Below are 44,814 nucleotides of genomic sequence, written 5' to 3' on the forward strand. Positions count from 1 at the left end.
CCCCCGGCAGCCGGCGGCCCACTGCCGTTGACCCTGCACGAAGAGCCGACCGCGACCCGTGAATACCTGCAAAGCCGTCTCGGTGCCGCCGATCTGGCGATCTGGGACGCGCGCGGGCCGCTGGAATACTCCGGCGAGAAAGTGCTGGCCGCCAAGGCCGGACACATCCCCGGCGCGGTCAACTTCGAATGGACGGCGGGCATGGACAAGGCCCGTCAATTGCGCATTCGCAGCGACATGCCGCAGATCCTCGAAGACCTCGGGATCACCAAGGACAAAGAAATCATTACCCACTGCCAGACCCATCACCGGTCGGGCTTCACTTATCTGGTGGCCAAATCCCTCGGTTATCCGCGGGTCAAAGGCTACGCCGGTTCCTGGGGCGAATGGGGCAACCACCCTGACACGCCAGTCGAGATTTAAGGTTTTTAAGGACAACTAATGAAAGAGCGTCTGTTTATCCTCAGCCAATACCTGCTGCCTCATCACCTGCTGTCGCGCCTGGCCGGCTGCGTTGCCGAGTGCCGCGTGCGCTGGTTCAAGAATGCCTTCACCCAATGGTTCGCCAAGCGTTATCAGGTGGACATGTCGCAAGCGCTGGTCGAGGACCTGACCGCTTACGAGCACTTCAACGCCTTCTTCACCCGTGCCCTGAAAGACGGCGCGCGTCCACTGGACGAAACCCCGGGCGCGATCCTCAGCCCCGCCGACGGTGCGGTCAGCCAGCTCGGCCCGATCGAACACGGTCGCGTGTTCCAGGCCAAGGGCCACAGCTTCAGCGTGCTGGAACTGCTCGGCGGTGATGCGGCCAACGCGGCACCGTTCATGGGCGGCGACTTCGCCACCATTTACCTGTCGCCAAAGGACTACCACCGCGTGCACATGCCGCTGGCCGGCACACTGCGCGAAATGGTCTACATCCCGGGCCGCATCTTCTCGGTCAACCAGACCACCGCCGAAAACGTGCCGGAGCTGTTCGCTCGCAACGAGCGTGTGGCGTGCATTTTCGACACCGAGCGCGGGCCGATGGCCGTGGTGCTGGTGGGCGCGATGATCGTCGCTTCGATCGAAACCGTGTGGGCCGGTCTGGTCACCCCCCCGAAGCGTGAACTGAAAACCTTCCGCTACGACGAAGCCGCCCGTGCTCCGATCCACTTGGAGAAAGGTGCTGAACTGGGCCGCTTCAAACTGGGTTCGACCGCGATCGTGCTGTTCGGCCCGGATCAAGTGAAATGGGCTGAAGAACTGGTTGCCGGTTCGCCAGTACAGATGGGCCAAGGTCTGGCACTGCCAAAAGCCTGAGTACGCTTCGACCGTCATGGATTCCCCTGACGTTCGATACCTCTGTAGGAGCTGCCGAAGGCTGCGATCTTTTGATCTTTGGACGCGGAGCGTCCACGGCTGCATTCCCACGCAGAGCGTGGGAACGATCAAGATCAAAAGATCGCAGCCTGCGGCAGCTCCTACACGTTGTTATGTGTGCATCATCAATGACGAAGCGTTGAGGCAGAACACCCGCTCGCTTATTTGCTGCTATGGTTTTTGGCATGAGCCAAACCATATCCTCCCCACAGCTACGTGCGCCGACCCCGAGTCAGCCGCGCCTGTCGTTTTGCGAAGCCACCGCGCGCGACCTCAAGCGCTGGATCGCCGGCCTGCCCAAGGCCAATATCGGCGAAACCGCCCGCCAGTTGTATCAAGGCCTGGGCGAACTCAACCAGTTGCTCACCCCCAGCGACAATCGCCTGCAACTGCTCGAGCTGCTGCGTCCCGAGGTGTATTACGTCTGCCAGCATCTGGAGCGGCATTTCCTGCATCAGGCGATCATGCTCGACGAACGTTCGCGCAAGATCAGCAACCTCTGCCAGGCGCTGCAAAGTCATCTGGCGACGGGTTACAAACAGATCGTCCTGCGTATCGCGCCCAAGTACAGCAAGGATCGTTCGACGTTGCTCAGCACCGCCCTGCAACGGGCGGCTCATGCGCTGAAAGGGCAACTGGTGCGCGCGACGCAACTGTACAGCCCGGCGCCGGAACAGCTGTGGTTCGAGCTGCATCAGTTGTATCTCTGCGCCTGTGAATTACAGCTGCAACAGCGGCGCGTGCCGGATGCTCTGGCCAGCCTCACCGCCGAACTGAGCCTCGAACAGACCTATATCGCCGCCCTGCTGCTGGGTAGCGCACGCTGCAATCAGTTGCGGCAGAACCAGATCGCCCGCCTGGCGGAAGTGCTCGAACCATGGAGCGCCCTGCTCAAACTGCATCCCGGCCGCGCCGACGATGGCTTGTTTGCAATCAGCGCGCAAATCGACGCCGGGCCGCGTTACCGCAACATGTTCCGCAGCGAACAAAAGGCTGGATTGCTCGGTTTCGATCCCCAGCCGCTGGTGAGCACCCTCGAAGCGCATTTGCTGCATCAGGACACGTCGACACCCTTGCCGATCCCGACCGGGCTCAGCTTCGACACTCTGCAACACCTGCATGCCGCGTGGGGCCAGACCGCCGAACGCAGTTTCCAGCGCACCGTTGGCCAGGGCAGCCTGACCGTGTGCGTGGGCATGAGCGCCCTGCACTTCCACCTCGGCGGCGAGCGCAGTTTCAGCGACATGCTCAAACATCCCGCCGCCCGCGCAGCGAATTTCAGCAACGCCGTGGCCAAGGGTGAAAAGGACAGCTGGAGCCAGGCGTTCGACGCGGCACCGCAAAACAATGAGCAGTTTCTGCCCTACGAAGAAATCCAGTACGACCACCTCGTCGAAGATGAAAGTAGCGCCGACGCTGCACCGCACTATCCGACCTATGCCTTGCCCGTGATCAATCACAGCCCGGGCGGCTATTGCCTGGCGTGGCCAAAAGAGGTGCCCGCCGAATTGCAGGCCGGGGAAATGCTCGGCATTCAGGACAGCGTCAGTCTGGGCTGGAGCATTGCGGTGATTCGCTGGATTCGTCAGGTGCGCGGTGGCGGCACGCATATGGGCATCGAGTTGGTGGCACCGCATGCGCAGCCGTGCGGCTTGCAGCTGGTGCGCTCGCGCGACGATCACAGCCAGTATTTGCGCGGGTTGTTACTGCCGGAAATCAGCGCGATCGACTTACCGGCAACCTTGCTGGCGCCGCGATTGCCGTTTCAGGAAGGCAATAAAGTACTGATCAACACCCAGGGCGAAGAACACCGCGCCGGCCTGGATCGGCGGGTGGCGAGCACGCACAGTTTCAATCAGTTTGCTTATCGCTCGCTGGAGGCCGCGCAGAATGGCGCGAGCGAGGAGGATTTTGATTCGTTGTGGAAATCACTCTAAAGCAAAAGATCGCAGCCTGCGGCAGCTCCTACAGGAAACCTATGTAGGAGCTGCCGCAGGCTGCGATCTTTTGCTCTTTATTTACAACTGCCCGTCACGATCGCGAAAGCCCAGCAGATACAGCACACCATCCAGACCCAACGTCGAGATCGCCTGCTTCGCCGACTGCTTCACCAACGGCTTGGCGCGGAATGCCACGCCCAACCCGGCAATCGCCAGCATCGGCAGATCGTTCGCGCCATCGCCCACGGCAATGGTCTGCTCCAGACGCAAACCTTCCTTGTGCGCCAACTCTTTGAGCAAATCAGCCTTACGCTGCGCATCGACAATCGGCTCGATCGCCACGCCCGTGCACTTGCCATCCACCACTTCCAGTTCGTTGGCGAACACGTAGTCGATGCCAAGCTTGGCCTGCAATTGCTTGGCGAAATAGGTGAAGCCGCCGGACAGAATCGCGGTCTTGTAGCCCAGACGCTTGAGCTCGGCGAACAGCGTTTCGGCGCCCTCGGTCAGGCGCAACGATGCGCCGATAGAGTCCAGCACGCTGACATCCAGACCTTTGAGCAAGGCCAGACGCTCTTTGAAACTGGCACGGAAATCCAGTTCGCCAGCCATCGCCCGCTCAGTGATTTCCGACACTTGCTCACCCACGCCGGCAGCCTTGGCCAGTTCGTCGATGACTTCCGCTTCGATCAGCGTCGAGTCCATGTCGAACACCGCCAGACGCCGGTTGCGGCGAAACAGCGAGTCTTCCTGGAAGGCGATGTCGACGTTCAGCTCTTGGGCGACGCTGAGGAATTCGGCGCGCAAGGCCTGCGGATCAGCCGCTTCGCCACGCACGGAAAACTCGATACAGCCCTTGCCCTTGTCGGCTGGAGTGTCCAGCGGCATGCGACCCGACAGACGGTCGATATGGTCGATGTTCAAACCGTATTTGGCAGTGATCGAGCTGACCGCCTGCAATTGGCCGGCGGTCACTTTGCGGGTCAACAGGGTGACGATGTGGCGCTTTTTGCCCTGATTGCCCACCCATTGCTGGTAATCCTCTTCGGACACCGGGGTGAAGCGCACCTGCTGGTCGAGCTCGTAGCCCTTGAACAGGATGTCCTTGAGCACGGACTTGCCCTGCTCGGAATCGGGAATTTCCACGAGGATGCCGAACGACAGCGTGTCGTGGATCACCGCCTGACCGATGTCGAGAATGTTCACACCACCCTGTGCCAGAACACCGGTTATGGCTGCCGTCAGACCCGGACGGTCGACTCCCGTGATGTTAATCAGGACGATTTCGCGCAACGCGCACCCCCGCAACTGGAAAAAAACCGCATTCTACCCACTTTCAGTGACCATCGGGCACCGCGAGCGCTTTGCCGGTCTAGGGCCTGTCGCTATACTGCGCGTCAACTTCACGGACAAAAGAGCCGAGCTCAGTGAACCGGCCCACGCCAGTTAAAACCGATAACTTCTTCCTGCTGATCTTCCGTGCACTGCGCCACCGCCGTGTACCGATTGCATTGCGCATTGCCAGCCATAACGTGATCCTGGTCGCTCTGGCCCTGGTGATCTATGCCGGCGTGATGGGTTTGCAATTCAAGCAGGCCATGCACGAGCAGGCCGATGCGCTGGGCGAAAGCCTGACCACGCAGACCGCCACCTCCGCCACCGAGCTGTTGGTGTCCAACGACATCCTCAGCCTCAACGTGCTGCTCAACAACCTGACCAAAAACAAACTGGTGGCCCACGCGGCAATCTATAGCGTGGATAACCGCATCCTCGCCGAATCCGGTCAGCGGCCCAAGCACAGCCTGCTGGGCGAAGCCGAAGGCATGTACGAGAGCAAGATCACTTTCCAGGACGTGACCGCCGGGCAACTGCGCATCAGCCTGGACATGGATCAGTTCCAGCAGCCGATGACCATCAGCCTGCAAAGCATGGGCATCCTCAGTGCGATTCTGTTGGCACTGTCGCTGGCCTTGAGCCTGCGCATGGGCCGCTACCTGACGACACCGCTGCTGCAATTGCGCGTCTGGCTGCGCCGCATCGACGAACATACGCCGGGCACCGACCGTCAGGACGAGATCGGCGATCTTGCCCGTCAGCTGCACGCCGACTTTGCGCCGGAGCCTGCGCCAATACCTGAGCCGGAACCCGAATTCGAAGAAGAGGAGGACGACGAGCCTGAGTTCGAAGTGCGCAACCTGCGCGATCCGAGCTTCGATGAAAGCCGTCCGATGGCCGCGCAAAAACCGGCGCCTCGTCATGTAGTCAGCACCGTTGAAGACGACGATGACGACGATGCGTTCGCCGACCTGCGCGACGAATCGCTCGATCAGGCCCCGCACCCGACTCTGCGCAAAGCCACCCCGAGCGTGCCGCAACACAGCGCCGTGCTCGCTGTGCAACTGGGTTCGCAAGAGCAACTGCGACGCCTGCCGCGCGCACGCCTGGAAGAGCTGCTGGAGCGTTATCGCGACTGCCTCGATCAGGCCGCTTCGCTGTATCAGGGCGAAATCGAAACCCTCAACGACGGCAGCACGCTGATGCTGTTCCACACCGAAGACAGCGGCGACGATTACCTGACCAATGCAATCTGCTGCGGCGAGCTGCTGCGGGCGCTGGGTCATCAGTTGCAGATTGAAGTCGCGGACAGCGGCATCACCCTGCAATTGCAACTGGGCCTGACCCTGGGTGATGAGTTGTTCGGTTTGAGCCAGATCGATCTGCTGCTGACCGATTCGGCGCAGGATGCTCTGGCCCTGTCGCAACACAGCCGCAACCTGTTGCTGGTTGAACGCAAGATCGGTGACGACGCGCTGATCCGCCAGCGTGCGCGGATCCGCCCGATCGCCAGCCCTGAAGGCGCGTGCTGCGTGGAGCGGTTGATGGAGCCTTATCCGTCGATGCTGGAGCGGCAATTGGCGCGGATGCATGAACGCCGGGCGTAAGCCACAGGCCTGAAACACAGAAGCCCGCAGACAATCGATTGTCTGCGGGCTTTTTTGTGGACCACACTGGCCCCATCGCGGGCAAGCCCGCTCCCACAGTGGGCGTGGGAGCCCACAAAAGAGCAGACAGCCGAAGACCCTGTGGGAGCGGGCTTGCCCGCGATGAGGCCAGCACTGACGAAAAAGATCTCCGCCCTCCAGACACAACAAAGCCCGCACAAGGCGGGCTCTGTTTAACTCGATCCAGGCTTAGAAGCGAAACACTTCCATGTCCGTACGAATCGGCGATGCCATCGGGATCTTGGGCTGCTTCTCGGCTTCCGCCGCCGGTGCTGCTGGCTTCGGTGCCGATTTACGCGGTGCTTCAGCGACCGGAGGCTGGTTGGCCAATGGTTTCAGCGCTACCGACAATTGCTCGGCCAGACGCTGCAACAAAATCCCCTGCGCCTGAACCTGCGAAGCCGTGCTGCCAGCGTGCAACTCTTGCAGATGAACAATGCGGTTATCACGCACCTGACCACGGCGGTCGATCAAGCGCCACTGCGCATCAAGAATCGCCGGCTGTTTCACGCCGGAATCCAGACGCGTGATGGTCAGCAATACCTGCACATCCGGGGTAAACCCGCTGGTGGCCGGTGCCAGCACCACTCGTTGGCTGTCCAGATGACCGGCGACCTGACGCATCAGCAATTGATCGATATCCGACGAAAGGCTGCCAGCCCAACGACCATCGGTCGCCGCTTGCAGGCTGCCGTCCGGCTGACGTTGCAGCAGTGTTTCACGTTGCAGGTAGTCAGCGACGACCACCGGGCCCAACAAAACCGCCATGCCTGCGCTTTGCGCAGGCTGAACCGGACTTCCGCTGTCCAGTTGATACAGCGACACCGGCTGGTGAACGCTGCAACCCGCCAGGCCAAGAACGCCGGCGAGTAACAAAATAAGTGGAAGGCGTAGCGCAGTCATCATCCCGTCCAGGTGGCCGCCACAAGGCTGACCACAGTGAAAATACTCAATAAATATGAAGAACGCTCGGCCACGCCGGCGCTTGGAAAGGCCATATCATCCGTGAATATGCGTTCCGACTCCAGCGCCAAAGCGTCGATCTACGCGTTAAATCGTAGATCGAACGCTCTAGGGCGCCTAATTGAGGTTTTCGACGAGCAGCGCATCCACTCTCTGGAAGCCCCTTGGAAGCTTGTTGCCGCGACGTCCACGCTCACCTTTGTAATGTTCGAGGTCATCGGCCTTCAGCGACAAGGTTCGTTTTCCGGCCTGCAACACCAACGTGGCGCCTTCCGGAATAACGGCGATGTCCGTGACATATTCTTCGCGACTGGCCACACGTTCACCGGAAATACCGATGATCTTGTTGCCTTTGCCCTTGCCTAATTGTGGCAGATCGCTGATTTTGAAGATCAGCAGGCGACCTTCGGTCGTGACCGAAGCCAGCCAGTTGTGCTCACGATCGGCCACCGGGCGCGGCGCGATCACCTTGGCGTTGTTCGGCAGGCTCAACAGGGCTTTACCGGCCTTGTTCTTGGCTTGCAGGTCTTCGCCTTTGACGACGAAACCGTAACCGGCGTCGGAAGCGATCACGTACAACGCATCGTCTTCCGGCATCAACACGCATTCGAAAGTCGCACCCGGTGGCGGCGTCAGACGACCGGTCAACGGCTCGCCCTGGCCACGCGCCGACGGCAGCGTATGCGCAGCAACCGAATAGCTGCGGCCGGTGGAGTCAATCACCACGGCTGACTGGTTGGAACGCCCCGCCGCCGAGGTCTTGAAGCCGTCGCCAGCCTTGTACGACAGGCCGGTGGCGTCGATCTCGTGGCCCTTGGCCGAACGGATCCAGCCCTTTTCCGACAACACCACGGTGACTTTCTCGTTCGGCAGCAGGTCGTGCTCGGTCAACGCTTTGGCTTCGGTACGCTCGACGATTGGCGAACGGCGGTCGTCGCCATAGGTTTCGGCGTCCTTGATCAGCTCGGTGCGCACCAGTTTTTTCAACTTGGCTTCGCTGCCCAGCAGCGCTTGCAGCTTGGCTTGTTCCTTGAGCAGTTCGTCCTGCTCGTCGCGCAGCTTCATCTCTTCCAGTCGCGCCAACTGACGCAGACGGGTGTCGAGGATGTAGTCAGCCTGAATCTCGCTGAGAGCGAAACGCTCGATCAGCTTGGCTTTCGGATGCTCCTCGGTACGGATGATGTGGATCACTTCATCCAGGTTGAGGTAGGCAATCAACAAACCATCCAACAGGTGCAGACGACGCTCGACCTTGTCGAGGCGGAATTGCAGGCGGCGACGCACGGTCAGCACGCGGAACTCCAGCCACTCGACCAGCAAGGCGCGGAGATTTTTCAGCTGCGGTTTGCCGTCCAGACCGATGATGTTGACGTTGACCCGGTAGGTCGACTCCAGCTCGGTGCTGGCGAACAGGTGCTGCATCAGCGCTTCGTGATCGACGCGGCTGTTGACCGGAATGATGACGATGCGGCACGGATTTTCGTGGTCCGATTCGTCGCGCAGGTCAGCGATCTGCGGGGCTTTCGACGGTTTCGCCTGCATCAACGCGGCGATCTGCTCCAGCACTTTCGCACCGGAGACCTGGTGCGGCAGCGCGGTGACGATGATGTCGCCGTCCTCGACGTGGTACACGGCGCGCATGCGCACCGAGCCCTTGCCGGTTTCGTACATTTTCAGCAGGTCGGCGCGCGGCGTGATGATTTCCGCTTCGGTCGGGTAGTCCGGCCCCTGAATGTGCTCGCAGAGCTGTTCAACCGTGGCTTTCGGCTCGTCGAGCAGACGCACGCAAGCGGTCGCCACTTCGCGCAGGTTGTGCGGCGGCACGTCGGTGGCCATGCCCACGGCAATACCAGTGGTGCCGTTGAGCAGGATGTTCGGCAGACGCGCCGGCAGCACCAGCGGTTCCTGCAGGGTGCCGTCGAAGTTCGGGCCCCAATCGGCAGTGCCTTGGCCCAGTTCGCTGAGCAGTACTTCGGAATAACGCGACAGGCGTGCTTCGGTGTAACGCATGGCGGCGAAGGACTTCGGATCGTCCGGCGCACCCCAGTTACCCTGGCCGTCGACCAGCGTGTAGCGATAGCTGAATGGCTGGGCCATCAGCACCATCGCTTCGTAGCACGCCGAGTCGCCGTGCGGGTGGAATTTACCGAGCACGTCACCGACGGTACGCGCGGATTTCTTGTGCTTGGAATCGGCGTCCAGCCCCAACTCGCTCATCGCATAAATGATGCGACGCTGTACCGGCTTCAGACCGTCGCCGATATGCGGCAAGGCACGGTCCATGATCACGTACATGGAGTAATTGAGGTAGGCACTTTCGGTGAAGTCAGCCAGCGACCGGCGTTCTACACCGTCCAGGCTGAGATCAAGGGGGTTGCTCATGCAGGCCTCATCGGTTCGTTGTCTGGCGCAGCAACATGGTGCCACCGCGCTGAGTAAATTCAAGTTTGTTCAAGGCGCTCATGCCGAGCAGCACCTGATCGCCATGCAGCCCCGGCGCCACCAGTGCGCGGACGTCCCGCAGCACGATGTCGCCCAGTTGCAGACGGGCAATTTTGGTCCGATAGCCCTGGCTCAGGCCGTTGGCCGTGCTCAGAGTCACACCGAAACCTTCTTCCAGCTTCAAGCGTTTGGCCAGATCCGCCGGGATCGCCACATCGGTTGCGCCGGTGTCGAGCATGAACTCCACCGGCTCGCCGTTGATCTGGCCGCTGGCGACAAAATGCCCTTGGGCGTTGCCGGCCAGCTTCACTTCGATAAAACCTTCGCCCTGTTCCGAACTGACTACCACGTTCGGGTTCTGCTGGCGTTGTTCCCACTGGCCAAAAAAGCGCGTCGCCAGAAACAGCGCCGCGCACCAGGCCATAATCATCAGCACCCGACCGGCGCGTTTGCCCGGGGGTTGCTCACTCATGTTCAGCCATTCCAGCCACCTTCAGGGACGGCAAACCGCCAGACAGTCGGGCGTGCCTCGCCATCGTTGCGCACAACGCCATTGTTGTCGGTGCCGATCCAGGCGCCCTTGTCGTCGACAATCAGCGCTTCGGTCAATCCATGCCGGCCGGGGTATTGCCGATGTGCAACCAGCGCATCGGCAGCGAACGACCAGCACCGCTCCTGAGCACCACTCAACGTATGCCGACAGACCTTGAAGGCATTGCGATCAAGCAAAAACAGTTTGCCGTTGAACAGTGAAATATCGGAAAAATCCATTTCTACCGGCGTCGAGCCAGGAAACTGTGGCGGCTGCGGCGCGAGCCCCCCTTCACTCAGGGTCACGCAGACTGGCGCGCAGGCCCATTTGTCGACGGATCTTGCGATGTGCACCAAGCCCCTTTTCTGCCGCTCGCCGGCCAGCCAGATATCGTTGCCGACACCTGATATCGCCAGCCCTTCAAACAGGGCGTTGGCATGCAGCAACATGCCTGCCTTGCGCGCCTCTTCTGCCATCTGCGGCGCAATATTGAGCCACGACGCCTGACCTTGCGGGGTGACTTGCAGCACTGCTGAATAGGTTTCGCTGAGAATGTAACGATTTCCCGCGTCATCGCAACTGATGCCTTCAAAGTCGAGGGCGGCGTTGCGCACCAGCGAGCGGTACAGCGTATGAATCTTCATCGCCAGCGTACGCCCGGCATCGGCCGGTACCGGCGGGACATTGATCGCCACCGCTTCGGCCTTCCAGACGTCCGCCCGGGAATCGAGCCGATAGATCTGATCGTCGTCGCGATCCGATATTGTCCACAGATGCTCACCGCACAGGGCCAGCCCCGACAGATTACCGCCGCGCATACCGTCGACAGGGTGTTCTGAAAGCAGATGCAATTCAGGATCCCCGGCCAACGCGAACGAGGACCAGATTACACAAGTAGCAGCAATACCTTGCTTGATGTTCATCCCTGACACTCCAATGACTTTCGTGATGTTCCTCACGGAAGTATTGCAGGGATTGCCCGTGGCACCGGATTACTTTGCCGCTGCCCCCCTTCACGGCTTGGCGCTCCAGCCACCGTCAGGTGCGGCGAAGCGCCAGATGATCGGGCGCTTTTCGCCGTCGGCGCGCGCACCGTCATTGTTGTCGATGCCGATCCACGCCCCCTGCGCATCCACCACCAGGGCTTCCGCCAGGCCGTAGGCTTGTGAATAACGGCGCTGTGGCTGCAAGGCGTCGTCAGCGTACGACCAGCATTGTTCGACTTTGGCGGTCACCGCATCGCGGCGGCAGATCTGAAACGCATTGCGCTCAAGGGTGAACAGCTTGCCGTTGAACAGTGACAGATCAGCGAAGTCGCGGGTGACGGCGCGGGCCTTGGGGAACTGCGGTGGCTGCATTTCGACGCCGGCTTCGCTGAGCAGCACGCAGGCACCGTCACAATCCCAGACCGTTTGCTGACGCTTGATCTTCAGCAGCCCCCGGCGCTCGCGCTCGGCAGCGAGCCATAACTGATCGCCCGCCGGATTGATCGCCAAGCCTTCGAACAGCGCATTGAAGTGCAACAACATGCCACTGGCACGGGCTTCTTTCACCAGCATCGGCGAGATTTTCAACCATGACGCAGGGCCTTGTGGCGGCACTTGCAGCACGGCGGCATGGGCCTCGCTGACGATGTAACGATTGCCGGCGCTGTCGCAGGTGATGCCTTCGAAATCCAGATCACCGCCACGGATGAACGAGGCGGCCCAGGTGCGCGAGCTGATACCCCACGGCAGACCACTGTCCGGCACGGGCGGGACATCGATGCGCACCGTTTCGGCTTGCCAGACCTGATCGGCCGTCTTCAGACGGTAGATCTGATCGTCATCGCGATCGGACACTGTCCACAGTTCGTTGCCGCACAGCGCCAGCCCCGAGAGGTTGCCGCCGCGCATGCCGTCGACCGGATGCTCGGCGAGCAGGCGCAGTTCTTGTATCGGCTCGGCCGACACGGTCATTGAACTCAGCAGCAACGCACCCGCCAAGGCCCAGCCAAACTGCATCAGGTCAGCACCTCGGCGAGGTTGCCTTTGGATTCCAGCCAGGTCTTGCGGTCGCCGGCGCGTTTCTTCGCCAGCAGCATGTCCATCATTTCCGAGGTCTCGGCGTAGTCTTCGCCCAGCGTCAGTTGCACCAGACGCCGAGTGTTCGGGTCCATGGTGGTTTCGCGCAGCTGCGGCGGGTTCATTTCACCCAGACCTTTGAATCGGGTGACCTGCGGTTTGCCGCGTTTCTTCTCGGCAACCAGACGGTCGAGAATACCGTCGCGCTCGGCTTCGTCGAGGGCGTAGTAAATTTCTTTGCCCAAGTCGATGCGGTACAGCGGCGGCATGGCGACGTAGACGTGACCGGCATCCACCAGCGGGCGGAAATGCTGGACGAACAACGCGCACAGCAGCGTGGCAATGTGCAGACCGTCGGAGTCGGCGTCGGCGAGGATGCAGATCTTGCCGTAGCGCAGCTGGCTCATGTCCGCCGCGCCCGGATCGACACCGATGGCCACGGCGATGTTGTGCACTTCCTGACTGGCGAGCACTTCGCTGCCGTCGACTTCCCAAGTGTTGAGGATCTTGCCGCGCAACGGCAGGATCGCCTGGAATTCCTTGTCCCGCGCTTGCTTGGCGGAACCACCGGCGGAATCACCTTCGACCAGGAACAGCTCGGAACGCATCGGATCCTGGCCGGCGCAATCCGCCAGTTTGCCCGGCAATGCCGGGCCTGCGGTGACGCGTTTGCGTTCGACTTTCTTGCTCGCCTTGAGACGGCGGCCGGCGTTGTTGATCGCCAGTTCAGCCAAGGCCAGACCGGTTTCCGGGTTGGCGTTGAGCCACAGGCTGAACGCATCCTTGACCACACCGGAAACGAACGCCGCCGCTTCACGGGACGACAGACGCTCTTTGGTCTGGCCGGAGAATTGCGGCTCCTGCATTTTCATCGACAGGACGAAGGCGATGCGCTCCCAGACGTCTTCCGGCGCCAGCTTCACGCCGCGTGGCAGCAGACTGCGGAATTCGCAGAATTCGCGCATCGCATCGAGCAGGCCCTGACGCAAACCGTTGACGTGGGTGCCGCCCTGCGCCGTCGGGATCAGGTTGACGTAGCTTTCCTGCACCGCGTCGCCACCTTCCGGCAGCCACAGCAGCGCCCAGTCGACGGCTTCTTTATTACCGGCAAAAGCGCCGCAGAACGGCTCGTTCGGCAGGCGTTCGAATTCGTTGACGGCGTCGACCAGATACGAGCGCAGGCCGTCTTCGTAATGCCACTCGACTTTTTCACCGGTGCCTTTGTCTTCGAAGCTGACCAACAGGCCAGGGCACAACACAGCCTTGGCCTTGAGCACGTGCTTGAGGCGGCTGATGGAGAATTTCGGTGAGTCGAAGTATTTCGGGTCCGGCGCGAAGTACACGCTGGTGCCGGTGTTGCGCTTGCCGACGGCGCCGACGATTTCCAGCTCGGTGGCCTTATAGCCATCGGCGAACGTCATCTGGTATTCGTTGCCGTCACGCTTCACGCGCACCCGGACTTCGGTCGACAAGGCGTTGACCACGGAAATACCCACGCCGTGCAGACCGCCGGAGAACTGGTAGTTCTTGTTGGAAAACTTGCCGCCCGCGTGGAGTTTGGTGAGGATCAGTTCAACGCCCGACACGCCCTCTTCCGGGTGGATGTCGACCGGCATGCCACGGCCGTCGTCACTGACTTCCAGCGAGTGGTCGGCGTGCAGGATGACCTGCACCGATTTGGCGTGGCCAGCCAGGGCTTCGTCGACGCTGTTGTCGATGACTTCCTGGGCGAGGTGGTTCGGCCGACTGGTGTCGGTGTACATGCCGGGGCGTTTGCGCACCGGGTCGAGGCCCGAGAGGACTTCGATGGCGTCGGCGTTATAAGAGCTAGCGCTGGGAGTGGCCATAGGGTCTCGTCGTCAGTCATTCATGAAATAGGGGCAAGACTTCACAGTGCGGTGAAATCGATTGCCTGATACACATCGGCACCAATGCCGGCAAAACTCAGCAACGCCGGCAATTGACCGGCAAAGCCTTGGAAACTGTGGTCGCCGCCGGCCTGAATGCGCAAGGCACAGGCGCGGTAATACTGCTGGGCGAGGCGATAATCCAGTGTTTCATCGCCGGTCTGCAACCAGACCTGATAGCGCTGGGCGTCCTGAGGCGCCGGCACTTCCAGTTCGGCCAAGGCCGTGACGTGGTCGTGGGTCAATTCCCAGGTTTCATCGGTATACAGGTTTTTCTGCGTGCCCAGATAGCCGTCGAACATCCGGTGCGGGCTGACCGCCGGGTTGACCAGCAGGGCTTTCAGGCCATGGCGCTCGGCCAGGTGAGTCGCATAGTAGCCGCCGAGGGAGCTTCCCACCAGCAGCGGGCTGCCCAGCTCGGCGATTGCCTGCTCCAACTGACCGATGGCTTCGCGCGGATGGTGATGCAGGGCCGGCACACGCAGTTGATCGCTCAAACCCAGTTGCTCCATCACCGTCACCAGCTGACAGGCCTTTTTCGAGGCCGGAGCGCTGTTGAAACCGTGGATATAGAGGATCGAACCGGACATTTGAGCTCCCTGAGTGTCGGCAAAAGATAGCGGAGTTTACAGGGAGTCAGGGCAGGATGGGCCATCCAAATGATGCCTTCCTGCATCCTGTAGGAGCTGCCGCAGGCTGCGATCTTTTGATTGTTTTTGAAGATCAAAAGATCGCAGCCTGCGGCAGCTCCTACAGGGATTATCAATATCCGTTGGAGCCGTAGTCGACGGTGAAGGCGAAATTGATGACGCGTTCGACGCCGGTTTCCAGGCGACCATCCGGTAACAACCGCAACCAGCGATACCCCGGCGCCTGCTCACCGACCTTGAAGTCTTCACTGCCCGGCTCGAACTGAATGCACGTCGAAGGTGAAGCCATCAACCGCACGCCATTACGCTCGCGATCAATCTCCTGGTGCACGTGCCCCCACAGCACCGCGCGGGCTTGTGGAAAACGATCCAGCACCTCGAAAAACGCTTCAGGATTGCGTAAACCGATCGGCTCCATCCACGCGCAACCGATCGATACCGGATGATGGTGGAAGCACACCAGATGATGCCGCTGCGGCGCTTCGCTCAGCGAGCGGGCCAGCAGTTGCAGCTGATCATCCTGCAAATACCCTGGCACTGAGCCGGGTACAGCCGAATCAAGCATCGTCACGCGCCAGTTGCCGATATCCACCACCGGTTCCAGCAGCGAGCTCTGCACGGCGGCCTGCGCCATGATAAGCGGTTCATCGTGATTACCGGGAATCCAGCGCGCGGGCGCATCGATCTGCGCGCTGATCTGGCGAAACTGCTGGTACGACTCCAGCGTGCCGTCCTGGGAAATATCCCCGGTGGCCAGAATCAGGTCGATCTGCGGCTGCTGGCCCAACACCAGCTCGATGACCTTTTGCAGGCTCTCGCGGGTGTTCATGCCCAGCAGCGTACCGTCCGCTTCAGCGAACAGATGGCTGTCGGACAACTGCACCAGCAGCGCCGAATCGGCGGGGGTCAACGTGGATACGCTCGGCAAGGCGTTCTCCCAAGGCAAGAGCACGGAATCGATCAAGTGCCGCAATTATGCTGGGGGATCAGTGAAAGAGGAAACCGCCTAACCGGACACAGTTCACAACTAGCGTACGACTTCGTACTCATGCCCCAATGCCAGGCAATGGCTCAGCCATTCCCCCAGGAACAGATTGAGCTGAGCCTTTTCATCCGGCTGGTGCATCGCCGCGTTCGGGTAAGGATAGATGCCGCGAAAGCGCCTTGCGTGTTCGGCGCTGACCACTTCAGCCATGCGCGCGTCGTGATAGACCTGCACTTCCAGTTGTGGCACCGGCAGCCAAGGCAGGCTGTGCTCCTGACGCACTTGCAACGTGGTGGTGTAAGGACAGGCCTGCAACACTTCGAGGGCCAGCACGCCGAGCATCTGTTCGCCCTGGGTCACGGCAATGCGCCGCGCTTCGGGTTCGTTGCGCATGTCCGGCAGCAGTCGCATCAGACGCGCGTAGTTAGCCTCGCAGGCGGCTTGCAGCCCCACGAGGTCGACTCGATAGCGATCGCGCAACTTGTTTACGACCATAACCCCCTCACTTCGGCGCGGTTCAGCGCCAGCCATTGCAAGGCGATGATGCTCGCCGCGTTGGCAATGCGTCCGTCACGGACGGCCTGCAAGGCATCTTCAAAGGCCCAGACCGTGACGCGGATATCTTCTGCCTCTTCTTCCAGGCCATGCAGGCCGCCAACGCCTTCGGTGCTGCAACGCCCCAGATACAAATGCACGAACTCGTTGCTGCCACCCGGCGACGGGAAATATTTGGTCATCGGCCACAGGGCCTTGATGTCCAGTCCAGCTTCCTCCTGCGCTTCGCGGTGAGCAACTTCTTCCGGTTGTTCATCCTTGTCGATCAGACCAGCGACCAGTTCGACCAGCCACGGATTATCGGTCTTGCCCATGGCGCCGATGCGAAACTGCTCGATCAGCACCACTTCGTCACGCTGCGGGTCGTAGGGCAGCACGCACACGGCATCGTGGCGCACGAACACTTCACGGTTGATCTCGCGGCTCATGCCACCGGCAAACAATTCATGGCGCAGGTGCACACGGTCGAGCTTGTAAAAGCCCTCGTAGCATTTTTCGCGCCGCACGATATCGACGGCGGTCGGAATGGCGTTGGCAAAATCAGTCATGAGCATCCTCTTTACTGCAGATCCATTACGAGGTTGCTGTGTGACTGGCAACCTCGACTTCGCGCCATCCTAACGCGCCCGCACCGTTTGATGCAGCCCCTTTACCGTCAGCGGGATGGACGGTGAAGGCGAAACCCACTCTAATTAGCTTAGTGGCGAACTGACTGCTTCTGCGAGAGTCGAAGCGGATATCTTTTTGCCTTCCCCTGCTTTCGAAAGGACGCCCATGTCGCTTTTCAAAATTGCCTCCGTGGCCGCCATCGCCCTGACTCTGGGCGCCTGCGCCAGCCTGTTCCAGCCCAACTACCGCACGCCGCTGGAGACCACCCGCGACGCCTCGGAACAACTGAAACCCGGCTGTTCCAACCCTGATTGCCCGCTGGTGAACATCGACACCCTGCGCTTCCCGGCCGAGCCTGCACTGGACGGCATCATCGAAAAACGCCTGCTGCAAATGACCCGCACCGAGAAAAATGCACCGGTAGCGCCAACCCTGGCGGCTTATCGCGATCAGTTTCTGGCCAGTGCCGGCCCGCGCAACAGCAGCTACCTGCAAGCGAAAGTACGCGAGCAGCATGACGGCTTGGTGATCATCGAGTTGTCGAGCTACCTCGACACCGGCGGCGCGCATGGCACACCGGGCCGTGGTTTCATCAACTATTCGCGCCAGCAGCACAAAGTGCTGAACCTGTCCGACATGTTGCTGCCGGGCCAGGAAGAGGCGTTCTGGAAAGCGGCGCAGGTTGCGCACAACAGCTGGTTGATCAGCACCAAGCTCGATCAGGAGCCGGAGTTCGTGGCGAACTGGCCGTTCGTGAAAACCCCGAACGTGGCGCTGACCTATGGCGGCGTGATCCTCAAGTACGACGTGACCACTATTGCGCCTTATGCGCTGGGCCACGTCGAACTGAAGATTCCTTATCCGCGTCTGAACGGCATTCTCAAGCCCGAGCTGTTTCCCGGCCGTAACTGAAGGCCCGACCGAGCACTAGCTGCAACAGCCCTGCCAGCACCAGCGCCGGCAGGGTTGCGCCGACATCCGGATACAGATTCGCCAGCAAGTGGTAGGTGCTCACGCCACCCAGCCACGCCAACAACGCCGGCCAGCGCAATGCGGCTGACGCGACCTGAGCACTGCGCTTGCGCAGAATGAAGTGATCCACCAGCACCACGCCGAACAGCGGCGCAAACACCGAACCGATCAACAGCAGGAAATTCTGGTACTGCGCCAACGGCGCCAGCAGGGCAATCAGCGTGCAGATCACGCCGATGGCCAAGGCCAGATGCTCGACTTTCAGACGCAACAGAATCCCGCTCGAAACCGCTGCCGAATGAATGTCGGCGAAGGCGTTTTCCGACTCATCCAACAGAATCAACAACAGCGGAATGCCCAGACCGGCGCCGGCCAAGGCCAACAGCAACGCATTGACCTCACCGCTCGGTGCGAAGGCCAGGGTGTAGGCGACGCCAAGGCTCATCAGCCAGAAGTTGCCGATGAAGAAACCGACCGCAGTGCCACCGAAGACATTTTTCGCACGCTTGCCGAAACGCGAGTAATCGGCGATCAGCGGCAGCCACGACAGCGGCATCGCGATGGCAATGTCGAAACCCACGGCGAATGGCATCGAACCGTCACCGGCACGCGACCAGAGATCCGCCAGATCGGCTTTGGCGAACAGGTTCCAGGTCAGCCAGATGCACGCTGCCAGCAGCAGCCAGATGCCCCACTTGCGCAGGATCTGCCGCACGAAGGTCAGCGGGCCGCTGACCGCGAGCAAGGTGGCCAGCGCGCCGAAAAACAACGTCCACAACACCGGGTTCGACCATAGCGAACCTTCGCTGAACGCCCGAGTGCCGAGCAGGCTGGCGGCGTCACGCATGACGATGATTTCGAACGAGCCCCAACCGATCAGTTGCAGCAGGTTGAGCAGCGCCGGCAGGCTTGCGCCCTTGCTGCCGAGGCTGAGTTTGAGGGCAGCCATCGACGACAGGCCGGTGTCGCTGCCGATCACGCCGACAGCGGCCAGCAACAGCACGCCGACCAGCGTGCCAAGGAAAATCGCCAGCAGCGAACCGGACAGGCCCAAACCTGGCGCGAGCAATGCGCCGGTCTGCAAAACCATCAGGCCGATGCCGAGGGAGAACCACAGGGAAAACAGATCGCGACCGCCGAAGACACGCTTGTCGGCGGGCACGGCGAGGTCGGGGGAATAAGTGCTGGGTTGAATGCTCAAGGGTGTTATCTCAGAGGGACATTTGTTGTTGTGTGATCGTTCCCACGCTCTGCGTGGGAATGCCTCTAGGGACGCTCCGCGTCCAGTGACGCGGAGCGTCACGGGCTGCATTCCCACGCGGAGCGTGGGAACGATCAGTACGGGGTCAAATTTTCTTGTACAGCTGACTGCCTTCCTTCTTGAACCGCTCGGCCTGTTCCGCCAGGCCTTGGGCGACGTCCACGTCGACCGCGTCGATCCGCTGGTTGGCCGCGTATTCGCGGACTTCCTGGGTGATCTTCATCGAGCAGAATTTCGGCCCGCACATCGAACAGAAATGCGCGACCTTGGCCGAGTCCTTCGGCAGGGTTTCATCGTGATACGAACGCGCGGTGTCCGGATCCAGACCGAGGTTGAACTGGTCTTCCCAACGGAATTCGAAACGCGCCTTGCTCAAGGCGTTGTCGCGAATCTGTGCGCCCGGATGCCCTTTGGCCAAGTCCGCCGCATGCGCCGCGATCTTGTAAGTGATGATCCCGGTCTTCACGTCATCCTTGTTCGGCAGGCCCAAGTGTTCCTTCGGCGTCACGTAGCAAAGCATCGCGCAACCGAACCAGCCGATCATCGCCGCACCGATGCCGGAGGTGATGTGGTCGTAACCCGGCGCTATGTCGGTGGTCAGCGGGCCGAGGGTGTAGAACGGCGCCTCGTCGCAGCACTCCAGCTGCTTGTCCATGTTCTCTTTGATCAACTGCATTGGCACGTGGCCCGGGCCTTCGATCATGCATTGCACGTCATGCTTCCAGGCGATCTTGGTCAGCTCGCCCAAGGTCTCCAGTTCGCCGAATTGCGCTTCGTCGTTGGCGTCGGCAATCGAGCCCGGACGCAGGCCGTCGCCCAGCGAGAAGCTGACGTCGTAGGCCTTCATGATTTCGCAGATTTCGTCGAAGTGGGTGTAGAGGAAGTTCTCTTTATGGTGCGCCAGGCACCACTTGGCCATGATCGAACCGCCACGGGAGACGATGCCGGTCACGCGCTTGGCGGTCAGCGGCACGTAGCGCAGCAGCACGCCGGCGTGGATGGTGAAATAGTCGACGCCCTGCTCGGCCTGCTCGATCAGCGTGTCGCGGAACAGCTCCCAGGTCAGGTCTTCGGCGACGCCATTGACTTTTTCCAGCGCCTGATAAATCGGCACGGTGCCGATCGGCACTGGCGAGTTGCGGATGATCCACTCGCGGGTTTCGTGAATGTGTTTACCGGTGGACAAGTCCATCACGGTGTCCGAACCCCAGCGAATGCCCCAGGTCAGTTTCGCCACTTCTTCTTCGATCGAAGAACCCAGCGCGCTGTTGCCGATGTTGCCGTTGATCTTCACCAGGAAGTTACGGCCGATGATCATCGGTTCCAGTTCGACGTGGTTGATGTTGGCCGGAATGATTGCGCGGCCACGGGCGATTTCTTCGCGGACGAATTCGGCAGTGATTTCTTTCGGGATGCTCGCGCCGAAGCTGTGGCCGGCGTGTTGTTGCGTCAACAGGCCGGCAGCGCGGGCCTCTTGCAGCTTCATGTTTTCGCGGATGGCGACGTATTCCATCTCGGCGGTGATGATGCCTTTACGGGCGTAGTGCATCTGGCTGACGTTGGCCCCGGCCTTCGCGCGGCGCGGGTTGTTGACGTGGGCGAAACGCAGCTTGGTCAACTCGGCATCGGCCAGACGTTGTTGGCCGAAGTTCGAGCTCAGGCCTGGCAGGCGCTCGGTGTCGCCACGGTCATCGATCCACGCCGAACGCACATCGCCCAGACCTTTGCGCACATCGATCACTACGTTCGGATCGGTGTACGGGCCTGAGGTGTCGTAAACGGTGACCGGCGCGTTGATTTCGCCGCCGAAGTCAGTCGGCGTCACGTCGAGGCTGATTTCGCGCATCGGCACACGGATGTCCGGGCGCGAGCCCTGGACGTAGACTTTTTGCGAACGGGTGAACGGCTTGACCGATTGCTCGTCGACCTTGGCCGAGTCACTCAGGTTGATCGCGTTTTTTGATTTTGTAGTCATCACGGGCTCTCCAGACAGCATCCAGGCAGTGGATTGTCGGAGCAGAACCTGAAAGGCACGGACGCACCAGGACTGGTGCTGTGCATCGTCGTCGAGCGTTCGATTGTCGAACAATTTCCCGGACGAAGCACAAGAGGACTCGCCGGGTGACGAGAAATCTTGTTCCCTACGCAGGCGCTAACCTGATCAGGTTCAACGGGATCCGAAATTATTCGATCTCAGCCTCATAGCAAGGCACCCCGACAAGAACCCGGCCAGTCTAGACACAACCGGCAAAGAACGCCAACACCGCAGCAAACACCATGATGAATGGCGCAAATACACAGGTTGGGCCGATTGTTGTGATCGGTTTGCGCAACTACACTCGCTTTGCCCCGCCACGCCTTGACGCTGTGGGGCCTGCGCCTTACCTTTGGCGCCCGGATTACTTCCATAATATTAATGCTAGGGATCGCCTCATGCTGCGCAAACTCTCACTGGCTGTTGCCGTGTCTTGTGCGTCCAACGCAATGGCCTGGGCAGCAGAAGCGCCCTTGTCGACCAAAACCGATCTGGTCAGCGTCTATCAGGAAGCGGTCGACAACAACGCCGATCTGGCCGCCGCCCGCGCCCAGTACGGCGCACAGAAAGAAGTGGTGCCCCAGGCCCGCGCCGGCTTGCTGCCGAACCTGTCCGGCGGCGCCGAAACCGCCAATGTGCGCACCTCGATCGATCAGCCTTCGGCCATCGCCAACCGCAGCGCTCACTCGTATCAGGCGACCCTCGCCCAGCCGCTGTTCCGCGCTGATCGCTGGTTCCAGTACCAGGCCGCCAAGGACGTCAACGAGCAAGCCGCGCTGCAACTGTCGGCAACCGAGCAGAACCTGATCCTGCAATCGGCCGAAAGCTATTTCAACGTGCTGCGCAGCCAGGACAACCTGGCCTCGACCAAGGCTGAAGAAGCCGCGTTCAAGCGCCAGCTCGATCAGTCCAACGAACGCTTCGATGTCGGCCTGTCGGACAAGACCGACGTCCTGCAATCGCAAGCCAGTTACGACACCGCACGGGCTAACCGCATCGTGGCGCAGCGTCAGGTAGATGATGCGTTTGAAGCGCTGATCACCCTGACCAACCGTCAGTACAACTCGATTCAGGGCATCGTCCACTCGCTGCCGATCCTGCCGCCAGCGCCGAACGATGCCAAATCGTGGGTCGATACGGCGGCGCGCCAGAACCTGAATTTGCTGGCCAGTAACTACGCCGTCAGCTCGGCGGAAGAGACATTGAAGCAGCGCAAGGCCGGTCACTTGCCGACCCTCGACGCGGTGGCCAAATACGAAAAAGGTGACAACGACGCCCTCGGTTTCGCCAACCCGAACTCGTTCGGTGCGCCTTACGGTGGCAACGTTGAACAGACCACCGTCGGACTGCAGCTGAACATCCCGATCTATAGCGGCGGTCTGACCAGTTCGCAAGTGCGTCAGTCGTATGCGCAACTGGATCAGAGCGAGCAGCAGCGCGAATCGCTGCGTCGGCAGATCGTTGAGAACACCCGCAATCTGCACCGCGCGGTGAACACCGATGTTGAGCAGGTGCAGGCGCGCAAGCAATCGATCATTTCCAACCAGAGCGCGGTGGAAGCCACGGAAATCGGTTATCAGGTGGGAACGCGCAACATCGTTGACGTGCTCGATGCGCAGCGTCAGCTGTACACCTCGGTGCGCAACTACAACAACACTCGCTACGATTACATTCTCGACAACCTGCGCTTGAAACAGGCGGCGGGGACGTTGAACCCGGGGGATCTGGAAGATCTGCGACGCTATCTGAAAGCCGACTACAACCCGGACAAGGATTTCCTGCCGCCGGATCTGGCCAAGGCTGCAGAAGAACAACTCAAGGCCCGCCCATAAACAATCTGGAATGAATCCCCTGTGGCGAGGGGATTTATCCCCGTTCGGCTGCGCAGCAGTCGCAATACCGGTGAACAGGGTTTTGCTGAATCACCGCGGTGAATGGTTTTGGGGCTGCTTCGCAACCCAACGGGGATAAATCCCCTCGCCACAGTAATATTCCAAGCAACTATTTGATCAGCCGCGCCAAGCCATCCAGCAAGCGCTGCAACGCGCCCTGGTTGCGGCGCATCACCGCCAGCCCGGCCTCGGCCATGCGCTGCGCATCACGCGGCAATTCAAACAAACGCTGCACTTCCACCGCCAGCCCTTCAGCATCATCGACCTCTGCCAACGCCCCGGCTTCGCGCAACTGTGCGGCGATGTCGAGGAAGTTGAACAGGTGCGGGCCGCTGAGCACCGGTTTCGCCAAGGCTGCGGGCTCCAGCAAATTGTGCCCGCCGTTCGCCACCAGACTGCCGCCGACAAACGCACTGTCGGCCAAGGCATACAGAAACAGCAACTCGCCCATGGTGTCGCCGAGCAGTACAGAAGTCTGCCCATCGACATTCGCCCCGGTCGAGCGTCGCAGCGTGGCAAAACCTTCGCGCTGACACAGTTCGAACACCGAGTTGAAACGCTCAGGATGACGCGGCACCAGAATCAGCAACGCATCCGGGTGATTGGCCAGCAAACGGCGATGGGCATCGAGCACCACTTCGTCTTCGCCTTCATGGGTGCTGGCGGCGATCCACACCGGACGCTCTTGTGCTTGCCATTGCCCACGCAATTCAGCGGCACGTTGCAGCAGTTGCGGGTCGATGGTCAGGTCGAACTTGATCGAACCGGTGACCTCAACCGTCTCCGGGCGCGCGCCCAGATCCCGGAAGCGCTGGGCTTCGGTTTCGGTCTGCACGGCAAACAGGCTCATCTCGGCGAGCATCGGTGCGGTCAGTTTGCGGAACCGCCCATAACCGCGTGCCGAACGCTCGGACAAGCGTCCATTGGCCAGCGCCACCGGAATCCCGCGCTTGGCGCACTGGTGAATGTGGTTGGGCCACAGTTCGGTTTCCATGATCACTGCCAGTTTCGGCTGTGCGCGATCAAGAAACCGCGCCGCCGCACACGGCAAGTCATACGGCAGGTAGCAATGCTGGATGCGTGGCTCATTGGCGAACAGCGCCTGAATGCGTTCCGAACCGGTCGGCGTCATGCAGGTTACGGTGATCGGCAGTTGTGGATAACGTTGCAGCAGAGCGCGGATCATCGGCGCCGCAGCGATGCTCTCGCCCACCGACACCGCGTGCACCCAGATGCCGCCGGGTTGCAGCGTCGACATGCCGTAGGAGAAACGTTCGCCAATCCGCTTGGCATACGCCGGCGCCTTGCGCGCCCGCAGCCACAGCCGAATCGCCACCAATGGCAGCCCCAGGTAAAACAGCGCGGTGTATAGAGTTCTATTCATGGCGGCGGAGTTTATCGACTTTTGTCGCCGATCGCCCGCAAGTGCACGGCAAAACGCTCCGCCAGCCAACGCGCCGCCGGGCCAAGCGGCTCGTCACGGCGCCAGACCAGTTCCACCACCAGCGCCGGCGGCGTCCATTCGCTGTCGAGTTCGACCATCAACCCCTGATATGCCGAGTACTGCACGACGTGGCGCGGCAACCACGCCCAACCGAGATCGCGCACCAGCCATTCGGCCATCACGTAGTAGCTGTCGGCGCGCCAGACTTGCGGGCTGGCCGGTTCGTTGCCGGGGTAGACGCTGGTTTGGGTCGACATCAACAATTGCCGATGCTGCGCCATCTGCTGACATGTGACATAGCTCTGCGTCGCCAACGGATGATTGATCCCGCAGACGGTGACCATTTCGACGCTACCAAGGACTCGGCGCTCCAGCGCTTCGGGGATTTCATCGTGATAGAACAGCAGGCCGAGGTCAGCACGGCGCTCGACCAGTTTGCGCGCGACTTCGCCCTGGGCGGCGCTGGTCAGCTGCACTTCGAGGCTGGGAAATTGTTCGGCCAGGGCGCCGAAGCTTTCCACCAGCGCCTGATACGGCATCGCTTCATCCTGCGCCACGCGCAATTGCGCTTCCTGACCGCGCATCATCGCCATGGCCCGGCCGTTGAGGCGTTCGCACTGGCGCAGCACTTCCCGCGCTTCTTCGAGTAACGCTTCACCTGCTTCAGTGAGGGTTGGCTGACGACCGCTGCTTCGCTCGAACAGGCTGACGCCCAGATCGTCCTCGAGCATCGCGACAGCACTGCTGATCGCCGACTGCGCCTTGCGCTGCTGACGCGCCACGGCGGAGAACGAGCGTTGATCGGCGACCGCGATAAATGTGCGTAATTGATCTAGATTCCACTGCATGCTGCTCGCCTAACCCATCTTTCAAACAGATAGGTAATGACTTTACCGCATCTGAAGAATCACTAAAATGCCGACCTCAGACAGTAACGCTCCACTTGAGGAATACCCATGAACGCCTACGCCTACCTTGCCATCGCTATTTGCGCCGAAGTCATGGCCACCGTTTCGATGAAAGCGGTCAAAGGCTTCAGCACGCCGCTGCCTCTGCTGGTGGTGATCGTGGGCTACGCCATCGCGTTCTGGATGTTGATCCTGGTGGTGCGCACCGTTCCCGTTGGCGTGGCCTACGCGGTATGGGCCGGCATGGGCATCGTGATGGTCAGCGTTGCGGCGCTGTTCATTTACGGGCAGAAACTGGATATCCCGGCGATGCTCGGGATGGCCTTGATCGTGCTGGGCGTCGTCGTCATCCAGCTGTTCTCGAAAACCGCCGGCCACTAAAGACAAAACACATCCCCCTGTAGGAGTGAGCCTGCTCGCGATAGCGATCTGTCATTCAACATTTATGTCGTCTGATAGAACGCATCGCGAGCAGGCTCACTCCTACAGGTTTGCGCTCCCTCTGTTGATCATCGACAAATCCCCCTCTTTCCCGAGTCTGTATACTGCGCCCTCGTCTTGAACACCTGAGGTCGCTGCATGCCATCCGTTATTTCCACCGACGTTCTGATTGTCGGCGCTGGTGTCGCCGGCCTCTGGCTGAACGCGCGTCTGCGCCGTCAGGGTTTTTCGACCGTGCTGGTGGAAAGCGCCAGCCTCGGCGGCGGGCAGAGTGTGAAGTCGCAGGGGATCATCCACGGCGGCGCCAAGTACGCGCTGCACGGTGCGCTGACCGGCGCCTCGGAAGCCATCGCCGACATGCCGCGCCGCTGGCGTGAAGCGCTGGCCGGCAACGGCGAGCTGGACCTGTCCGGCGTGCGCCTGCTCTCCGAAGCTCACTACCTGTGGTCGCCCGGCACCCTCGCCGGCAACCTCACCAGTTTCTTCGCCAGCAAAGCCGTGCGCGGCCGCGTCGATCAGGTCAAGGGCGAGCAATTACCGGCGGCCCTGCAAAACAAGCGCTTCAAGGGCAAGGTCTACCGCCTCGCCGAACTGGTGGTCGATGTGCCGAGCCTGATCCAGCGCCTGGCCGATCTGGCCGGTGATGGCCTGCTCGCCGGGCAAACCATCGAGCCGCTGCTGGAAGCGGGCGTGCTGGTCGGTCTGAAAGTCGACGGCCGCGAGATCCGCGCCCAGCGCATCGTCCTCAGCGCCGGCGCCGGTACCGCGCAATTGCTTGAAGACCTCGGCCTGAGCCAGCCGGCCATGCAACGCCGGCCGCTGCACATGATCATCGCCAAAGGCCCAGGCCTGAAACCGCTGTACGCGCACTGCCTGGGTGGCGGCACCAAACCGCGCATCACCGTGACCACGCACCCGGCGGCTGACGGTCAGTGGGTCTGGTACATGGGCGGCGACATCGCCGAAAGCGAAGGCGTACACCGCGAACCGGCCGAGCAGATCGCCACCGCGCAAAAGGAAATCGCCCAGTTGCTGCCGTGGATCGACCTCAGCACCACGCAATGGGCGACCCTGCGCGTCGACCGCGCCGAACCGCTGCAAACCGGGCTGACACGCCCCGATAATGCCTTCCTCGCCGAGCAGGGCCGGTTGCTGGTCGGCTGGCCGACCAAATTGGCGCTGGCGCCGGACTTCGCTGACCGCGTGATCGCTTCTCTCGAACGCGACGGCATCCAGCCACAAGCCAGCGAACCATTGCCGGCCTTGCCGAAACCACCGATGGGCGTTCCCGCCTGGGAGCAATTGCTGCCATGAGCCTTCCAACCCTGCACGACTTCCACCGTCCACTGGGCAGCACCGGTCTGACGGTTTCGCCGCTGGGCCTGGGCACGGTCAAACTCGGCCGCGACCAAGGCGTGAAATACCCCAACGGTTTTCAGATCCCCGGCGACGACGAAGCGCGAATGCTGCTGCGCCAGGCGCGCGAACTGGGCATCAACCTGATCGACACCGCCCCGGCCTACGGTCGCAGCGAAGAACGCCTCGGCCCTCTGTTGCGCGGTCAGCGTCAGGACTGGGTGATTGTCAGCAAGGTCGGCGAGGAGTTTGCCGATGGCGTGTCGCACCACGACTTCAGCGCTGCGCACACGCGCATGTCGGTTGAGCGCAGCCTGAAACGTCTGGAAACGGATTTTATCGATCTGCTGCTGGTGCATTCCGACGGCAACGACATGGCGATCCTCGAGCACGAAGAGGTTTACGCGACACTCGCCGCGCTCAAGGCCGAGGGCAAGATTGGCGGCTTCGGCTTTTCCGGCAAAACCGTCGAGGGTGGCCTGAAAGCACTGGAGCAGGGCGATTGCGCGATGGTCACCTACAATCTGAACGAACAAAACGAGAAAGCTGTCATTGACTATGCTGCTGCCCACGGCAAAGCCATTCTGGTGAAAAAGGCGCTGGCCAGCGGTCACGTTTGCCTGAGCCCGGGAGTCGATCCGGTGCGCGCCAGTTTTGAGTTGCTGTTCGCGCAGCCTGGCGTGGCCAGTGCTATTGTCGGCACGATCAATCCGCTGCACCTCGCCCACAACGTTGCGACCGTAGCCCAGGTCCTGCGTGGTCACTGACGCCGCTTCGCGGCCTTAAGCAGGAGCCGATATGCCGCGCACGCTCATCAGAAAGAACCCGAGCAACTTCAAGACCCTGCCGCTGTTCGTCGAAGCCACGCCCGAAGGCCTGACCTACCAGAGCGTCGGCATGCCGCTGAACTTCGCCCAGACCTTGCAGCGGCGCAAACCGGTGAGCGTCGCCGATGCCGAGCGCTTCTCGCTGGAGTTGGCCAACCTCGGTGTGTCGGTGCGCGTGACCCTGCATTGGCAGAATCGCGATTACTGGGTGCTGGTGCGCCAGCGCCGGCAAGATCGCGGCGACGTGGTGCTCAAGCTGATTTCCGGCTACGTGCCGGCGCACGAGTTGAACATTCCGCTGCACACGGCGATTCAGGAAATTGCTGAAGAGTGTTTGCTGGAAACGCCTGAAGGCTGGCTCGGCGGGCGTTTCAACGACACCTGGCTGCCGGCGCCCTACTCATCTGCCCTGCATTATCGTGAGGCCTTGCCGTTTCGCCTGACTCCGTTGTCCGGGTCTGCACGGCCGGTGCGCTGCGCCAATCTGCAATTGCTGGAACGACCACGCGCCTATGTGCATCTGCCGACCGCATCGTTGCAATTGATCTACGACCTGCGCCTGGACGTGCCCAAGGAAGCCAAATCCCTGAGCCTGTTTCATGTCGATGAACGACTGGAAGGTGATCAACTGGTGGCGCGACTGGATCGCAAGCGACCGGATCTTTATCTGATGCCGTTGCAGGACGGCCAACCGTTGCCGGAGTTGTACACCCTGAAAAAGGATCAACTGTACCCGGCGAGTACCCGTGGTTTGTATCTGGCGGAAAGCTTTGCCCGCCAGGAGGGCTGGCTGGTGCGCGATGAGCGGATTCGCTGGAAGGACTGGTTGCGTCAGCAGGGACTGACGCCACCGGAGAAGGCGACTGGTCTGGCGCGGTTGCGCGGCAAGGCCAGGCAACTGCTGAAAAAAATCGTACCGCGCAAAGCGATTTGAAGGTTTCACCATAACCTTGTGGCGAGGGGATTTATCCCCGTTGGGTGGCGAAGCCGCCCCAAAACCCGTGACCGCGGTGATTGAGATTAATCGCGGTGACCGGTTTCACGACTGCTGCGCAGCCGAACGGGGATAAATCCCCTCGCCACAATTGTCCTTCATCAGGACTTGCGGATTTTTTCCACAATCGCCGTGGTCGAGCTGTTTTCCACCAGCCCCAGCACTTTCACCGTACCGCCGTAAGCGGTGACGATATCCGCGCCAACCACCTGCTCGATGCCGTAATCCCCACCCTTGACCAACACATCCGGCTTGACCTCGCGCAGCAGGTTTTCCGGCGTGCCTTCAGGGAAGCTGATCACCCAATCTACTGCGCCCAGACCGGCGAGTACCGCCATGCGTCGGTCGACACTGTTGATCGGACGACCCGGGCCTTTCAGACGGCTGACCGAGGCGTCATCGTTGATCGCGACGATCAGGCGATCGCCTTGCGCGCGCGCCTGTTCCAGGTAGGTCACATGGCCAGCATGGAGGATGTCGAAGCAGCCATTGGTGAAGACGATCCGCTCGTTGTGCGCACGGGCATCGTCAACCGCCAGCAGCAGTTGCTCCAGACCCAGCACGCCACGCTCGGAGCCTTCTTCACGCTGAATCGCGCGGCGTAGCTCCGGGGCGCTGATCGCCGCCGTACCGAGTTTGCCAACAACAATGCCGGCTGCCAGATTGGCCAGCGCCACCGCGTGAGGCAGTTCTTCGCCCGCTGCAATTGCTGCCGCCAACGTCGAAATCACGGTATCGCCGGCACCGGTGACGTCGAACACTTCACGGGCACGTGCCGGCAAGTGCAGTGCCGGATGATCCGGGCGCAACAGGGTCATGCCGTGTTCGCCACGGGTCACCAGCAACGCGCCGAGCTCGAGGTCGTGCATCAGGGTCGCGCCCTTGCTCACCAACTCGTGCTCATCGGCACAGCCGCCGACGATGGTTTCGAATTCGCTGAGGTTCGGCGTGATCAGGCTGGCGCCACGGTAGATCGAGAAATCCTTGCCCTTCGGATCGGCCAGCACCGGAATGCCTTTGGCACGTGCGGCCTGGATCAGCACCTGATGGTTTTTCAGCGCGCCTTTGCCGTAGTCCGACAGCACCAGCACCTTGATGCCTTCGAGCAAGTCTTCGACCTGCGAGGCCAGGGCCAGTGCATCAGTGGCAAACGGTTCTTCAAAGTCGATACGCAGCAGTTGCTGGTGCCGGCTCATGACCCGCAGTTTGACGATGGTCGGTTGATGCGCAATGCGCTGGAACAGCGCACGCACACCCGCGCCCTTGAGACTGTTGCTCAGGCTGTCGGCGGCTTCGTCATCGCCGGTCACACCGACCAGCGACGCCGGCGCACCCAGCGCGGCAATGTTCAAGGCAACGTTGGCAGCGCCGCCCGGACGGTCTTCGATTTGCTCGACTTTAACGACCGGCACCGGCGCCTCAGGGGAAATCCGTGAGGTACCACCATGCCAGTAACGGTCGAGCATGACATCGCCGACCACCAAGACAGGGGCTTGATCGAATCGCGGCATGGACAACTTCATGGAGCAACCCACATACAAAATGAACAGGGGCGCGATATTAACACAGGGTTGGCGCCGGCTTGCGCGCAGGCTGCAACAGGATGAAACAGGTGGGTTTTCTGCTCATTTTTTGAGCACAACCGCCGCCAACTGCTGGCACGCCTCAGGCAGTTCAAGGGCGTCGGTGTCGATTCGACACTCCGCATTCAGCGGCGCCTCGTAGGGACTGTCGACGCCGGTGAAGTTGCTGATCCGGCCCTCGCGAACCGCTTGATACAACCCTTTCGGATCGCGCCGCGCACAGACCTGCAACGAGGTACTGACATGCACCTCGATAAAATCCTCCGGCGCAAACAGTCGGCGCGCAGCCTCACGCTCGGCGCGAAACGGCGAGATGGCCGCGACGATCACGATCAACCCGGCATCGACCATCAGCCGCGCCACTTCGGCCATACGCCGAATGTTCTCGCGGCGACAGGCATCGCCCATGCCCAGATCGCAGCACAGCCCACTGCGCACATTGTCGCCATCGAGCAAAAACGTGTGCAGATCAAATTGATGCAGATATAACTCCAGCGCATTGGCCAGCGTCGATTTGCCGGCACCGGAAAATCCGGTCAGCCACAGGCAACGCGGACGCTGCCCCTTGATCATGGCGCGGGCCTGATGCGACAGCGCCAGACCATAAGGGCGAATGGCCGGCGCTGGCGCCGGCAGCGACAGGGATTCATTCATAGCCGAGCAACTCGTAGTCACGCTGATAGGCCCGCTTCACCAGTCGCCGGGTGCGCGCGGTGCAAAATTCACGTGCGGGGATTGGCTGACGTTGCCGGGAGCTGTTGACGTGGGGCAACTGGCTGGCCAGCCCCAATTGCTCGCAGACCAACTGAAAGTCGCGCTGCAAATGCTCCTGATAGCCGATGAAATCCAGTGCCAGATGCCCCAGCGAGTCGGTGAGGAAATCGGTTTGCGCAGCAAAGTGCAATTGCCGGGAGATATTGTCGGGATGTAGCCAGCGCAAGACAAAATCGTCGAAATCCCGGTACTGCCTGACCAGTTGCTGCGCAGCCTGATCGCGGCCACTCAGTTCATTACCGCGCAGAAACGCAAACGCCGAGTACGCACGCTCCAGCGGATCCCTGACGAAAGCAAACTTGTAAGTCGAGGCAAACTGCTGGGGAAACTGCTCCTGATACCAGTACAACGGCAGATGCCCCGGACGCCAGCCGTCGAACATCGCTTCACAGACACTGCTGCCGGCGCACTTGGGCACATGAATGAACAGACACGCGTGCTGCTGGAAAGCCTTTGGAAACGCCACACTGGCCGACATCGACTTGTTCACGACCTGCCGATCAACCACCGACAAGCGCCCCAGCAGGAAGGCCCGCTGCGGCTTGGGCAGCAGTTTCCACAGATAGCGTTGCAACATGAGAGTACCCGCGCGACGGGGATGGCCCCCTCGATAGATGTAAGAGTTCGTTGAGGAACCTTAACAAGCGCGGTGCCCGGTTTTATGCCGGTTTGGTCAAGAAGGGTAAAGGTCTGGATACAAACAACGTCCCACAACTGCAATCCACTTTCCATGTAGGAGCTGCCGAAGGCTGCGATCTTTTGATCTTGCTTCTATGAAAACAGATCAAAAGATCGCAGCCTGCGGCAGCTCCTACCGGGCCGCGTGAACATTATCAGGCGATGTCTTCAGCCGGGGCATCGAGGCCCATGGCGTTCAGACGGGCGTAGTAACCGTTTTGCGCCAGCAGCTCATCGTGGGTGCCGCGCTCAACGATGCGGCCCTGATCCATGACCAGAATCAGGTCAGCCTTCTCGATGGTCGACAGACGGTGCGCGATCACCAGCGTGGTGCGACCCTTCATGACTTGATCGAGTGCCGCCTGAATATGACGCTCGGACTCGGTGTCGAGGGCCGAGGTGGCCTCGTCGAGAATCAGCAGCGGCGCGTTCTTGAGCAATGCACGGGCAATCGCCAGACGTTGACGCTGACCGCCGGAAAGCAGCACGCCATTCTCGCCGACCTGAGTGTCGAGGCCCTCGGGCAGTTGCGCGATGAAGTCCATGGCATAGGCATCACGCGCGGCTTTCTCGATGTCCTCACGCGGCGCGCCGGCCAGATCGCCATAGGCGATGTTATTGGCCACAGTGTCGCTGAACAGGGTCACGTGCTGGGTCACCTGAGCAATATGACGACGCAGGTTGAGCAGTTTGTAGTTTTCGACTTCCACACCGTCGATGAGGATCTCGCCCTTGTCGTGGTGATAGAAGCGCGGAATCAGATTGGCCAGCGTCGACTTGCCGCTGCCGGAGCGACCGACCAGCGCGACCATCTGCCCCGGTTCCACCGAGAAGCTGATGTTGTCGAGTACCTGACGCTCGGTGTCCGGGTAGGTGAAGCTCAGGTTGCGCACATCCAGACGACCGGTCACGGCATCGCGCTCGACGGTGCCGGTGTCGACTTCAGGCGTCACGTCCAGTTGTTCGAAAATGCTTTCCGCACCGGCCACGCCTTTCTGGATGGTCGAGCTGACTTCGGACAATTGGCGAATCGGTTTCGGCAGCAGGCCCGCCAAGGTGATGTAAGCCACCATGTCACCGGCCGACGCGTCACCGCGCAGGTACAACACGAGGAACATCAGCACGGCCATGGCGCTGTAGATCACCAGTTGCAGCATCGGCGTGTAGATCGCGCCGGTACGAGTCATGCGCAACTGCTTGTCGGTGTTGCTCTGGCTGGCCTTGAGGAAGCGTTTCTCTTCATAGACTTCGCCGCCGAAGCTGCGCACCACGCGATAGCCCTGGATGGTTTCCGAGGCCACGTGAGTGACGTCGCCCATGGCCAGCTGGATCTTCTTGCTCTGCTTGCGGAATTTCTTGCTCGCGGTGCGCACCATCACGGCGATCAGCGGCAGGATCGCGACCATCACCAGCGTCAGTTTCCAGTTCATGAACAGCAGGGACGCGAACAGGAAGATCACGGTCATGCCTTCACGAATTACGACCTTGATCGCATCTGTTGCCGCCCCCGTGACCATGGTCACGTTGAAGGTGATACGCGAAATCAGATGACCGGAGTTATGCTTGTCGAAGTAGCGGTTGGGCAGGACCAGCAGGTTGTTGAACAACTGCACGCGCAGGTCATGTACCAGGCCGAGGGAAACCTTGGCCAGAAAGTAGTTGCCCAGATAAGATCCCAGCCCCTGCCACGCGGCGATCAGGATGATCAGCAGCGGAACGGCCTGCAACAATTGCAGGTCACGCAGGTAAGGTACGGTCGGAAACAGCACCGCTTCAGGGTTCGACAGGCCGTCGACGAAGTACTTGAGAATGTAACCAAGCATCGGCTGGGTCGAGGCGAAAATCAGGAATCCGACGATGCTGATCAGGAACAGACTGATGTACGGCCGGACATAGCCGAGCAGGCGGAAGTAGATTTTCAAGCTCGAAGGGCTTGCGGCAGGACTGGAGTCGGTCATATCACGCGAGAGTCGATAAAAAGGACGCTGACTTTAGCACAGCTTCTTCAGGGTTCTGGCAATCGGCGAAAGGCTGTTATTGTTAAGCAACTTTTTCAGCATCAAATAGCCATCATCCGAATGGTCGATCAACTTCAGGATTGAATCTCACAGCATGCAACTTCGCGGCTTCAGCAGTACGTCCAATCGAGTCTTCGATTTCATTAGCCTGTGGATTCTTCCCACCGGCTATCTCTTGCTCTTGTGCGCGCTGTTTTTCCTGCCGGGCCGAAGTGTGCATCACAAGCTGTTTTACGGGCTGTTCAGCATTCCCGCGCTGATTGCCCTGTGCCTGCGTCCGCGCGAGCTCAAGGAGCTGCTGCGCGAGCCGATCTTCATCGCCCTTCTGCTGTTTGTCGCCTGGGCCTTGCTCAGCCTCAGTTGGGGGCCTGGCGGAGAACCGGTCGGCGGCATGTTCAAACCGCCGCTGCACACCTTGCTGCTGTTTGCCGGCTCTTATCTGCTGGTGCGGTACCGCAATGACATCCTGCAACCGCTGCTGTTTACCGCCGCCCTGGTCGCACTGATTGCCACGACGTGCTTCCTGTTCCAGTTCGCCCGAGTCTATGAACCCGGCATGCGCCTGGTGGGCGGTGGGGCCTTCGACAACCCACTGCTGAGTTCGCACCTGTTCGGTTTTTTCAGTGCCTACTGGCTCGCCGTGACCATGACCTGCAAGCGCCGCCAGATGATGTGGCTCAGCGTGCCGGCCATGGCGATCATGTTCATGGCGGTGATTGGCACTGGCTCCCGAACGCCACTGGTGGCGCTGACCATGGCCGCGCTGTGGCTCTGCTTCATCTGCTGGAATCGGCGTTCGCTGGGTTTGCTGGCAGCGCTGGCAGCCAGCGGCATTGCAGTGCTGACCGCTTTTTCGCAGATGATCATCGAACGAGGCGACTCTTACCGGCTGGAAATCTGGCAACAGGTTCTGCACCTGATCGGCGAACATCCGTGGATCGGCCATGGCTACAACGCCAGTCTGGCGATCGACCCGGGCGTCGGTTACAACTTTCAGGAACCGCACAGCTTTGTCCTCGGCGTGCTGTTTTACGTCGGCATCTTCGGGCTGCTGCCGTGGCTGTTCTTCCTTGCCTGGGGCTTGCTCAGCAGTTGGCGCCAGCGTGTGCAGCCGCTGTTGATCATGGCCTCGACCCTGCTGGTGTTCGGTATCGGCGCCGGGCTGACCGAGGGCGGCGGGATCATTTCGCGGCCCAAGGAGCACTGGTTCCTGCTGTGGATCCCGCTGGCACTGATCGCGGCACTGAGCATCAATCAGCGCGCACGCCGCCTGCTCACCTTGCCGGTGCAAAAGCTCTCGGCAACCGACCTGCAAGGCATGAGTCGCGAGGCGCAAATCATTGAAGAGGACGGCCTCGGCCCGAAAGTCCTGCGCCTGAACGACGGCACGTTCCTCAAGCTGTTCCGCCGTCGCCGCTGGTACACCTCGGGCAGCTTCAACCCGTATTCCGAACGCTTTGCAGTCAATAGCGAACAATTGCGCCAGATGGGCATTCCTACCCCGCAGGTGTTGAATCTGTATCGCCTGGCCGACGGCAGCAGCGCGGTGCATTACGCACCGTTGCCGGGCCACACGCTGCGTCAGGTGTTGCAAAGCATCACCGCGCCCGCGGTTCGCCAGGCGCTGGTCGAGCGCTTTGGCAAGTTCATGGCGCAACTGCATGAGAAGGGTGTGTACTTCCGCTCGCTGCATCTGGGCAACGTACTGGTGCTGGAGGATGGCGAATTCGGCCTGATTGATCTGGCCGATCTGCGGGTCTACCCTACCCCGCTCAGTCTGTCCTTGCGTCAGCGCAATCTGCGCCACATGCAACGTTACACCGTCGACAAGCGCTGGCTGTTCGAGGATCACTTCGAAGCGCTGCTCCAGGGGTACGCCACGATGGCGTCGAAATCCGCTGTGGATAATCTGCACAAGCAAGTGCTGGCCGGCAACACTCCGGCCCAGGTTCATTGATGAACGAAACCAACCCGTTGATTGCGCTGGCAGCCTATCTGCTGGCGATCGTATCCGCTGCGCTGTTGTTGCGCGCGGTGCCAAAAATTGCCCGTCACCTGCAGCATTCCGGCGAAAGCCGCTATGCAAGCATCGATGGTCTGCGCGGCTACCTGGCGTTTGGCGTGTTCGTGCACCACTCGGTCATTACCTGGATTTTCCTGCGCACCGGGGTGTTCGAGTTTCCGCCGAGCAACTTTTACTCGATGCTGGGTCAGGGCAGCGTCGCGCTGTTTTTCATGATCACCGGGTTTCTGTTCTGGAATCGCCTGCTGGCCCAGGGTCGACAGCATGACTGGCTGGCGTTCGGGATTTCGCGCGTGTTTCGCCTGTATCCGTTGTACCTGCCGCTGATGCTGATCGTCTTCGTCACCGTGTTCCATCTGCAGAACTGGGAACTGAAAGAGCCCGGCGTACAACTGTTCAAGCAGATTCTGGCGTGGCTGACCTTCGACCGACCCGACATCAACCAATACCCCCAGACCGGCATGCTGATTTCCAACGTCACCTGGACGCTGGCTTATGAGGTGTTTTTCTATTTGGCACTGCCGCTGGCCGGATTGGTCTTCATCTATCGCGGCAGTTGGCTGCAAGTAGTGCTGTGCCTGGTCGGCATTTACGCCCTGTATCAGGTCGTGGGCTGGGAGCACTCGCTGAAGAAGCATTTCCTCGCCAGCTTTCTCGGTGGTATCGCCGCGGCGTACTGGATTCGTCGACCCGCGCTGGTGGCGTGGAGCCGCACGCGTCTGGCCGGGTTTATCGCTTTGCTGGCACTGGTGATCGCCTTTACCGCGTTCAATCGTGCGTTCAAGGCAGCGCCGCTGTTTCTGCTGTCGTTGTTCTTCGTGATCGTCGCTTCCGGCAATTCCCTGTTCGGCGTATTGAAGCCGCGCAGCATCCGCTGGCTCGGCGAGATCAGCTACAGCACCTATCTGCTGCACGGTTTCGTACTGTGGCTGATGGTGCAGCGCCTGCCGCTGATGCTGAACCTGGACGCTACTGAAGCGTGGGTCTATCTGCCGCTGGTGGCGGCATGTACCTGCTTGTTGATTGTGATCAGCAGCGCAACGTTCCTGTACATCGAACTGCCAGGAATGGCCGCCGGCAAGAAACTCCTGCACTGGCTGCGCCAGCGCCAGAAAGGCGAAAAGCGCCTGTCGGAGAAAGCCGCTCGCTGATCGCGAGCGGCAGCGGCTTCAGTCCTTTTCCAGCGGCGAAAACAGCAAACGCCCCAGACCGCGCCAGGTCTTCTTGTTCCACGCCTTGAACGGGATCTGCGCCAGCAGCTCGCGGGCCAGCTTGCGATTGCGGTTGGCGGTCTTGAGGAACATCGAATTCAGTGCCTTGTAACGCACTTCGTCGTACAGCGGATGATCGCTGAACAACGCATAGATGCGCAGGATGCTTTCGATCATGAAGCGGTGATTCTTGTACGAATTGGTGGCGTGCTTGCGATAGCGCGCCATCACCACGTTCAAGCCGTCGATGAAGTAACCGGCACGGGTCACCTTCAACTCGATGTACAGGTCTTCGAGGCGAATCGTCGGATCGAAGCCACCAACCTTGTCCAGCGCTTCGCGGCGGATCATCAAGGTCGGGGCCGGCGGGTAAGGCTTGCGCTCAAGGAACATGTCATCGAAGTCGAGGCGACGGAACGGCACATCGCGACGCTGGCGTTTTTCCGGGTAGAGGTTGCCATCTGCGTCCATCAACTCGATGTTGCCGGCGCAAATCCCGACCTCTGGCTTGCCGTCCATATACGCCACCTGAGTCGCGATGCGCTCCGGGTACATGATGTCGTCGGAGCCGAACGGCACGATCAGGCTGCCCTTCGCGCGCGCGATGGCGCCATTGAGCGTGTTGGTCAGGCCCTGATTCTGCTGCACACGGAAATCGAAACCGTACTGCGCCTGCAAGGCGTTGATGCGCTCGACGCTGTCATCCGTCGAGCCGTCATCGATCACCAGCAGTTCGATGTTCTGGTAGGTCTGTTTGAGGACGCTGAGAATGCTTTCCTCGATATACGGGCCGTGGTTGTACGAAGCGATGATCACGGTGACGAGGGCATTGGCTTCGCTCATGGCTTCCTGTTCGCTCATGGCTGCACCTTGCGCGCTTGTTCCAGGCCAGAGTCGATCAGGTCCAGATACTCCTGACGGAACACCTCGATGTCATGCTGTTCCTGCAGATAGCGGTAGGCTTGTTCGCCCTTGGCCTTGAGTTCGTCATCGGACAACGCGAGGTACTGATCCAGCGCCGCGACAATACTCGGTACATCCTTGGGCGTAATTGCCAGACCGCCAGCGCCTTCGATCAGCGGCAACATCGCCGGCACGTTCGAGGCGATCACCGGCAAATGCCCGCTCATGCCTTCGAGCAGGGCCAGCCCCAAACCTTCGGCCAGCGACGGCATGGTCCAGAGATCAAAGGCACGCACGTATTGCAGGGCGTTTTCCTTGAAACCGAGCAGGTGCGCGCGACCGCTCAGGCCCAGTTGCTCGATCTCGGCGGCCAGCGGCGCTTGCAGGCGCCCGGCACCAATGATTGCCAACTGGGTGTTCGGGTATTTGTCTTTCAGCGCGGCAAAGGCCTGCAACAGATAGGTATGGCCCTTGACCGAGACCAACCGCCCCAGCGCACCGATCAGGCGCACATTCGGGTCGATGCCGAGCAGCTCGCGCGCTTTTTCGCGGCTGTGCTGCAAGCCTTCGGCCTGTTCAATATCAATAGCGTTGGTGATTGCATACGTGTTCTGGTCGGTGAACCCGCAATCGCAGTCCAGCAGGTATTGTTTAACCGCCGGAGAGACACCGACGAAGCGCCAGTGGCGGTCGATCAAACGCTGAGTCTGACGACGACGATAGAAGCGGTCGTACTCGCCAAAACCGTGGGAGATGCCAATGCACAGCGACACCTTCAACCAGCGGTTCAGGGTGAGCATCATGTTCACCGGTTTAAAGCGGTTGCAGATGACCACGTCGAACTTCTCGCGGCGGCAGAACTTGTACAGCGCCCACATCGCACGCAAACGCATGCCTTTGAGGGACTTATCGGAAAACTCGAAATACACCGAGTGATCCGCACGACTCACCGGTTCACCGGGCGCGGGTTTGCCGCGCAGAAACGCAGCGGTGATCTCATAACGATCCGACGGCAGCGCCTTGACGATCTGCTCGGCAAGGTCGGCGAAATCATGGGCTTTGACGTTGTAGTCAGGCTGCAACTGCAGCACCTTCGACCGTTGACTCATAAATCTCCCCGATTGACGCCTGATTCACCCGGTTTCAGCAGCCAAAGCAATTCCTGGCGTCTGACCGCTTTTCGAAAAAATTCGTTTTCGCCGTACACCGACGGCTTGCGACCGGCCAGCAAACGCTGGATCGAGCGGCGCAAACGACGCTTGAACGGTGCTGGCGGCTGCAAGTCATGCATCATGCCCAGCGCCATGGCCTTGTCACGTTGCTGCTCAACCGTCAGTGGCAGGCACAACGGCTGCATGGGTACGGCGGCGTCGAAAGCCGGCGGCAGCGCGATGCCGTCACCGGCATTGCCCATCGGCCAGCGATCGTTGTCGTGCAGATGGTTGGCGTAACCGAGCAGTGTTGGCTGCCAGTCGAGGCTGCTGAGCACCTGCAACACGGCTTGTTGGCTGCAAATATGATCGGGGTGCGGATCAAGCGTCGGATGCGGCAGGACGATCACGTCCGGACGTGCGCGCAGCAGCACTTCGCGCAGGTCGGCCAGCAAATTGTTCCAGGTCGGCGCGCCATCGACATCGCTCGGCAAGCTGAACGGGTTCAACTGACGGAACAGGCGGGTATCACTCAGATCGGCTTCGCGTGAAGCCATCGCCTGATTCGGCGCTGCCTGCATCGCTGCCAGTTGCAGACAGAAATAACCGAGTTGCACGCAATTTTCCGCCGGCACACCGGCCCAGCGCGGCACCGCGAGGCTGTCCCAAGCGCGCAATCGACCCTTGAGTCGCGCGGCTTCGACCTTGTTCAGGCCCATCTGCTGATAGTGTTCGGCTTCGATTTCGCCGGCGGTCAGGGTGACAATCCAGGCTTCGTCGGCCTGACTGTACAAACCGTAGGCTGCCAGCTCGGCGTCGTCGGCGTGCGGGGCGATCACCATCACTCGCGAGCGGCGATAGTCCGCTTGTTCAAGCGCCCAAAGCACCGGCTCGCCGGAGACGCGACAGAAACGCCCGCGCAAGCGCAGCGCGCCTTGCGACAAGGCTTGCGCCTGACCGCTGAGGTTCAGATAGCGCAGACCGTTGACGCCGCGCTCGAAGGTTTGCGCGTCAGGATTCGTGCCGCCCACCAGCTCGATGCGCGGGTCGAAGAAGCGTCCCAGCCACGTGCTTTTGACCTGCACCGAGAGAATCAGGGTGGCGTCATCCACCAGCATCACGCTTTCGTCCAGGCGCAATTGCTCGCCGTTCAGATGCACCTTTGGCTGCGGTGTATACGGTGGAAAGCTGTACTGGTAATCGTCTTTCGGCGAATAAAACAGGTGATCGGCGAACCACGCTTCATGGGCGATCCAGCCGACCACCGCGAGCAGCAGCGGCAACCACCAGGCGACCAGCACACCGATGGCGATCAACACGATCAGTGCGATCAGCAGGCCGATGCGTTTATTGCGCCGGTGGCGCTTGAGCAGTTGCTGTTTGCGGCTCATGGGCTGACTCATACGGTGAACACCGGCACAGGATTGCACCAGCGATCCTTGTATTCACGGTCGGCGCGACCGAAGGAAAAGCGCAACGGCTTGTTCAGCGCGCGCGCATGCTCCCAGGCGCTTTGCGTATTGAGGAAGCTCAACACGCTGCCGGGGCTGAATTCACGGGTTTCGGGGTCGACGCCGCCATTGATGTACTCGACGCTGACCCACTCCGGCGCTTCAACGCGGTACACCAGTTGAATCGCGATCGGCGCCTCGTTGAGGAAGATCACCGAACCGATCAGCAGCTCACGCAGCAGCTCGATGACATCAGCCATACGCGCTGCGCCGGTAGCGGGGAAACCCCAGCGGCGCTGAAACAGATCGCAGTAGATCGCCGCCAGTTCAACGCTGGAGAAGTCGCTGACCGGACGCACCACGCCGCCCGCCTCTTCCAGCAGACGCAGTTCGCGGCGCTGGTTGTAGCGAAACTTCTTCGACAGTTCTTCGGGGGTACGGGCCATGGCCAGTTGTTCGGCCTGCAACTTCATGCCGCTGAAGCGGGTTTCATTGAGGGCCGACAGGTAGCGCGCGCGATGGCGCAGCGGGGCTTGGGCATCGACGGCGGCCGGCAGGATCAGCTCGGCGTTGCCGAGGTCGAACAGACCTTTTTTGCCGTTGCGTTTGAGCACGTCCTTGGACAGGGCCAGATCGCGGCCCCAGGTCGGGATCGCCGCTTTGACTTCGCCCTGCTGTTCCCAGGCCAGATAGCGCACTGGAATGCCGGCGAGATCCGCCAGGCGCTCGACCACCAGCGGATGCGTCGCGACACTGCCGCCAAATTGCTGCCAGGCGCTGGCATAGGTGGAGGCGTCAACGGGCGACCAGCCACGTTCGCGCCAGCCTTGGAATCGGTTGAGCATCAGCCCCTCGGTGCCAGATCGATAACTTGCGGCAGACGCCAGAAGGTGTCGCGCACCGCACGGTCGGAGAATTGCTCACGCAGACGTTCGAGCATCATCTCGGCGCACTGATGGCGCTGTTGATCATCCATACCGGCCAAATGTTGCAAGCCTTGGGCTAGACGCTCGGCATCGCCCAGCGGGAACAGAATGCCCACGCCTTCGACCACTTCCTTCGCCCCGCCGCACGCCGTGGCCAACAGCGGTACACCGGCGGCCATGGCCTCCAGCAGCACCATGCCGAACGGTTCGTAATCGGAGCTCAGGGCGAACACATCAAAGGCACGGAAGTAATTGCGCGCGTCCGGCACCTGCCCGAGGAACAGCACGCGATCGCCGATACCCAGCTCGCGCGCCAGCTCCTTGAGATCCTGTTCCAGGCGGCCCTTGCCGAGAATCACCAGTTGGCTGTTGTCGGGCAAACCCGGCAGCGCGGCGGCGAAACCGTGCAGCAATGTCGCCTGATCCTTGTCCGGGTGCAGCCGACCGACGTTGCCGACAATCCACGCATCCGCCGCCAGCCCCAAGGTCTCGCGGGCTTCGCGGGCAGACACCTGAGCAAATTGCAGCGCAGGCAGATCGATACGGTTGTACAGCGTCTGAATTCGCGCTTGCGGCCATTTCGGCAGGCAACGACGCATGTCGTCGCGCACCGCATCGGACACGCCAAGCAGGCTCAGGCGCTTGCGGAAAATGTGCGCAAAGAATTTGCGCGTACCGCGTTTGTAATCGTCAAACGCGTGGTGCACGCCAATCACCGGCAGCGACGTGCCGAGCAAGGCGATGTAGATCGGCTTGAAGCGATGGGCGATGCAGAAACTGAAATTGCGTGAAGCGGCGATCTTGCGCAGATCGCCGATGGCGCCCAGCTTCAGGCCACGAATGGCCTTGGAGCTGTACTCCATGAACAACACTTCATCAGAGGCACACGCTGCGGCCACCTCGCTATCGGCGGCCCCGGTCAGAAAGACCGTGGTCACCCGATAACCGGTGCCCGCGAACAGGCTGGCGTACTGCCGTGCGCAGTCGAGGAACGGCCCGTCATAGCCGTGACAGAACTGCAGCACATGGCGTTCAGCCGAGCGAGTCATAAGCGTTTGCGCCCTCTTTGACCACCAGAATGTCTTCCATGATCAGGTACTGCAGATCGGAGCCGAAGAACATGTTCAGCGCGTCGGTCGGCGAGCAGATCATCGGTTCGCCACGACGGTTGAGCGAGGTGTTCAGCGACACACCGTTGCCAGTGAGGACTTCGAGCGCTTTCATCATGTCGTAGTAGCGCGGGTTGTATTCGCGCTTGAGCACCTGGGCACGGGAGGTACCGTCTTCGTGGACGACTTCCGGCACGCGGGTTTTCCACTCATCCGCGACTTCGAAAGTGAAGGTCATGAACGGCGCCGGGTGATCGATCTTGATCATCTGTGGCGCAACGGTGTCGAGCATCGACGGGCAGAAAGGCCTCCAGCGCTCGCGGAACTTGATTTGATGGTTGATGCGGTCAGCCACGCCAGGAATGCTCGGGCAGCCGATGATCGAACGACCACCAAGTGCGCGCGGACCGAACTCCATGCGGCCCTGGAACCAGGCCACCGGGTTGCCATCGACCATGATCTTGGCGATCTGCTCAGGCATGTTGTCGAGCTTGCGCCAGGTCGGCTTGTTCTCGTGACGGGCACACGCGGCGATCACGTCTTCGTTGCTGTACGACGGGCCGAGGTAGACGTGTTCCATCTTCTCGACCGGTACGCCACGGGCGTGCGACACGTAAGCGGCGGCGCCAACAGCGGTGCCGGCATCGCCGGACGCCGGCTGTACGAACAATTCTTTGACGTCATCGCGGGCGATGATTTTCTGGTTGAGCTTGACGTTCAACGCGCAGCCGCCGGCGAACGCGAGCTTGCCGGTTTCCTTGAGGATGTCGCCCAGGTAGTGGTCGATCATCTGCAGCGAGATCTTTTCGAACAGCGCTTGCATGCTCGCGGCGTAGTGGATGTACGGCTCGTCAGCGATGTCGCCTTCGCGTTTCGGGCCCAGCCATTCGATCAGCTTCGGCGAGAAGTAGAAGCCTTTGCCCTTCTCTTTGTAGCGACGCAGGCCGATCACGTTGGCGTAGTCGGTGTTGATCACCAGCTCGCCGTTCTCGAACGAGGCCAGACGCGAGAAGTCATATTTGCTGGCATCGCCGTACGGCGCCATGCCCATGACCTTGAACTCACCGTCGAGCATCTCGAAACCGAGGAACTCGGTGATCGCGCCGTACAGGCCGCCGAGGGAGTCCGGGTCGAAGAATTCCTTGATCTTGTGGATCTTGCCGTTTTCGCCGTAACCGAAGAAGGTCGTGGCGTACTCGCCCTTGCCGTCAATGCCGAGGATCGCGGTTTTCTCTTGGAAACCCGAACAGTGGTAGGCGCTGGAGGCGTGAGCCAAGTGGTGCTCGACCGGCTCGATCTTGATCTTTTTCGGATCAAAACCCAGTTGTTCGAGGCACCAGACGATCTTGTTGCGATAGCGCTTGTAGCGACGGTTGCCCATCAGAATCGCATCGAGGGCGCGATCCGGCGCATACCAGTAGCGTTTGGCGTAGTGCCAGCGGGCCTCACCGAACAGGCTGATCGGCGCGAACGGAATCGCTACAACGTCAACGTCGGACGGCTTGATGCCAGCCTGTTCGAGGCAGAACTTCGCCGATTCGTAGGGCATGCGGTTCTTTGCATGCTTATCGCGTACGAAACGCTCCTCTTCAGCCGCCGCCACCAGCTTGCCGTCGATGTACAACGCGGCTGAAGGGTCATGGCTAAGGGCGCCGGACAGGCCAAGAATCGTCAATGCCACAGGGGTCTAGCCTCTTTAGTCTGCATTCAGGCGCGATGCGCCTTGAAAATTGATGTGCCCTCGCACCGGGCGAGAGACAGCTAAAGGGCGGGATTATAGCGTAAACGTGGCGGGAATGACCCAGAGCTATTTGCCGAACAGCGGTGAGGATCAAAAGATCGCAGCC

Annotated in this window: 37 protein-coding genes and 1 riboswitch; of the genes, 12 read left to right on the forward strand and 25 right to left on the reverse strand. The window is 60.8% G+C overall.

Going from position 1 to position 44,814, the window contains the following annotated elements:
• The 3 genes from PMI37_RS06445 to PMI37_RS06455 all read left to right on the forward strand — a co-directional run.
• The coding region (locus PMI37_RS06445; RefSeq protein WP_008079206.1) for a rhodanese-like domain-containing protein at positions 1–423 on the forward strand (423 nt) is incomplete at its 5' end.
• Between the two features lie 18 nt (positions 424–441).
• The gene (asd, locus tag PMI37_RS06450; RefSeq protein WP_008079215.1) at positions 442–1,302 is read left to right on the forward strand and encodes an archaetidylserine decarboxylase; all 861 of its coding nucleotides are present in this window, start codon (positions 442–444) and stop codon (positions 1,300–1,302) included.
• 245 nt (positions 1,303–1,547) lie between these two features.
• A complete protein-coding gene (locus PMI37_RS06455) occupies positions 1,548–3,299 on the forward strand; it encodes a hypothetical protein (RefSeq protein ID WP_045123041.1) in 1,752 nt (583 codons plus the stop codon).
• Between the two features lie 81 nt (positions 3,300–3,380).
• Here PMI37_RS06455 and serB read toward each other — a convergent pair whose 3' ends face one another.
• The gene (gene serB, locus PMI37_RS06460; RefSeq protein ID WP_008079219.1) at positions 3,381–4,595 is read right to left on the reverse strand and encodes a phosphoserine phosphatase SerB; all 1,215 of its coding nucleotides are present in this window, start codon (positions 4,593–4,595) and stop codon (positions 3,381–3,383) included.
• A gap of 134 nt (positions 4,596–4,729) precedes the next feature.
• On the opposite strand from serB, the gene PMI37_RS06465 reads away from it, so the two are divergent.
• On the forward strand, positions 4,730–6,244 hold the full coding sequence (locus PMI37_RS06465; protein ID WP_008079222.1) for an AhpA/YtjB family protein: 1,515 nt from the start codon (positions 4,730–4,732) through the stop codon (positions 6,242–6,244).
• 249 nt (positions 6,245–6,493) lie between these two features.
• On the opposite strand, the gene PMI37_RS06470 is transcribed toward PMI37_RS06465, so the two are convergent.
• The 10 genes from PMI37_RS06470 to PMI37_RS06515 form a co-directional block, all read right to left on the reverse strand.
• Positions 6,494–7,207, reverse strand: a complete 714-nt coding sequence (locus PMI37_RS06470; RefSeq protein WP_008079231.1) for a PqiC family protein — start codon at positions 7,205–7,207, stop codon at positions 6,494–6,496.
• Positions 7,208–7,384: 177 nt separating this feature from the next.
• Entirely contained in the window at positions 7,385–9,649 is a 2,265-nt protein-coding gene (gene parC / locus PMI37_RS06475; protein ID WP_008079233.1) for a DNA topoisomerase IV subunit A, read from the reverse strand.
• Between the two features lie 7 nt (positions 9,650–9,656).
• Complete coding sequence (locus PMI37_RS06480; protein ID WP_008079235.1) at positions 9,657–10,181, reverse strand: retropepsin-like aspartic protease family protein; 525 nt, start codon at positions 10,179–10,181, stop codon at positions 9,657–9,659.
• Positions 10,182–10,183: 2 nt separating this feature from the next.
• Positions 10,184–11,158, reverse strand: coding sequence for an esterase-like activity of phytase family protein (locus PMI37_RS06485; RefSeq protein ID WP_045123042.1), 975 nt, complete (start codon positions 11,156–11,158; stop codon positions 10,184–10,186).
• Positions 11,159–11,254: 96 nt separating this feature from the next.
• Positions 11,255–12,244 (reverse strand): esterase-like activity of phytase family protein, encoded by a 990-nt coding sequence (locus PMI37_RS06490; protein WP_008079238.1) that lies wholly within the window; start codon positions 12,242–12,244, stop codon positions 11,255–11,257.
• Positions 12,244–14,151: a DNA topoisomerase IV subunit B gene (gene parE, locus PMI37_RS06495; protein WP_008079239.1), complete on the reverse strand. Its 1,908-nt coding sequence runs from the start codon at positions 14,149–14,151 to the stop codon at positions 12,244–12,246. The genes PMI37_RS06490 and parE overlap by 1 nt, the downstream gene beginning before the upstream one ends.
• Before the next feature lie 41 nt (positions 14,152–14,192).
• Complete coding sequence (locus tag PMI37_RS06500) at positions 14,193–14,801, reverse strand: YqiA/YcfP family alpha/beta fold hydrolase (protein WP_008079241.1); 609 nt, start codon at positions 14,799–14,801, stop codon at positions 14,193–14,195.
• 172 nt (positions 14,802–14,973) lie between these two features.
• Positions 14,974–15,789, reverse strand: coding sequence for a 3',5'-cyclic-AMP phosphodiesterase (cpdA, locus tag PMI37_RS06505; RefSeq protein ID WP_008079244.1), 816 nt, complete (start codon positions 15,787–15,789; stop codon positions 14,974–14,976).
• Positions 15,790–15,888: 99 nt separating this feature from the next.
• Positions 15,889–16,341: a DUF1249 domain-containing protein gene (locus PMI37_RS06510; RefSeq protein ID WP_008079245.1), complete on the reverse strand. Its 453-nt coding sequence runs from the start codon at positions 16,339–16,341 to the stop codon at positions 15,889–15,891.
• A complete protein-coding gene (locus PMI37_RS06515) occupies positions 16,332–16,949 on the reverse strand; it encodes an NUDIX domain-containing protein (RefSeq protein ID WP_008079247.1) in 618 nt (205 codons plus the stop codon). The genes PMI37_RS06510 and PMI37_RS06515 overlap by 10 nt, the downstream gene beginning before the upstream one ends.
• A 226-nt stretch (positions 16,950–17,175) precedes the next feature.
• On the opposite strand from PMI37_RS06515, the gene PMI37_RS06520 reads away from it, so the two are divergent.
• Positions 17,176–17,922: an RsiV family protein gene (locus PMI37_RS06520; RefSeq protein WP_008079249.1), complete on the forward strand. Its 747-nt coding sequence runs from the start codon at positions 17,176–17,178 to the stop codon at positions 17,920–17,922.
• On the opposite strand, the gene cytX is transcribed toward PMI37_RS06520, so the two are convergent.
• Together cytX and thiC are read right to left on the reverse strand one after the other, a co-directional pair.
• Positions 17,891–19,183: a putative hydroxymethylpyrimidine transporter CytX gene (gene cytX, locus PMI37_RS06525; RefSeq protein ID WP_008079251.1), complete on the reverse strand. Its 1,293-nt coding sequence runs from the start codon at positions 19,181–19,183 to the stop codon at positions 17,891–17,893. The genes PMI37_RS06520 and cytX overlap by 32 nt on opposite strands.
• 145 nt (positions 19,184–19,328) lie before the next feature.
• Positions 19,329–21,218: a phosphomethylpyrimidine synthase ThiC gene (gene thiC, locus PMI37_RS06530; RefSeq protein WP_008079253.1), complete on the reverse strand. Its 1,890-nt coding sequence runs from the start codon at positions 21,216–21,218 to the stop codon at positions 19,329–19,331.
• A 146-nt stretch (positions 21,219–21,364) separates the two neighbouring features.
• A riboswitch (TPP riboswitch) is annotated at positions 21,365–21,470 on the reverse strand.
• Positions 21,471–21,676: 206 nt separating this feature from the next.
• Here thiC and PMI37_RS06535 point away from each other — a divergent pair.
• Positions 21,677–23,110: a TolC family outer membrane protein gene (locus tag PMI37_RS06535; protein WP_008079254.1), complete on the forward strand. Its 1,434-nt coding sequence runs from the start codon at positions 21,677–21,679 to the stop codon at positions 23,108–23,110.
• A 169-nt stretch (positions 23,111–23,279) separates the two neighbouring features.
• On the opposite strand, the gene waaA is transcribed toward PMI37_RS06535, so the two are convergent.
• Together waaA and PMI37_RS06545 are read right to left on the reverse strand one after the other, a co-directional pair.
• Positions 23,280–24,554 (reverse strand): lipid IV(A) 3-deoxy-D-manno-octulosonic acid transferase, encoded by a 1,275-nt coding sequence (gene waaA / locus PMI37_RS06540; RefSeq protein WP_008079255.1) that lies wholly within the window; start codon positions 24,552–24,554, stop codon positions 23,280–23,282.
• An 11-nt stretch (positions 24,555–24,565) separates the two neighbouring features.
• The gene (locus tag PMI37_RS06545; RefSeq protein ID WP_008079256.1) at positions 24,566–25,462 is read right to left on the reverse strand and encodes a LysR family transcriptional regulator; all 897 of its coding nucleotides are present in this window, start codon (positions 25,460–25,462) and stop codon (positions 24,566–24,568) included.
• A gap of 108 nt (positions 25,463–25,570) precedes the next feature.
• Here PMI37_RS06545 and PMI37_RS06550 point away from each other — a divergent pair, with 108 nt between their 5' ends.
• The 4 genes from PMI37_RS06550 to PMI37_RS06565 all read left to right on the forward strand — a co-directional run bounded on the left by PMI37_RS06550 (position 25,571) and on the right by PMI37_RS06565 (position 29,080).
• Positions 25,571–25,903: a DMT family transporter gene (locus PMI37_RS06550; protein WP_008079257.1), complete on the forward strand. Its 333-nt coding sequence runs from the start codon at positions 25,571–25,573 to the stop codon at positions 25,901–25,903.
• A gap of 198 nt (positions 25,904–26,101) precedes the next feature.
• Positions 26,102–27,277, forward strand: a complete 1,176-nt coding sequence (locus PMI37_RS06555; protein ID WP_008079258.1) for an NAD(P)/FAD-dependent oxidoreductase — start codon at positions 26,102–26,104, stop codon at positions 27,275–27,277.
• On the forward strand, positions 27,274–28,086 hold the full coding sequence (locus tag PMI37_RS06560; protein WP_008079260.1) for an aldo/keto reductase: 813 nt from the start codon (positions 27,274–27,276) through the stop codon (positions 28,084–28,086). The genes PMI37_RS06555 and PMI37_RS06560 overlap by 4 nt, the downstream gene beginning before the upstream one ends.
• 31 nt (positions 28,087–28,117) lie before the next feature.
• Positions 28,118–29,080: a hypothetical protein gene (locus PMI37_RS06565; protein ID WP_008079262.1), complete on the forward strand. Its 963-nt coding sequence runs from the start codon at positions 28,118–28,120 to the stop codon at positions 29,078–29,080.
• A 161-nt stretch (positions 29,081–29,241) separates the two neighbouring features.
• Here the strand turns inward: PMI37_RS06565 and hldE are convergent, their stop codons facing one another.
• The 4 genes from hldE to msbA all read right to left on the reverse strand — a co-directional run bounded on the left by hldE (position 29,242) and on the right by msbA (position 34,133).
• Complete coding sequence (hldE, locus tag PMI37_RS06570; RefSeq protein WP_008079264.1) at positions 29,242–30,663, reverse strand: bifunctional D-glycero-beta-D-manno-heptose-7-phosphate kinase/D-glycero-beta-D-manno-heptose 1-phosphate adenylyltransferase HldE; 1,422 nt, start codon at positions 30,661–30,663, stop codon at positions 29,242–29,244.
• Positions 30,664–30,765: 102 nt separating this feature from the next.
• Entirely contained in the window at positions 30,766–31,377 is a 612-nt protein-coding gene (gene cysC, locus PMI37_RS06575; protein WP_008079266.1) for an adenylyl-sulfate kinase, read from the reverse strand.
• Positions 31,370–32,074, reverse strand: coding sequence for a sulfotransferase family 2 domain-containing protein (locus tag PMI37_RS06580; protein ID WP_008079268.1), 705 nt, complete (start codon positions 32,072–32,074; stop codon positions 31,370–31,372). The genes cysC and PMI37_RS06580 overlap by 8 nt, the downstream gene beginning before the upstream one ends.
• A 256-nt stretch (positions 32,075–32,330) precedes the next feature.
• Positions 32,331–34,133, reverse strand: coding sequence for a lipid A export permease/ATP-binding protein MsbA (msbA, locus tag PMI37_RS06585; protein WP_008079269.1), 1,803 nt, complete (start codon positions 34,131–34,133; stop codon positions 32,331–32,333).
• 154 nt (positions 34,134–34,287) lie between these two features.
• Here msbA and PMI37_RS06590 point away from each other — a divergent pair, with 154 nt between their 5' ends.
• Positions 34,288–36,150, forward strand: a complete 1,863-nt coding sequence (locus tag PMI37_RS06590; protein WP_008079270.1) for a bifunctional O-antigen ligase/aminoglycoside phosphotransferase family protein — start codon at positions 34,288–34,290, stop codon at positions 36,148–36,150.
• A complete protein-coding gene (locus PMI37_RS06595) occupies positions 36,150–37,367 on the forward strand; it encodes an acyltransferase family protein (RefSeq protein ID WP_008079271.1) in 1,218 nt (405 codons plus the stop codon). The genes PMI37_RS06590 and PMI37_RS06595 overlap by 1 nt, the downstream gene beginning before the upstream one ends.
• 18 nt (positions 37,368–37,385) lie before the next feature.
• Here the strand turns inward: PMI37_RS06595 and PMI37_RS06600 are convergent, their stop codons facing one another.
• The 6 genes from PMI37_RS06600 to PMI37_RS06625 are packed head-to-tail and all read right to left on the reverse strand — an operon-like array spanning position 37,386 to position 44,648.
• Positions 37,386–38,270, reverse strand: coding sequence for a glycosyltransferase (locus PMI37_RS06600; RefSeq protein WP_045123043.1), 885 nt, complete (start codon positions 38,268–38,270; stop codon positions 37,386–37,388).
• 14 nt (positions 38,271–38,284) lie between these two features.
• Complete coding sequence (locus tag PMI37_RS06605) at positions 38,285–39,439, reverse strand: glycosyltransferase (protein WP_008079275.1); 1,155 nt, start codon at positions 39,437–39,439, stop codon at positions 38,285–38,287.
• On the reverse strand, positions 39,436–40,872 hold the full coding sequence (locus PMI37_RS06610) for a PIG-L family deacetylase (RefSeq protein WP_008079277.1): 1,437 nt from the start codon (positions 40,870–40,872) through the stop codon (positions 39,436–39,438). The genes PMI37_RS06605 and PMI37_RS06610 overlap by 4 nt, the downstream gene beginning before the upstream one ends.
• 8 nt (positions 40,873–40,880) lie before the next feature.
• A complete protein-coding gene (locus tag PMI37_RS06615) occupies positions 40,881–41,777 on the reverse strand; it encodes an antimicrobial resistance protein Mig-14 (RefSeq protein ID WP_008079279.1) in 897 nt (298 codons plus the stop codon).
• Positions 41,777–42,907 carry a glycosyltransferase gene (locus tag PMI37_RS06620; protein WP_008079280.1) on the reverse strand — a complete coding sequence of 377 codons (1,131 nt, stop codon included), beginning with the start codon at positions 42,905–42,907 and terminating at the stop codon, positions 41,777–41,779. The genes PMI37_RS06615 and PMI37_RS06620 overlap by 1 nt, the downstream gene beginning before the upstream one ends.
• A complete protein-coding gene (locus PMI37_RS06625) occupies positions 42,891–44,648 on the reverse strand; it encodes a carbamoyltransferase family protein (protein ID WP_008079282.1) in 1,758 nt (585 codons plus the stop codon). The genes PMI37_RS06620 and PMI37_RS06625 overlap by 17 nt, the downstream gene beginning before the upstream one ends.
• Positions 44,649–44,814 lie beyond the last annotated feature (166 nt).

The organism is Pseudomonas sp. GM80 (assembly GCF_000282515.1).
In the GTDB taxonomy this organism is placed as follows: domain Bacteria; phylum Pseudomonadota; class Gammaproteobacteria; order Pseudomonadales; family Pseudomonadaceae; genus Aquipseudomonas.

Bases quoted from the DNA above. Each gene is read 5' to 3' on its own strand.
- asd (WP_008079215.1), top strand. From the start codon at position 442: ATGAAAGAGCGTCTGTTTATCCTCAGCCAATACCTGCTGCCTCATCAC.
- PMI37_RS06455 (WP_045123041.1), top strand. From the start codon at position 1,548: ATGAGCCAAACCATATCCTCCCCACAGCTACGTGCGCCGACCCCGAGT.
- PMI37_RS06470 (WP_008079231.1), bottom strand. From the start codon at position 7,207: ATGACTGCGCTACGCCTTCCACTTATTTTGTTACTCGCCGGCGTTCTT.
- parC (WP_008079233.1), bottom strand. From the start codon at position 9,649: ATGAGCAACCCCCTTGATCTCAGCCTGGACGGTGTAGAACGCCGGTCG.
- PMI37_RS06480 (WP_008079235.1), bottom strand. From the start codon at position 10,181: ATGAGTGAGCAACCCCCGGGCAAACGCGCCGGTCGGGTGCTGATGATT.
- PMI37_RS06490 (WP_008079238.1), bottom strand. From the start codon at position 12,244: ATGCAGTTTGGCTGGGCCTTGGCGGGTGCGTTGCTGCTGAGTTCAATG.
- parE (WP_008079239.1), bottom strand. From the start codon at position 14,151: ATGGCCACTCCCAGCGCTAGCTCTTATAACGCCGACGCCATCGAAGTC.
- PMI37_RS06500 (WP_008079241.1), bottom strand. From the start codon at position 14,801: ATGTCCGGTTCGATCCTCTATATCCACGGTTTCAACAGCGCTCCGGCC.
- PMI37_RS06510 (WP_008079245.1), bottom strand. From the start codon at position 16,341: ATGGTCGTAAACAAGTTGCGCGATCGCTATCGAGTCGACCTCGTGGGG.
- PMI37_RS06515 (WP_008079247.1), bottom strand. From the start codon at position 16,949: ATGACTGATTTTGCCAACGCCATTCCGACCGCCGTCGATATCGTGCGG.
- PMI37_RS06520 (WP_008079249.1), top strand. From the start codon at position 17,176: ATGTCGCTTTTCAAAATTGCCTCCGTGGCCGCCATCGCCCTGACTCTG.
- thiC (WP_008079253.1), bottom strand. From the start codon at position 21,218: ATGACTACAAAATCAAAAAACGCGATCAACCTGAGTGACTCGGCCAAG.
- PMI37_RS06535 (WP_008079254.1), top strand. From the start codon at position 21,677: ATGCTGCGCAAACTCTCACTGGCTGTTGCCGTGTCTTGTGCGTCCAAC.
- waaA (WP_008079255.1), bottom strand. From the start codon at position 24,554: ATGAATAGAACTCTATACACCGCGCTGTTTTACCTGGGGCTGCCATTG.
- PMI37_RS06545 (WP_008079256.1), bottom strand. From the start codon at position 25,462: ATGCAGTGGAATCTAGATCAATTACGCACATTTATCGCGGTCGCCGAT.
- PMI37_RS06550 (WP_008079257.1), top strand. From the start codon at position 25,571: ATGAACGCCTACGCCTACCTTGCCATCGCTATTTGCGCCGAAGTCATG.
- PMI37_RS06555 (WP_008079258.1), top strand. From the start codon at position 26,102: ATGCCATCCGTTATTTCCACCGACGTTCTGATTGTCGGCGCTGGTGTC.
- PMI37_RS06560 (WP_008079260.1), top strand. From the start codon at position 27,274: ATGAGCCTTCCAACCCTGCACGACTTCCACCGTCCACTGGGCAGCACC.
- PMI37_RS06565 (WP_008079262.1), top strand. From the start codon at position 28,118: ATGCCGCGCACGCTCATCAGAAAGAACCCGAGCAACTTCAAGACCCTG.
- hldE (WP_008079264.1), bottom strand. From the start codon at position 30,663: ATGAAGTTGTCCATGCCGCGATTCGATCAAGCCCCTGTCTTGGTGGTC.
- cysC (WP_008079266.1), bottom strand. From the start codon at position 31,377: ATGAATGAATCCCTGTCGCTGCCGGCGCCAGCGCCGGCCATTCGCCCT.
- PMI37_RS06580 (WP_008079268.1), bottom strand. From the start codon at position 32,074: ATGTTGCAACGCTATCTGTGGAAACTGCTGCCCAAGCCGCAGCGGGCC.
- msbA (WP_008079269.1), bottom strand. From the start codon at position 34,133: ATGACCGACTCCAGTCCTGCCGCAAGCCCTTCGAGCTTGAAAATCTAC.
- PMI37_RS06590 (WP_008079270.1), top strand. From the start codon at position 34,288: ATGCAACTTCGCGGCTTCAGCAGTACGTCCAATCGAGTCTTCGATTTC.
- PMI37_RS06595 (WP_008079271.1), top strand. From the start codon at position 36,150: ATGAACGAAACCAACCCGTTGATTGCGCTGGCAGCCTATCTGCTGGCG.
- PMI37_RS06600 (WP_045123043.1), bottom strand. From the start codon at position 38,270: ATGAGCGAAGCCAATGCCCTCGTCACCGTGATCATCGCTTCGTACAAC.
- PMI37_RS06605 (WP_008079275.1), bottom strand. From the start codon at position 39,439: ATGAGTCAACGGTCGAAGGTGCTGCAGTTGCAGCCTGACTACAACGTC.
- PMI37_RS06610 (WP_008079277.1), bottom strand. From the start codon at position 40,872: ATGAGCCGCAAACAGCAACTGCTCAAGCGCCACCGGCGCAATAAACGC.
- PMI37_RS06615 (WP_008079279.1), bottom strand. From the start codon at position 41,777: ATGCTCAACCGATTCCAAGGCTGGCGCGAACGTGGCTGGTCGCCCGTT.
- PMI37_RS06620 (WP_008079280.1), bottom strand. From the start codon at position 42,907: ATGACTCGCTCGGCTGAACGCCATGTGCTGCAGTTCTGTCACGGCTAT.